Genomic DNA, 57,671 nt, shown 5'->3' with positions numbered 1-57,671 from the left:
AGCATGCGCTGGAATGCGATCCTGGGCGGCCACGTGCCTGGCTTCTGCGCGGCCTTTGCGCACTTGCCGCCTCGGATCGGCCGCTCGCCATCGCCTGCTTCGAGGAGGCCGTCGCCCTCGATGAAGCCTGCATCGAAGCCTGGCACAACCTCGCGGAAGCCCATGCCTCGCTCGGCGACGAGGCAGTCGCGATCGACTGCGCCGAGCGGGCCTATCTCTGCGCTCCGTCAAACCCGACGCATGTCGTCAGCCTGGCGCGGCTCCTCGGCGCCCGCGACCCCGGCCGTTCAGGCGAGCTGATCCGGCGTGCGCGGGCCCTCGCCCCCGGCTACCTGCCCGCGCTGGAGCTGCAGGCGCTGGCCGCGTCAGACGATGCAACGGCACGACCGGCCTTTGCCGCACTGGCAGCAGCGGCGCGCGAAAGTGGGCCGGGGAGCGGCCCTGCTCTGCTCGCGCTGGCGCGGGCGCTGGCTGGCGTGGGACGCTTTGCCGAAGCGCTGCTTGCGAGCGAGCGTGCGGCGGCAATGCAGCTTCCCGAGGCCCGTCCGCTCCGGCATGCCTGCCTGTTCGCACTTGGCCGCTTCAAGGAGGCTTATCGCGAGCTCCCGGAACCGCGCCAGGCAATCGATGCGGTGCTCATCCCACCCGACATGCCGCTTGGCGAAGTCGTCTTCGCGCTGCGCCTGCTGCCGGCGCTAAGCGCGCAAGCGGGCCGAGAGTTACCGCTGCTGGCGCCGCCGGCTCTGCATCCGCTACTCGCACCGCTCGCATCCGTCCAGACGGAGGCCAATAGCACCGCCTTCTCGCAACCGCTCGTGCTCGCGGAGGCGATGGCACATCTGCGAGCCGATGCTGGCATGCTCGCCATGCCAGCGCCCTATCTTGCGGTCGATCTGGACCGCGTCCGACTCTGGCATGAGGCGTTACGGGCACTTCCTGGCCCGCGCATCGGCATCGTCTGGTCGGCCCACCTCCCCGGAATGGGGCTGGAGGACCTCCTGGCCGCCGCCGAGCCATTCGGCACGGTGGTGAGCCTGGCGATCGGCGCAGCGCGGAACGAGCTCGCCCGTGCGCCCGATGTCATCGATGCCGGCCATCGCATCGTCGGGCCGGAAGACCTTGCCGCCGCCATCGCCGCGCTCGACCTGGTGCTGGCGCCGGATTGCCTTGCCCTGCATCTCGCCGGCGCGCTCGGCCGGCCCGGCATCGCGCTGCTGCCACGCGCGCCGCACTGGATCTGGCAGGAAGAGGCCGAGCGGGCGAGTTTCTATCCGTCACTGACGCCGTACCGGGCGAAACCAATGTCGGATACGGCCGCCTCCCGCGCGGAACTCGAGCAGCTCTTGCGCATGCATCTCGCCGCCGAAACGGAAGCATGACGTCGGAAACTCGCCCGCCAGCCGAGCAAGTGCAGCTGACTCTCGATCTCGTCTACGCCTTCGATCAGCCGGCGCATCATCTCGATATCGAGCTTCGGGTACGGCCGTTGCTCGCCGCCGGGGCCGGTCTCCCGCCCATCAGTCTCGCCAGCGAGCCGGAAGCCCGTTTCGAACCGCCGGAAGTCGACAGAAACGGCGTCATCGTCGACAGGCTGACGCTCGCCGGACCGGTCTCCCGCCTGCGCCTCAATGCCAGCTTCGATCATCCCGTCGATCCTGATGCGGCCTTGCCTGCTCCCGCTCCGACTGCAGGCGATCTTGCGCTGGAAGGACTGGCGGATGTGACAGGCTCCACGCCTTGGCCGCAGATCCTGGCCCGTCTCCGCGACAGCTGGCGCTACAGCGACGATCCGCGCGCCCAGCCACAGACTCTGCGGGAGATCGCGCAGCGACGGACAGGCTCCTGCGAAGCGATCGCGCGCCTATCGGCCGAGGTCATCCGCGCTAGGTGCATCCCAGTCCGCTTCGTCGGCGGCTATCGCCTTGCCGGCCCACACAGCGATACGCGCCTGGTTCGGCGCCACGCCTGGATCGCGATCTGGGAGGGAGCGCAATGGCGCATGCTCGACCCGCTCGCACCGTCTGGAACAGGACATCCCCTGATCCCGACGGCATTCGCCAGCAGGCTGCCGGAAATTGCGGCTGTTCAAGGCAGTTTCAAGGGCGCTTGCGCGCCCAAGCTGACTGTCTCGGCTCACGTCAAACGATATACTGCAGATTGAAAGTGACTTTTTCACCGCGACTGCTATCGAATGTCAGGCTCCATCCAACCGGCCAACCTCCGCTCTTTGCGCGGTGCGGCCTTGAGCCAGCTGACACGATTTCTGCCTTGATCGACACCGTGCAGGTCTGTCACTGCTCGGCTGGCGTCATGTGCAACAATCCGAGCGCGATCGCGACCGCCGATAGCCCCCGCTCACGATAAGGGCGGCACTGATCCCCGACCCCGCATGGGCATAAAAGTCCAAACACCGATCAGCCGGCTCGCTCTAGAACCGGATAACCTGTTGAGGCTCCACACCTAGATCTTCGCCCATGCGACATCGCGGAGACCCGGAAGGCGTCGCCGCAAGCGGTCACATAGGTCGCACGGAGCTTCGGGGAGCGGCTCCGCCCTGTCAGCGGATCGGCGGAGCATATTGCAGGCCGCCCTTCGACCAGAGATTGTTGGCGCCGCGCGGGATGCCCAGCGGCGACGCCGGCCCGAGATACTTCTCATAGCTCTCGCCGTAGTTTCCAACCTGCTTGACGATCCGGTAGGCCCAGTCCTTGGTCAGCCCCAGGCCCTCGCCGAGATTGCCGTCGACGCCGAGGAAGCGCTTGATCTCCGGATTGGTCGATTTCGATTGCTCGTCGACATTGCCCGCGGTGAGGCCCATCTCCTCGGCATTGACCATCGCGTAATGTGCCCAGCGGACGATGTTCGCCCAGGCTTCATCGCCGCGGCGAACAGCCGGGCCGAGCGGTTCCTTCGAGATGAGCTCGGGCAGGATCACGAAATCCTGTCCATTGGCGACCTTCAGGCGATAGGCATAGAGCGCCGACGCATCGGTGGTGAAGACGTCGCAGCGGCCGGCCTCGAAGGCCTTGATGGCCTCGTCGCCCGAGGCGAAGCTGACCGGCTCGTATTTCAGCCCGTTCTTCAGGAAGAAGTCGGCGATGTTCAGTTCGGTCGTGGTACCGCCCTGGACGCAAACCGTCGCGCCGCCGAGGTCCTTCGCCGATTTGATCCCAAGCGATTTTTTGACCATCAGCGCCTGACCGTCGAAATAGGTGATCGCCGAGAAAGACAGGCCAAGCGTCGTATCGCGGGACAGCGACCAGGTTGTCTGGCGCGAGAGCACATCGACTTCGCCGGATTGAACGACCGCGAAGCGATCTTTCGGATTGAGCGAGATGTATTTGACTTTCTTGGCGTCGTTCAGGACCGCCGCGGCAACGGCACGGCACAGATCGATGTCGAGCCCGCCCCATTGCCCCTGCGCATTCGGCAGCGAGAAGCCGGGAACGCCCGGACTCGTCCCGCAGATCAGCTCGCCGCGCTCCTTGACCTTCTCGAGCGTGCCGGCTTGCGCTGCCGCAGCCGAAACCAGAACCGCCGCCGCCCCGAAAACAAACTGCAATGTCTTCATTGTCCCCTCCCGGTCATTTTTAAAAAGGCCATAAGACTAGCCTATTGACGATAAACGCCATCGTCAACCACGCTCCCGGTCCGGATTCCGCTGGAGGTCACGCCCGGCGCGCGGCAAATTCAGACAGCATCGCGCCTTCATCAGCAGCCTTGCTGCAAACGCTCGCGTGGATTTCCGCCACAGCCACGCTCGACAGGCACGTTCCGGATTGTTATAGGTCATAAAACTGATTTATTGAGACAATGCCTGCGAAGCCGGGAGCGTCCTATGGGCGATATGACACTTCACTGGTCGCCTCGATCCCCCTTCGTGCGGAAGGTGATGGTGGCTGCGCATGAGCTGGGGCTGACCGATCGGCTGACATTGCGGCGCACCGTCGCGCAGATGACGAAGCCGAACCCGGACCTGCTGCCCGACAATCCGCTCAGCAAGATTCCGACGCTGGTTCTGGCCGACGGCTCAGCACTGATCGATTCCGGCCTGATCTGCGAATATCTCGATTCACTGGCCGGCGGCGGCGTCATCATTCCCGCCAAAGGACCTGAGCGTTGGGCCGAGCTCAGCCGGCACGCACTCGCGACCGGGCTCCTCGACCTGCTCATCCTCTGGCGCAACGAGCGCAACAAGCCCCCGGAGAAGCAGACGGCGGAGTGGCTGTCGAGTTTCGCCACCAAGGCATCGACTTGCCTCGCACGCTTTGAAATCGAGGCCGGCCCGATTGCGCCAGGGCCGCTTCCCCTGTCTGGTATCGCGCTCGGCTGTTGCCTGTCCTATCTTGATTTCCGCTTCGCGGATCTCGATTGGCGGACGAGCCGCCCCAGGCTCGCGCGATGGCATGGCGAATTTCGCCAGCGCCCTTCCGCCATCGCGACCGAGATCAAGAACGATGGCTGATATCCCGCGCCGCGGCCCCCTCAGCCATGTCCGCGTCCTCGATCTCAGCCGCATCATGGCCGGCCCATGGGCGACCCAGATCCTGGCTGATCTCGGCGCCGACGTCATCAAGGTCGAGCGCCCGGAGGCTGGCGACGATACGCGCGCCTGGGGCCCGCCCTTCCTCAAGGACGAGGCTGGAAATCCGACCAGCGAGGCCGGCTACTATCTTTCGGTCAACCGCGGAAAGCGCTCGATCACCGTCGATATCACCAGTGCCAAAGGGCAGGACGTCGTCCGGCGGCTGGCGGCCTCGAGCGATATCGTGGTCGAGAACTACAAGGTCGGGACACTGAAGCGCTATGGCCTCGACTACGAGGCGCTCAAGGCGATCAATCCGCGCCTGATCTTTGCCTCGGTGACGGGCTTCGGCCAAAGCGGCCCTCGCAAATCAGCCGCGGCCTATGATTTCGCGATCCAAGCCCTGGGCGGCCTGATGAGCATCACCGGCGAGCGCGAGGGCATGCCGGGTGCCGGCCCCCAGAAGGTCGGCGTTCCCATCGTCGACATCATGACCGGCATGTACACTGTGGTCGGCGTGCTCGCCGCACTGGTCAGGCGCAACGAAACCGGCAAGGGCGACAATATCGATCTTGCCATGCTGGACGTGCAGACCGGCTTCCTCGCCAACCAGGCGATGAACTGGCTGGTCTCCGGTCGCGCCCCGGTCCGCGGCGGCAATCGTCACCCCAATATCCAGCCGCAGGACGTCTTCCCTTGCGCGGACGGTTTCATCGTCCTGGCGGTCGGCAATGACGGACAGTTCGCCAAGCTCTGCGAGGCCTTGGGAGAGCCGCAATGGGCACGCGATGCGCGCTTCGCCACCAATCCGGCACGCGTGACAAATCACAGCCTGCTCGACCCGTTGCTGCGGGCGGCCTTCGGCCGTTTCAACCGTGACGCGCTCATCGCCGCGCTCGATGCCGTCGGCGTTCCCTGCGCGCCGATCAACACGGTGCCGGAGGTGTTCGATGACCCGCAGGTCAAGCACCGCGGCATGCTGCGCCACTTGCCTCACCCGCTGGCCGGCAAGGTTCCGCAGGTGGTCAGCCCGCTGAACTTCGAGAACGAGCCGCTCTCGTTCGAGCGCGCGCCGCCCTTGCTCGGGGAGCATACCGACGAGATTCTCCGTGAGATCGGCCTGGCCGAACAAGCTCGATGGAAGACAGAATGAAGCGTCTCCACCTCCCGACCGTCGACGAACTGACGTCAGATCAGCGCAAGGTCTATGACGAGGTCGTCTCCGGGCCGCGCGGGCGGCTGATCGGGCCGCTACGCGCGGTCATCCACAGCCCGGAACTCGCCACGCGGTGGTCGCGCCTCGGCGAATTCCTGCGTTTCGCAACGCTCCTGCCGCCAAGGCTCAACGAACTCGCCATCATCGTCGTCGGACGCCACTGGAACAGCCAGCTGGAATTCTACATCCATGCGGAGGCGGCGAAGGTCGCCGGTCTGGGTGCCGCCTGCATCGAGGCTATCCGGCTGGGCGAAGCGCCGGTCTTCGTCGAAGCTGACGAGCACGAGGTCTACGAATACACCCGCCTGCTCCTCCAGACCGGCACCGTTCCCGACGACGTGCATGCCGCGATCGTCGAGCGATGGGGCCCGCGCGGCGCCGTCGAACTCACTGGCGTGATCGGGTACTACACGATGGTGTCGATGACGCTGAACGCGCATGCGATCCCGCTGCCTGACGAAGCGACTCCGCCTCTCCCCAACTTGCAGGACGGGCCGACACGTCTGCCCGCCTCCTCGCAGGTGGCCAAGGACATCTGCCGTGACTGAAACGGTCGCTCCGAGATCGCACCGCGCGCCCAGCTGGACGCTGCCTGCAGGGGCCGCCGACTGCCACGCGCATGTCTTTGGACCCTATGAGCGTTTCCCGGTGTCGCATCAGATGCACTACGCGGCGCCTCTGGCTCCGGCGGCAGCCCATTGCGGCATGCTGGAGCGCGTCGGCCTGACCCATGGCGTCCTCGTGCAGCCCGGTGCCTATGGCGAAGACTCTTCGGCGGTCATCGATGCGTTGGCGCAGAGCAAAGGGCGCCTGCGAGGCATCGCCGCCGCGAGCGAGCGGGTTCCGCAGGCCGAACTCGATGCCTGGCATACAGCGGGCGTCCGCGGCTTGCGCTTCAATGACATGACGGTGCCCGGTGGAACCGGCCCTTTTCCCGGCTCGGTCGGCACCGATGCTCTCGCCGCGATGGCTCCCGGCATGCGGGCGAGTGGCTGGCATGCGGAGGTCTGGGCAGGAATAGACCGGCATGTCGCGAATCTGCCGCTCTATCGCGCTAGCGGCGTTCCGATCGTGCTGGACCACATGGCCGGCCTCCAACTCGCACGCGGGCTTGGCGATCCGTCGTTCAGGGCGATCCTGGAGGCGCTGCGGGAAGGTTGGCTCTGGATCAAGCTCGCGTTGTGCCGCTGCTCGCAGGATTTCCCGGATTATGCCGATGCCCGGCGGTTCCACGATGCATTGGTCGCGGCGAACCCCGAGCGGATGATCTGGGGTTCCGATTGGCCACATCTTCGATTGGCAGAGCGGGCCCCCGATGTGGGGCATCTGCTCGACCTGTTCGCCGAATGGGTTCCGGACGTGGGGCTGCGCCAATGCATCCTCGTCGACAATCCCCGCCAGCTCTACCGCTTCTGATACCAGCCCGAGACCGGGTGCAATACGGAGTTTCTGATGGCGAGCGCGTTTGAATGTCTAACAGTCGGTGTCAGCGATTTCGTCGCGACGGTGACGATCGACCGGCCGCCGGTCAACGCGCAGAGCCGCCAGTTCAGGGAAGAGATCGTCGCCGTCTTCGACAGCCTCAGCGATCGCGCTGACGTGCGGGCAATCGTGCTGACGGGCGCGGGGAAAACCTTCTCGGCAGGGGCCGACCTGAAGGAGCGACCCGGACTAGCGCGGGAGCCGGGCGCCTATCCCCGCCATAACCGGCTGGTGCGCGCATCCTTCGATACGGTGATGGAATGCTCCAAGCCCGTCATCGCCGCAGTCAATGGTGCAGCGATCGGCGCCGGCTGCGTGCTCGCTTTGTGCTGCGACATCATTCTCGTGGCGGAGGAGGCTTTCTTTGCGATGACCGAGGTCGATGTCGGGCTGGCCGGCGGCGTCAGCCATGTCAGGCGGTTCTTCCGGGAATCCGATGCCAGAATGCTGATCTACACCGCGCGGCGGGTGCGCGGCTCGGAGCTCTACCGGATGGGCGTCGCCTCGGACTGCGTGCCGGCCGAGCGCCTGCTCGAACTGGCGCAGGAGATCGCGCGCGAGATCGCCTCGAAGAGCCCTTCGGCGGTCCAGGCCGCGAAGCGATCGTTCAACGTCACCGAGGGCCTCGAACTGCGCGACGGCTATCGCTTCGAGCAGTCGCAGACCGTGGCGCTGGCCTCCTCCGAGGATACCAAGGAGGCGCAACGCGCTTTTGCCGAGAAGCGCAAGCCGGTCTTCGGCGGCTAGATGGACTCGCCCGAACCTGTCGCCCTGCATCATGATTCCGACGGCGTCGCGGTCATCACGCTGAACCGCCCTCAGCGCCGCAATGCTCTGAACCTCGATGCCAAGGGGCGCATCGCCGACGCCATCCTGCGGCTCGAAGCCGATACGAGCGTGCGCGTCATCGTCCTGACCGGTGCCGGCGGCTACTTCATCGCCGGCACGGATATCGCCGAGATGGAGCCGATGAGCCCCACCCGGCATCAGGCGCTCGCGACCGACCGGATGTTCACGGTGCTGCGCCGTTGCCCGAAGATCCTGATCGCGGCAGTCGAGGGCTATGCCCTGGGTGGCGGCTGCGAGACGGCGCTCTGCTGCGACATGATCGTCGCCGGCGAAGGCGCGCGCTTCGGTCAGCCGGAAATCCGTGTCGGCATCATGCCCGGCGCCGGCGGCACCCAGCGCCTGCTGCGCACCATCGGCAAATACCGCACCATGAAGCTCGCTCTGACGGGAGAGCCGTTGACCGCGACCGAGGCTTTCCAAGCAGGCCTGCTCTCGGAGATCGTACCTGATGGCAGCACCCTCGACCGCGCCCTGGCGATCGCCAGGGTGGTGGCTTCGATGCCGCCACTCTCCGTGCTGGCGATCAAGGAAGCCGTGCAGCTCGGACAGGACGTGCCGCTGGAAACGGCCCTCGCGCTGGAACGCAAGGCCTTCGTCCAGTTGTTCGACACGCAGGATCAAAAGGAAGGAATGCGGGCCTTTCTGGAGAAGCGCACGCCTCGATTCAAAGGAAACTGAGGCCTATCGCAGCTTGACGTCGAACTTGACGACATCCCCGCGGTAAATGCCCTTCGCGTCGAGCACGAGCGTGCCGTCCTGATCCAGGGCCTGCCGATGGACGAAGGCAACAGGAGAATCGAGCGAAATCCCGAGCGCCTCGCTCGTCTCGATATCCGCCGTGCCGATGGTCAGGGTCTGGCGCGCATCAGCGATCTCGATGCCCTCGACTTCGGAGATCAGACGCAGGGCCGTCTTCGATTCGAGATCGCGCTGGGTGATGCGGTCGCGAAGCCGCTCGTCGATATGGAGATCCGCCAGAAGGAAAGGCTGCCCATGCCGCCAGTGACGGCGCCGGACATGCCGGTAGGCCGGGGCGAGCGTTCCGATCTGGTCTTCGAAGGCATGCAAGGTTCTATCGGGCTCGTCATGGAGGATCTCGATCGTCGCGTCGTAGCTGGGGCGCAGCAAGCCGGACCAATCCGTGCCCACCGCGCACCACAAATTCTCCGCCGGCCGCCGACGCACGAATGTGCCGCGCGCCCGATAGCGTTCGATCAGCTGCTCGTCCTCGAGCAGGTCGAGAGCCTGACGGATCGTCGCCCGCGCCACGCCGCATTCGGTGGCGAGTTCGTCGACAGTCGGGATTTGCGCCCCCACCTGCCATTGCCCCGCCTCGATCCGGCGCCGGAACAGCGTGGCGAGCTGATGATAGCGGGAAATGCCGGACCGTTTGAAATCCAACGGCTTCGACGAAACGCTGCGGACGATCATGCGGCTCCCAATCAGACCTGCGACAACCGGCAGGCTACCGCAATGGTCGTCGGTTGACGAGCCGCAGGCTCGCCATTAATTCAATGAACTAGGTTATTGTCCTTTTACCGATCATGCTGACGCCATCTGCGTACGCTCGATCGCGGATTTTCGCCAAGCCGCTGGGCCAGATCATCATGCAGAACATCGTCGCCATCTCCGGCCGAGACCTGACCCCGGCGGGAATCGTCCAGGTCGCCCGGTCCGGAGCGAAGGTCGTGCTCACACGCGAAGCCATCGAACGCATCGGCGACGCCCGCGAGGTCGTCGACGAGGTCGTCCGCAAGGGCGAGAAGATCTACGGTGTCACCAGCAGCGTCGGGGCCAAGACCGGCACGATGCTGGCGCCGGACCGGATTCCCGAATTCAACCGCCGCCTGCTCCTGACGCATAATATGGGGCACGGCCCCCTCGCCTCGCACGAGACGGTCCGGGCGATGATGATCGTTCTGCTCAACAGCATGGCGACCGGCTATCTCGGCGTCAGGCCGGTCATGGCCGACAGGCTGGTCGAGGCCCTGAACACGGATCGCCGGATCGATGTCCACCTCTGGGGCTCCATGGGCCAAAGCGACATGTCGCCCATCGCCGACCTGGCGCTGGAATTGTACAAGGATCATGAATTCGCGGCCGGTGAGGCGCTTGCCCTCCTGAACTCCAGTGCGCTGTCGATCGGCACGGCAGCACTCGCCTTCCACGACCTCGAGCGCATGCTCGATTTCGCCACGCTGGCCGGCGCCTTCAGCATGGAGGGGTTTGCCGCCAATCCGTCGATCGTTTCGGAAGCGGCGCTGAGCTCTCGTCCCTTCGACGGCGTGCTGCGCCATGGTCGCGCGATCCGGAACTACCTGGCCGGAAGCTATCTGACGCAACCGGGAGGACCGCGCCACCTCCAGGACCCGCTGAGCTTCCGTTCGCTGCCGCTGATCCACGGGAACGCCGCCGACAGCCTCGGCTTCGCAGGCAGGCAGCTTTCCATCGAACTGAGTGCGAGCCAGAACAACCCGGTCGTGGCGATCGAGCAGCGCCAATTGGTCTCCGTCGCCAATTTCGACATGGTCGCGCTCGCGATGACGCTCGACATCGCCCGGCTCGCGCTGGTGCCCGTGGTGACCAGTTCGACCGAACGGCTGGCCAAACAGGCCGATTCATTCTGGTCGGGCTTGAGCGTCGGCCTGGTCGAGGAGGACGGCGTCGGCTTGCCGGGCTTCAACGGCCTGGCGCAGTTTCACAAGTCGATCACCTCGGAGGCGCGGCTTCTCGGCGCGCCGGTGGTGAATGAGCTCGCGAGTTCAAGCCATTCGAACGGCAATCTCGATCGGGCGAGCATGGCGGGGCTCGCGGCGCGCCGGACGGCGGAGATGGCTACGCTCTGCCTCTCGATCTTCGGTATGGAATTGATGGTGGCGGCCCAGGCCGTCGAGATGCGGAAAGCCAAGCCACTCGGCGCAGTAACACATGAGCTCTTGGCGTTCGTCAGGCGCGCTATTCCATACGCAGGCGCCGGGGAACGTGTGCCTCACGCAGGACAACTGATCGACCATCTTGTTGCGAATGATGCCGAAATCGACAGCCTGATTAGGATGGCCTAACTCCTCGCGCATCCATTTCCTGCACGTCTATGCCTCGGATCATCGGGTTGAACTGGTAAGAGCTGCACTCGACCTGAACTTGCCCTGAGTGCCATGTCCGCTTTCCGGTATTCATCGGCGCAGTCAGGCCCGCGCCTCCGATCCTGCGGGCGCGTCGTGCTTGTTGAAGAAGCTCTCACAGGCTTCGGCGACGCGCGCGACGGAGGCGTCGTCGACATCGAGATGGGCCACCCAGCGCAGCGTCCCGTATCGGCCGCTAACGCCGATGCCGCGGCGGCGCAGGAACGCGGCGAAGGCGACGGTGTCGAGCGTCTTCGGCGTCATGAACACCATGTTCGTGCGGGCTTGCCCGGCGCCGAGCTCCGGGAAACGCGCCAGCGCCTCCGCCAGGGCTTCCGCGCGCCGGTGATCCTCGCCAAGCCGAGAGACATTGTGCTCCAGCGCATAGATCGCGGCTGCGGCGATCACGCCGGTCTGGCGCATGCCGCCGCCGAGCATCTTGCGGATCCGGCGGGTCTTTTCGATGAACTCCTTTGGGCCGACCAGGATGGAACCGATCGGTGCGCCCAAGCCCTTCGACAGGCAGAGCGAGACGGTATCGAACCGCCTGGCGATCCACGCTGCATCGCGGTTGCTCGCCGCGGCCGCGTTCATCAGCCGGGCGCCATCGAGATGGGTGGCAAGGCCATGTGAGCGGGCGAGCGTGGTCGCAGCCTCCAGATAGGCATCGGGCAGGACCAGGCCGTTGAACGTGTTCTCCAGCGCCAGCAGCCGCGTGATCGCGAAATGGAAATCGTTCGGCTTGATCGCGTTGGCGATGGCGTCGAGCGCGATCGTTCCGTCCGGCTCGTTGGGCAAGGGTTGCGGCTGGATCGAGCCCAGCACGGCCGCGCCACCGCCTTCGAGCCGATAGGTATGGGCCATCTGGCCGACGAGATATTCCTCGCCGCGGCCGCAATGGGCCATCAGCGCGGCGAGATTGGCCTGCGTGCCGGTCGGAAAGAAGAGCCCGGCCTCCTTGCCCAGTCGCTCGGCGGTCAGCGCTTCCAGCCGCTTGGTGGTCGGGCAATCGTCGTAGACGGCATCGCCGACCTCGGCGGCTGCCATGGCTGCCCGCATGCCCTCGCCAGGGCGCGTCACCGTATCCGAACGGAAGTCATCCACGATCATCGATCAAGTCCTCATTGGACGCGCCTTACCCCATCAAGGGCTCACCGGGTCCATCGGCAAAGGTCGTAAGCTCAGCATTCCGGCAGGTTGACGGCTAGGCCGCCGAGGCTGGTTTCCTTGAACCTAAGCCGTCGAGACGCAGAAGGTGGCTGCACTGGAGATCCTCAAGCTGCTCCGCGGCCGCGTCGAAATCGAACTCGGCCGGCGTCCAGCCGAGCAGGCCCAGCGCCACGGCACGATCCGCGGCGCCGCGACTTCATACCCGCGGCAACGACGACCTTTTCAACGGTATCGGCGCGAGACCGCCGCGAGGCAAGCAGGGAAATACGGCAGCGAATTGCCCCGCAGGATCGCCCTGTCGCCGTTACCTGGTGACCGAACAATGCAAGGGGCCGCACTGAATTCCAGTGCAACGCGAAGCTCTAGTAGACATCCGCCTGATAGCGACCTGCCTTCTTCAGCGCCGCGACATAGGCGACAGCCTCGTCGACCGAGCGGCTGCCGTGCTCGGCGACGACGTCGACCATCGCACGCTCGACATCCTTGGCCATGCGCTTGGCATCGCCGCAGACATAGAAGTGGGCGCCTTGTTCCAGCCAGGCGAAGAGCTCGGAGCCGCGCTCGCGCATGCGATCCTGGACGTAGATCTTGTCCTTGCCGTCGCGCGACCAGGCCAGCGTCAGACCGGTGAGCACACCCTCTTCCTTCAGCGTGTTGAGCTCGTCTTCGTAGAAGAAGTCCGAGGCCCGGCGCTGATGGCCGAAGAACAGCCAGTTCTTGCCATTAGCGCCAGTCGCCTTGCGATCATGCAGAAAGGCGCGGAACGGGGCCACGCCGGTTCCGGGGCCGCACATGATCACGGGTGTCGCCGGATCGGCCGGCAGCCCGAAGCCATGGGCGCGCTGGACATAGACCCGCACCTTGTCGCCGGGCTGGACGCGCTCGCCGAGGAAGGTCGAGGCGACGCCCCAGCGCGGCCTCGAGCCGATCTTGTAGCGCACCGTGTCGACCGTCAGCGAAATCCGGCCGGGCGTGGCGTTGAAGGACGATGAGATCGAATAGAGCCGCGGTTGCAGCGGGTCGAGCGCCTCGACGAAGGCCTCTGCCGAGAGCCGCGCTTGCGAGAACTTGTGCAGAGTTCCGAGCACGTCGAGCCGGTCGAGATCGCCATCGGGATCCTCGCCCGCGGCGAGACGTTTCGCCTTCTGCCGGGTCTCGCCCCCAGTGACGTAGGAGATCAGTTGGAACAGTGCATCCGGCGCCGGCCCGAGTGCGCAATCGGCCAATAGCTTGTCGCGCAGGCTCTTGCCGGCGAGATCGGCGTCAGGCCGCGCACCCAGCAGCGCGATCACCGCGTCGACGAGGCGCGGATCATTTTGCGCGACGATGCCGAAGGCGTCGCCGACGATATAGTCGAGGCCGCTTTCGGAGAGGTCGAACTCGACATGCCAGGTCTCCTTCTCGGAGCCCTCGCCGTTGAGCTTGCGCCGCGACAGGAAGGTCGCGAGCGCCGGGTTCTCGCGGCAGCGACCGATCGGGCCGAGGTCGACGGCGGGCGCGGCCTCGGCGGTCACGGCCGGGGCGGTAGCGCCCGGTGCTTCCATCAGCGATTTGAGCTGGCGCAGCGTCTCCTTGCCGCCGGGCGCGCAGAGATTGAGCCGCCCCTCGGCACCCGAGGCGATTGCGGCGGAATAGGTCTCGCAGACATAGCCGCATTGCCCGCAATCCTGCTGCGCCATGGCGGCGTAGAGCTTGCGGGGCAACGGCTTGCCTTCGGCCAGCGTCATGCGGTCGGCGATCGCCATGGCGGGATCGTGCCAGGGGGCGCCGTCGTCAGTCTCACCCATCACGGCGGCATTTTCGGCCGGCGACAGCGCGGTGACGCCGGCATTGTCGAGCGAGAGCAGGCCGGCGAAGAAGCCGTTGAGCCAGGAGCGCTGCTCCTCGCTGAAGGGCGCGGTCTCGGGCAGCACCTGGACGAGCGGGTTCGGTGTCTGCACGGTCATGCGGCCTCTCCCGTTTGCGCGACGAGTGCCTGCAGCGCTGCGATGTCGTGGCGGCGGGCGAATGCGACGAAGCTCTCGTCGGGCGTCGCGCGGTGGACCTGCCAGGTGCGCAGGATCGCCTCGACGAGCGCCGGCGCCTCCTCGGCCTTCACCTTCTCGCGGAAGGGCCGGGCCATGCCGCCATCGACGCCATAGCCGCCGCCGACAAGGAGGTCGTAGCCCGGCACCGTATCGCCCTCCTCGTCGACCGGCACCTTGGCGCCGATCAGGCCGAGATCGCCGATATAGTGCTGGGCGCAGGAATGGTGGCAGCCGGTCAGATGGATGTTGACCGGCTGATCCAGCGTGATGCGCGGCTCGCAATGAGCGGCGATGGCGAGCGCATCCTCCTTGGTATGGGCGGCGGCGAACTTGCAGCCGGTCGCGCCGGTGCAGGCGATCAGCCCGGCGCGAAGGATGGAGGTTTCGGCGGAGAGGCCGGTTGCCTTCAGGTTCGCGATGACGTCGTCGACCTTGCCGTCCGGCACGCCGGAGATCAGCAGGTTTTGCCAGACGGTCAGGCGGATATCGCCGTCGCCGCATTGCTGTGAAATGGCTGCGATGGTCCGCATCTGCTGGGCGGTGAGCTTGCCGACCGGCAGGGCGACGCCGACCCAGTTCAAGCCGGCTTGAGACTGCCTGTGCACGCCGATATGGGCGAGCCGGTCATAGGCCGGCCGCGGCCTGACGAAGGCGCCGTCGAGCCGGACCAGCCGGCGGCCGAGCTTCTCCTCGACGGCGGCGAGGAACTTGTCGAAGCCCCAGGCATCGAGGACGTATTTGAGCCGTGACTTGTTGCGGTCGGTGCGATCGCCATTGGCGATGAAGACGCGGACGATCGCATCGGCGACCGCAATCGCATCGGACGGTGCAACGATCACCCCGGTGTCGCGGGCGAGATCCTTGTGGCCGGTGATGCCACCGAGCGCGAGGCGATACCAGATGCCGGGCTCGACAGCTTTGCCCTCGAAGGTTGCGCCCTCCGCGACTTCGATCGCCTGGAAGCCGATATCGTTGGTGTCTTCCAGCGTCGCGATCGAGCCGGCGCCGTCGAAGGCGACGTTGAACTTGCGCGGCAGCCCATAGAGCGAGCGGTCGTTGAGGATGTGATGATGCCAGGCGCGGGCATGCGGGCGGGTGTCTAGCAGCTCGAGCGGGTCGATGCCGGCCGTCGCCGATCCCGTGACGTTGCGGATATTATCGGCGCCGGAGCCTTTCGCCGTCAGGCCGAGATCGGCAAGGCCTTCCAGCAGCAGCGGGGCGTTTTCGGCGACGATCTCGCGGATCTGGAGGTTGGCGCGGGTGGTGACATGGCTGTAGCCGCCGCCGAGGCTCTCGGCGATGTCGGCGACCCCGGCAAACTGCCAGGCCTTGAGGATGCCGTTGGGAATGCGCAGCCGGCACATATAGCTGTTCTGCGCCGGCGCCACATAGAACAGGCCGTGATAGCGCCAGCGGAAGTTGTCCTCAGGCTTGGGATAGCTGCCGGCCTCAGCCTGTTGCCTGAAGCGGGCATAGGCGTCGAAAGGATGCTCGGCGGCCTTCCACTTCTCCTGATCGACGAGCTTGCCACCAGTGGCGACCGTCCTGGCCTGCGCCTCGGCATGTTCCCTGTCGGGACCATCAGGCTTGGCCGGAGCGCTGCCCGGCGCGCCGCCGAGCGGGGCAAGGCCGCGCGCCGTTCGGGCCGACTGCATGCCGCTCATGAAGCCTTCGAGGTAGCGCTTCTGGTCGGGTGTGAAATCGTCGCTCATGGCCGGTGCCGTCACGCCGCCTCGACGAAGCGATGGCGCTCGTAGAGGAACTTCAACACCGCCTCGCGCGCGGCGATGTAGGTGCGGTCGGTGACCAGCTCCAGCCGCTTGCGCGGGCGGGCGAGGCGCACGTCGAGCACCTCGCCGATGCGGGCCGAAGGGCCGTTGGTCAGCATCACGATCCGGTCCGAGAGCAGCACGGCCTCGTCGACGTCGTGGGTGATCATGATCATGGTGTTGCCGAGCGCCGCATGGATCTGCATCACCGAGTCCTGCAGGTGGGCGCGGGTCAAAGCGTCGAGCGCGCCGAAAGGCTCGTCGAGCAGCAGGATCTTGGGTTCCATCGCAAGGCCGCGCGCAATGCCGACGCGCTGCTTCATGCCGCCGGAGATTTCGCCCGGCCGCTTGTCCCTGGCATGGCCCATCTGGACGAGATCGAGATTGTGCATGATCCAGTCATGCCGCTGCGCCCGGCTCTTCACCCTGCCGAAGACCTTGTTCACAGCGAGCGCGACATTGTCATAGACGGTGAGCCAGGGCAGCAGCGAGTGGTTCTGGAAGACCACGGCACGATCCGGCCCCGGCGCGTTGACCTCCTTGCCTTCGAGCAGGATGCAGCCGGTCGTCGCGGGGGTGAGCCCGGCGACGATGTTGAGCAGGGTCGACTTGCCGCAGCCGGAATGGCCGATGATCGAGACGAACTCGCCCTTGTCGATGACGAGGCTGACGTCCTTGAGCACTTCCGTGGTGGCGGCGCCGCGCTGGAAGCGTTTGTCGACGTGGTCGATCTTCAGATAGCTCATCGCTTCGTCCCCTCAGTTGGTCGCGGTGCCGCGGGTGACGACATGGCCGATGAGAGCGACGAGGCGGTCGAGCAGAAAGCCGACCACGCCGATATAGACCAGTGCCACGATGATGTCGGAGAGGCGTGACGAGTTCCACGCATCCCAGATGAAGAAGCCGATGCCGACGCCGCCGGTCAGCATCTCGGCGGCGACGATGGCGAGCCAGGACAGGCCGACGCCGATCCTGAGGCCGGTGAAGATGTAGGGCGCCGCAGAGGGCACCATCACCTTGAAGAAGAACTCGATCTGGTTCAGCCGCAGCACCTTGGCGACGTTGCGATAATCCTGCGGGATGTTGCGGATGCCGACGGCCGTATTGATGATCACCGGCCAGATCGCGGTGATGAAGATTACGAAGATCGCCGAGGGCTGGCTGTCGCGGAAGGCGGCGAGCGAGAGCGGCAGCCAGGCGAGCGGCGGCACCGTGCGCAGCACCTGGAAGACCGGATCGAGCCCACGCGTCGCCCAGATCGACTGGCCGACCAGGGCCCCGAGCAGCACGCCGACGATCGCCGCCAGGCTGAAGCCGATCGCGACACGCTGCAGGGAGACCAGGATGCGCCAGCCCAGCCCGATATCCTGCGAGCCCGCCCAGTAGAACGGCTCGGTGATCAGGTCCTTGGCCTCTTCCCAGATCTTGGTCGGCGGCGGCAGCGAGGATTGCGGACCGGACGCGGCGATCTGCCAGAACAGCAGGATCAGCGCGATGGTGATCAGCGGCGGCACCATGTTGACGACCGCGCCCTTCGCCAGGGGCGCGAGTCTGGCCGCGATGGACTTCGAGGGACCGGCCGGCAAGGGCAGGACTTCCGACGGCTTTCCCGGGAGCGAAACGATCGCCGCGCCCGCGATCGCGTCTTTCAAGACAGGCTGACCCATGTTCCAGTCTCTCCTCTGACCGAGCTCTTCCGTCGTGTTCGTCATGCCGCTTCGATCACGCGTGCCTGCGCGCCGATGCGGCGGATTTCGGGGAGGCAGGAGCCGCAATTGGTTCCTGCCTTGAGTTGAACGCCGATCTCCTCGGCCGTCGCGGCACCGGCCACGAAGGCGGCGCGGATGGCGTTCAGGCCGACGCCGAAACAGGCGCAGACGGTCGCCCCGGGATCGGACCCGCCGGGATTGCGCCCCGCCAGCAGGGCAAGCCGGCTCGCCACGGTCGCCGCCGGATCAGCGAAGACGGCCTTGACCGTGTCCCAGAGCGGCGCACGGCCCGCAGGAGCAAGGAAGAGAGCGGCCAGGAGGCGGCCTTCCCGCAATACGGCACAACGATAGCTGCCGCCGTCGCGGTCGATCAGCTCGGTCAGCTCGTCCGCATCGAAATGCTCGCGCACCAGGCTTGCGATCGCATCGACCGAGGCATCGGTGGCAAAAAGCCGGCCTTCGCCGCCCTGCACCGCAAGCCTCGACCACCAGCTTCCGGCTGGCATGGCAAATGGCTCCCGCGAGAGGACGAAGCCTTCGAAGCGATAGGTGACGGGCGTGACCGCGACGGGTGTCGCCTTCATTTCTGGCTGCCCGGAGAAGGGATCGCAGAGCGGCTGCGTCAGGGCTCCGATCCGCGCGTCGGAAGCGGTCTCGCCCGACCAGTGGATCGGTGCGAACAGCTCGCCGGGAGACACTCCGTCATCGGCGATGACCTTGAGCACGGCGCTGCCATGGGCGCTGGCGAGGCGGGCGAAACCGCCTTCGACCAACCCGAAGCGCGTGATCTCGGAGGAGTGCAGATAGACCGAGGGCTCGGCGATATGGGCGCTAAGCCGAGGGCTGAGGCCGGTCCGGGTCATCGTGTGCCAGTGATCGCGCACGCGGCCGGTATTGAGCAGCAGCGGGAAGGCCTCGCTGGCCTGGGCCGCTAGTTTCGATGCGGCGAGCGGACGCATCTGTGCACGATGTCCCGGGCCGAAGAAATTCCCATCGCCGAAGAGCCGCGCAGTGCCCTGTGGCCGATGGACAGGCACGGGCCATTGCACCGGGACCAGCCCGTCATAGCCGGCCTTGTCGAGGCCGGCATGGGCGCCGATGTCGAAATCGCGCGTGCCGTCGTTCTCGAAGGTCGAGAGCGCCGCATGCTCGGCATAGATCTCGCGCGGGCCGGCATAGGCGAAGGCCTCGCCGAAACCGAGGCGCCTGGCGACTTCGCAGATGATCCACCAGTCGGGCTTCACCTCGCCCGGCAGCGACAGGAAAGCGCGCTGGCGCGAGATGCGGCGCTCGGAATTGGTGACGGTGCCGTCCTTCTCGCCCCAGGCGGCGGCCGGCAGGATGTAATGCGGCCTGGCCGCCAGCGTATCGTTCGAGAGCACGTTCTCGGAGACGATGAAGAGATCGAGACCGGCGAGCGCGGCGCGGACCTTGTCGGCATCCGGCAGGGAGACAGCCGGGTTGGTCGCCATCACCCACATCGCGCGGATACGGCGCTCGGCGACTGCATCGAGCATCTGGACGGCCTTCAGGCCCTCATGGCGGACAATATTGGGAGCCTGCCAGAAGCGGCGGACCCGATCGATCTCGTCTGCGCCATAGCCCATATGGGCGGCGAGCATGTTGGCGAGGCCGCCGACCTCGCGCCCGCCCATGGCATTGGGCTGGCCGGTCAAGGAGAAAGGGCCGCAGCCGGGCCGCCCGATCCGGCCGGTGGCGAGGTGGCAGTTCAGGATCGCAGCGACCTTGTCGGTCCCTTGCGCCGACTGGTTGACGCCCTGGCTCCAGGCGGTGACGACGTGGGGCGTGCTCGCCCAAAGCTCGTAGAAGGCCGCGATCTCCTCAGGCTTCAGGCCGGTGACGATGGAAACCGCGGCGACGTCAGGCGCGATCTCCCGCGCATTGGCGAGCGCCGCGTCGAAGCCGGCGATATGGCGTATGACATAGCTGCGGTCGACGAGACCGCGATCGGCGAGATGGACGAGCAGCCCTGCGAAGAGCGCGGCGTCGGAGCCGGGTCTCAGCGTCAGAACCATATCGGCGTCTTCCGCGGTCGCGGAGACCCGCGGATCGAGGACCACGACGCGCGCGCCGCGTTCGCGCCGGTTGTCCTGCATCCGCCGGAACAGGACCGGATGGCACCAGGCGGTGTTCGAACCGACGAGGACGATCAGGTCGGCGCTGTCGAAATCCTCATAGGCGCCGGGCACCGTGTCGGAGCCGAAGACCCGGCGCTGGGCCGCGACCGTCGACGACATGCAGAGCCGCGAATTGGTGTCGACATGGGGCGTGCCGATGAAGCCCTTCGCCAGCTTGTTGGCGACGTAATAGTCCTCGGTCAGGAGCTGGCCGGAGAGGTAGAAGGCGATCGCCTCGGGGCCATGCTCGGCCGCGATCGCCCGCAAACCGGCCGCGACGGCATCGAGCGCCTCGTCCCAGCCGACCCTGTCATAGCCGCCGGCCAGGTTGCGCTTCAGCGGGTACAGCACGCGGCTGCCGAGCCCCAGCGTCTCGCCGAGGGCGGAGCCCTTGGAGCAGAGCCGGCCGCGATTGGCCGGGTGGTCGGCATCTCCGGCGATGGAGGCGCCGCCCAGCCCGTCCGGCGTCGCCTTCACGCCGCAGCCGACCCCGCAATAGGGGCAGGTCGTGCAGGTCGCGGCCGGAGCGAGGGGAGCGTCGTGGCGCATCACGCAGCCATCCCGATGCAATAGCCCTCGCCGAAGGGCAGGTCGGCTCGGATCGCGCTGATGTCCTGGCCCGAGCGGATCAGGCCGAGATAGAACAGCGCGCCACTGGTGTCGCCAACGAGGACGCAGCCGGCGAGCCTGCCCGCGCGCAGCAGGAACTTGCGGTAGACCCCCATGGCCGGGTCGCGCAGCAACAGGACTTCGTCGTCCTCTCCGGGCTCGACCGAGCCTGCCGAGAAGACGCTGACGCCGCTGACCTTGAGATTGGTCGCCAGCAGCGAACCGGTATAGCGTTCCCGCACACCGGCAAGTCGCGCGGCCAGCACGCGGGCCTGCTCATAGGCGGGCTCGACCAGGCCGTAGACCAGCCCGCGATGCTCGGCACATTCGCCGATGGCGAAGATCGAAGGATCGCTGCTGGCGAGGCCGTCATCGACATCGATGCCGCGATTGACGTCGAGCCCTGCGGCGACAGCGAGATCGACGCGTGGGCGCACACCGATGGCGACGACGACGAGGTCGGCCGGGATCACGCTGCCATCGTTCAGCTCGACCGCCTCGACACGGCTCTTGCCGACGAAGCGCTCAGCCGTGCGGTTCAGGCGGATGTCGATGCCACGAGCCGCGATCTCGCCGGCGAGCAGGCCGGCGCCCTCGCGATCGAGCTGGCGTTCCATCAGCCGGTCGGCGAGATGCAGCAGCGTGACCTTGCCGCCGATCCTGGCGAGCCCGTAGGCCGCTTCCAGTCCGAGCAACCCGCCGCCGATCACCACGACACGTGCGCCCGTCGCGGCAATGGTGCGGAACAGCGCGACATCGGCGACATCGCGGAAGCTGGCGACGCCAGGCAGATCCAGCCCCGGCACCGGCGGCATCAGCGGTCGCGAGCCCGTCGCGAGCACGAGCTTGCCGTAAGGCAGGACGAGACCGTCGGCCAGGGTCACGCACTTCGCCGCCCGATCGATGCCGGTGACCGGCTTGCCGTAGAACATCGAGACGCCGCGCGCCTGCCACCAGGCGGCGGGCTTCAGCTCGATCTCGGGCTCGGCGATCTCGCCCGCCAGCAGCGGCGAGAGCAGCACCCGATTATAGGCCAGCCGCGGCTCGTCCCCGATCACTGCGACCGCATAGCGCCCGAGCGCGTGCCGGCTGAGCTCGTCAGCCAGCCGCGTCGCGGCCATGCCGTTGCCGACGATGATCAGGGGCTCGGCCATGCGTCAGACCACCCGCTTGATCTTCAGCGCCTTGAGATAGTCCATCGGCGCCGCGGGATCGAACGTCATGCCGTCAAAGAAGGTCTCGACGCCGCGGGAGTCCCCTGTGGGCGTGCCGGTGACGCCTAGTCCCTTGGCCGCTTCGAGCCAGAGGTCCGAGCGATTGGTCTTGTCGACCAGCGCCTTGATGTCAGTGTTGGTCTCGAATTTGCCCCAACGGATGTTCTCCGTGACGAACCAGGTGTCGAGGCTCTTCCAGGGATAGGAGGTCGAGCCGTTCTCGCCCCAGAACTTCATCAGCAGGTTGGTGCCCTTGGCGACCTTGCCGCGGCCGTAGTTGATGTCGCCCTTGATGCGCCCAATGATGTCCGGCACCGGCACGTTGAACCATTGGCGGCGGCCGATGATCTCGGCCATTTCCTGCTTGTTATCCATCTTCTCGCACCAGATCTGCGCCTCCATGGTCGCCATCATGATTGCCATGGCGGCCTTGGGGTTCTGGTCGACGAAGTCGGCGCGCATGCCGAGCACCTTCTCGGGGTGCTTGAACCAGATTTCGCCAGTGGTCGCGGCAGTGAAGCCGATGTTCTGATTGACGAGCTGCTCGTTCCACGGCTCGCCGACGCAGAAGCAGTCCATTGTGCCGACCTTCATGTTCGCCACCATCTGGGCGGGTGGCACCACGATGGTCGAAAGATCGTTGTCCGGATCGATGCCGCCTGCGGCGAGCCAGTAGCGGATCCAGAGGTCGTGCGTGCCGCCCGGGAAGGTCATCGCCGCCTTCACCTCCTTGCCCGACGCCTTCTTCTTGGCGAAGGCCTCCTTCAACGCAGAGGAATCGGTGCCGACCGGCAGGTCCTTGTATTCGTTGGAAACGGAGAGGCCTTGGCAGTCCTCATTGAGCCGCAGCAGCGTGTACATCGGCAGCGGCTGGTTGTTCTGCATCACCTTGCCGGTGCCGTAGAGATACGGCTTGGGCGAAAGGATGTGGCCGCCGTCGATGCCGTTGTTCTTGAAGCCGAGCGCCATGTTGTCGCGCGTCGCGCCCCAGGAGGCCTGCTTGGCGATGTCCATGTCGGGCAGGCCGTATTTGGCGTAGAGGCCCTTCTCCTTGGCGATGATCAGCGGCGCCGCATCGGTCAGGGCGATGTAGCCGAGGCGGGTGCCCTTGACCTCGGGGCCGGCCCCTTGTGCGAAGGCTCCGGACGGCAGGGCCATCTTCGCAGCGGCGAGCAGGGCGGCCGTGCCGGACAGATTCAGGAAGTCGCGGCGGCTTGCGCCTGTCTGCGGGGCTGCTGCCGTCCTGGCCCGGGTCTTGGAGCTGTGCGTCATCGATCGCCTCTCGGTTGCTGAGCTGTCGCCCGCCTGAAACCAGCCCCGAAACGCGAAAAACGCCGCGCGAAGACGCCTTGGCAGGCGCATTCGACAGCGACGTTGCTGTGTCTTCCGGATCGGGGATGGCGCGGGCAGCGTTGGCCGCGTCGCTTCAATCCTTACAAGGATCGTGCCAACCGCCTCGCGGCGGACCCGGCCTTGAATTGCTATAGATTGGCGATGGCGAGGCGGAGGTGACACGCGAGCGACCGCCTTGTTGCAGCGCACAATCGCGACGCAATTGCCTAAATAATAGGCTGATATTTTGTCTACGCTAAGATGCTGTCAAAAGAGGCAGGCAGAAAGACATGGCGTGCGGCGTCGCGCATCTGCGGGGTCGCCATGACCTGCCCAGCGCGTTCCATGCCGGCAAGAACCCAGTCGGCATCGCCCGGGTCGGGACGCAGGGCCTCCCGGTCGAACCGGACGAAGCGCTCGATTAGCCGCGTCGGCCGGTCGGCGCCCTGGATCAGCTCTCCCTGCAGAATACGCTCGATGAGCTCTGCCGGCAGCGCGAGCCGGTCCGGTGCGGACAGGTGATGCGCTATCCGCGAGAAATTCTCCGGGCGACAGGCCCAGGCGCTGGCCTTCAGGACCGCGGAGCCGAGCTTCGAAACGGCGGCCGGGCGCTTCTGCACGTCGTCGGCGCGCCAGGCCAGGACCTTGTCGTGGCAGTTGCGCCTGAGGTCGACGCTGGCATGGACCATCGCGCCGACTCCGGCCGCCACCGCCGCCGAATTCCAGGGCGCGCCCGCGCAGAAGCCGTCGATTCGCCCGCTGGCGAGCGCTTCGACGGTTTGCGGAGGGGGCACGATCTCCAACCGGATGTCCTCGCCAAGCCTGAGACCACCCTTCTCGAGCCATTCCCCGAGCAGGTAGACATGCGTGGAGAAGCCGAAGACCGCTGCCAGGGTCAGCGGCGGCAGGCCGGCCGCCTTGCGGCGCGCGACCATGGCGGCGAGCGCATGGCCTGAGACGGTCGTGTCGGCCAGATCTCCATCGGCCAGGCGTGCCAGCTCCTCGAAGCGCCGCAGCGAGAGGGTGATCGCGGCGCCATCGCGATTGAGCGCCAGCGGCGCTGCCATCGGGGCCTTGACGCCGCCGATCCCGAGGGTCGCGGCGATGGCGGCCGGGCCGAGCATATGGGCGGCATCGAACAGGCGCACGTTCAGCTTGTCCCGCAGATTCGACCACGATACCTCGCGGATCAGCTCGAGATTCAGCCCCTCGGCCTCGGCGAAGCCCTCGTCCCTGGCCAGGACGACGAGCGCGCAATCGACCAGCGGCATGAAGCCGACCCGCAGGTGCAGCGTCGTCATTTCAGCATCTCCGCGGCGGTGATGAGGGAGCGGGCGATGTCGACGAGCTTGCGCTTCTCGTTCATCGCGGTACGGCGCATCAGCGCGTAGGCCTCGTCCTCGGAAAGGCCCTTCAGCCGCATGACGATGCCCTTGGCACGGTCGATCGTCTTGCGGTCCTCCAGCTGCGAGCGGGCTTCGTCGAGCTCTTCACGCAGCTTGCGGAACGCGTTGAAGCGGCTGATGCAGGTCTGCAGGATGGGTTGCATCCGCTCCTTCTTCAGCCCGTCGACGATATAGGCGGAGACGCCGGCCTCGACAGCGGCCTCGATCGAGGCGGAGTCCGACTGGTCGACGAACATGGTGATCGGCCGGCGGACGTGCCGGCTGACGAGGAACATGTCGGCCAGGGCATCGCGGCTCGGGTCCTCGAGATCGATCACCACGACATCGGGATCATGCGTCTCGATGGCGGCGACGAGGCCGGTCGTCGCGGAGAGGCGGACAAGCTGCTGGTAGCCCGCCTCCCGCAGGCCTTCCTCGATGATCGCAGCCCTGACCTGGTTCGCGTCGACGATAAGAATCCGCAGATTGGGCACCATGCCTTGCAGACGTTCCCCGTGGAATGACCAGACGTCGTCAATCAGGAATCGTGCCAGCGCGGCCCACAGGCCGCAGTCGAGCGGAAGAAGTCGAGCAGGCCGAGGGTGTCCGCGGCCGCCAACGAAGCCGACTGCGCTCCAGGGCGTCCGGATTCATGAACAGAAATTCACTTTCTCTCCCCTCCCGGTCGCTCTAGAAGCGGGTCTGTCGCGTCGTGTTCCGCGGTCTTTCGAATCGGGGCTGGAGAAGAGCGGCATGATGCCGGGCTACAGGCGTGATCTTCCGGGACACGCGGTCGCACATTCGCTCTTCCGTCTCTCATCCGCGGCGGCCATCACCCTTGGCCTCGCCGGGTGCCTGCCGGCCGACCAGCGCCCCGAGCTCGGCGTCGCGGTAACGCGCAGCTATGCCTCCGGCGACCGCAGCAGCGCGTCTGCCGTCTCGCCTGATTGGCCGCGGCTGTTCCGCTCAAGCGAACTCAATCGACTGGTCGAGCGGGCATCCGGCGCGAATTTCGACATCGCCATCGCCATGACGCGCATAAGGCAGGCCGATGCGCAGTCGCGCATCGGGGCGGCGACGCTCTATCCGACGCTGAGCGGCTCGGCCGACGGCTCGCGTAGCCTGAGGCCCGGCACGCTCGGTTCCAAGCGCGGGCCGTTCAGCGAGAGCGTCGGCAACCAGCTCAGCCTCGGCCTGTCGGCGAGCTACGAGCTCGATTTCTGGGGCAAGAACCGAGCGACCGCCGATGCCGGGCGCTTTGCGGCCGAAGCGACACGCTTCGACCGCGATGTGGTGGCGCTCACCGCCGTCGCCAGCGTGACCGGCACCTATTTCCAGGTGCTGGCGGCGCAGGATCGCCTGCGCATCGCCCGCGAGAACATCGCGGTGGCCGAGCGGACCCTCAAGGTGATCCAGGCCCGACTCTCCGTCGGCACCGCGACCCAGCTCGACATCGCGCAGCAGGAAAGCGTGGTGGCGCAGCAGAAGGCTGCCGTGCCGGCCCTCGAGCTCTCACAGCGCCAGGCCAAGATCACGCTCGCCGTGCTCGTCGGCGAGACGCCAGCCGCCATCGCAATCAAGGGTGGCAGCCTGAATGCGCTGGCCGTGCCGACGGTGCGCGCCGGCCTGCCCTCGCAATTGCTGCAGCGCCGGCCCGACATCGCCGAGGCCGAGGCGCGCCTCACCGCGCAGGAGGCGACGCTCCATGCCGCCCGCGCGGCGCTTTATCCGAGCATCAAGCTGACAGGCCAGGGCGGGCTCGAAAGCGCGCTGCTGAAGAACCTGCTGCGGCCGGATGCCGCCTTCGCCTCTGCGGCAGCGGGCCTCGTCCAGCCCATTCTCGACGGCGGCAACCTGCGCGCCCGGGTCGAGCTCGAACGCGGCACAGCCGACGAGCTGATCGCGACCTATCGCAAGACCATCGTCAGCGCCTTCGCAGATGTCGAGAACGCGCTGATCGCGATCCAGGAAAACACCCGGCACGAGCGGCTGCAGGGGGAAGTCGTGGCGTCAGCAAGGCGGGCCTATTCCATTACCGAGCAACGGCTGCGCGAGGGCACGATCGACATCGTGACGCTCTTGAACACCCAGCAGACGCTGTTCCAGGCGCAGGACCAGCTCTCGCAGACCAAGCTCCAGAAGCTGAGCGCCTATGTCGAGCTGTTCAAGGCGCTGGGCGGCGGCTGGACCGAGGCCGACCGCCGCACCGCAATCATCGCGACCGAGGCGGCGGAATGAAGCGTCTTCTGATCCTTCTCGTGCTGCTCGGCGCCGCCGCCTGGGGCTGGCACAGCTATAATGGCGGCTGGATGCCCGGCGGCGAGGACAGCGTCGCGGCCGGCCAGCAAGGGGCCGGACGCGGTGGCCGGCGCGCCCGCTTCGGCAACAATGAGGGGCCAATCCCGGTGATCGCGACCCCGGCACGCTATGGCGACGTGCCGGTCACGGCCGATGCGGTCGGCACGATCCAGGCGCTGAACACCGTGGCCGTGCGCACCCAGGTCGACGGAAGGCTGATCGAGATCGCCTTCAAGGACGGGCAGGATGTCCGCAAGGGCGATCTTCTGGCCAAGATCGATCCCACGACCTATCAGGCGCAATACGACCAGGCCATGGCCAAGAAGGCCCAGGACGAGGCGCAGCTCGCCAATGCCCGCGCCGACCTCGAGCGCTACGCCAAGCTCGCCCAGACCGATTACGGTTCGCGCCAGCAGGCCGACACCCAGCGCGCCACGGTGGCACAACTCGAGGCGCTGGTCCGCTCCGACCAGGGTGCGATCGACAACGCCAAGGCCTATCTCGACTATACCACGATCCGCGCGCCGATCGACGGCCGGCTCGGCATCCGGCAGGTCGACCAGGGCAACATCGTCCGTGCCTCCGATTCGAATGGCCTCGTCGTCATCACCCAGCTCAAGCCGATCGCCATGATCTTCAACCTGCCGCAGCAGCAATTGCGCGCGGTGAGCGCTGCGGTGGCGCGCGGCCCGGTCGAGGTCGACGCGCTGGACTCGGACGGCACGACGATCATCGACAAGGGCACCGTCGAGGTGATCGACAACGTCGTCGATCAGACCACCGGCACGATCAAGGTCAAGGCACGCTTCCCGAACGAGCGTCTCCAGCTCTGGCCGGGCCAGTTCGTCAATGTCCGCGTCTTCGTCGACGTGCTCAGGCATGTCGTGGTCGCGCCGACCGCCGCGATCCAGCGCGGACCGAACGGCGCCTATGTCTTCGCCGTCAATGACGACGAGACGGCGCGGCTGGTGGCTGTCACCGTCGGCCAGCAGGACGAGACGACGGCTGTCATCACCGCGGGTATCGAGCCGCCGGCGAAGCTCGTCACCACCGGCTTTGCGCGCCTGACCGACAAGGCGAGAGTGCGCGTCTCGACGCCGGAGGAAGCGGCCCAGCCGCCAGCCGCCATGCCGGGCCGCCGCGGCACGCGCGAGCCGGGTCAGGGCCAAGGACAGGGACAACGCCGGCAGCGCGACCGGGCCGGAGGCGACGCCGCTGGTCCGGGCTCGGCGGCGCCGGCGGCGGAAGCCCCGTCCGCACCGCCGGCCGGGAGCGACGGCACGGGCCAGAACCGGCCGCGGCGCAATGGCGGGGCGCGCGATGGCGCAGCACCCGGCGGGCAGGGTTCCCCGGCCGGCGGATCGGGTGCACAAAGACCGCAAGCGCAGCCATGACGGGGCAGCCGCGATGAGCGTGTCCGCGCCTTTCATCAGCCGGCCCATCGCGACCTCCCTGCTCGGTGTCGCGGTGCTGCTCTGCGGCATCCTCGGCTATCTGCGCCTGCCGGTTTCGGCCCTGCCGCAGGTCGATTTCCCGACCATCCAGATCACCACCCAGCTTCCCGGAGCGAACCCTGAGACGATAGCCTCGCTCGTGACCGCTCCGCTGGAGCGGCAATTCGGGCAGATTCCCTCGCTCTCGACGATGTATTCGCAGAGCTCCTTCGGGCTCAGCCAGATCACGCTGCAATTCGATCTCGATCGCGACATCGATGCTGCCGCCCAGGACGTGCAATCGGCGATCAACGCGGCTGGCTCGACCCTGCCGCGCACGCTGCCCTATCCGCCGACCTATGCGAAGATCAATCCGGCTGATGCGCCGATCATGGTGCTGGCGCTGACCTCCGACACGGTCTCGCTGCGCCAGCTCAGCGATCTCGCCGATACGCTGCTCTCGCCGCGGCTCTCGGAAGTCTCCGGCGTCGGGCATGTGTCGATCGAGGGCGGCGTCAGGCCCGCGATCCGCATCCAGGCCGATCTGGCGCGCCTCGCCGCCTACGGCCTCGGCATGGAGGATCTGCGCACCGCCATCGTCAACGCCAATGTCGCGGGATCCAAGGGCGCGCTCGACGGCAACCATCAGGCCTACACGATCAGCGCCAACGACCAGATCGGCAGTGCCTCGGCCTATCGCGACATCGTCGTCGCCTATCGCAGCGGCGCGCCGGTCTTCCTGCGCGACGTGGCCGTGGTGCTGGAAGACCTCGAGAACAGCCGCGTCGGCGCCTGGTTCCGCGGCAGGACGGCGGTGGTGCTCGACGTAATGCGCCAGCCCGGCGCCAACATCGTCACGACGGTCGCGCAGGTGAAGCAGGAGATTCCGCGCCTGCGCAATGGCATGCCGGCCGGCGTCGAGCTGCAGGTGGTCAGCGACCGCACCGAGACGATCCGCGCTTCGATCGCCGACGTCCAGTTCACGCTGGTGCTGGCCTGCGCGCTGGTGGTGCTGGTGGTGCTGCTGTTCCTGCGCACCGTGCGCGCCACGATCATTGCGGGCGTCGCGCTGCCGCTCTCGCTGATCGCGACTTTCGCGGTGATGTGGCTCGCCGGCTTCAGCCTCGACAATCTCTCGCTGATGGCCCTGACCATCGGCACCGGCTTCGTCGTCGACGATGCGATCGTGATGATCGAGAACATCGTGCGCAACATGGAGCAGGGCAAGAAGCCGCTCCGCGCCGCCTATGACGGTGCCAAGGAGATCGGCTTTACCGTGATCTCGCTGACGGTCTCGCTGGTCGCGGTCTTCATCCCGCTGCTGTTCATGACCGGGCTGGTCGGCCGCATGTTCCGCGAATTCGCGCTGACGCTGACCATCGCGGTCGTGGTCTCGGCCGTGGTCTCGCTGACCCTGACGCCGATGATGTGCGCCCGCATGCTGCGCGAGGACGGCCATGGTGCGGGTCAGGAGCGCGAGAACTGGCTGATGCGGCTGGCGGAGTGGCCAGTCACTGCGATGGCACGGCTCTACGAGGTCACGCTCGGCTGGGCGCTGAAGGTGCGCGGGCTCGTGCTGCTCGTCACCGTCGCCACAGCGGTGCTGACGGTATGGATGTATATCGTCATCCCCAAGGGCTTCCTGCCGAGCCAGGACACCGGCCTGCTCAATGTCGTGCTCGAATCCTCGCCGGACGTCTCCTTCAACGAGATGAAGCGGTTGCAGGAGAAGGCGACACAGGCCTTCGAGAAGGACGGCGACGTCACCGGTGTCGTCTCCGTGCTCGGTATCGGCCAGGCCAACGCCACCTTGAACACCGCCCGCATGACGGTGACCTTGCGACCCAAGGACGAGCGTCGCGACGACACGGTCGTGATCGCCGAGCGGCTGCGCCTCGCCGCCGCGGCGATCCCGGGCATCGTGGCCTATGTCCAACCGGTGCAGGATATCCAGATCACGACCCGCGCCAGCCGCTCGCAATACCAGTACACCCTGACTGGGGCCGACCAGGCCCAGGTCATGGAATGGGCGCGCAAGCTCTCGGAGGCGCTACGGCGCGAGCCGATCGTGCGCAACGTCGCCAACGAAACGCAGGATGGCGGATTGCGCGCCCATGTCGAGATCGACCGGGCCAAGGCGGGCCGGCTCGGCATCTCGATCCAGGCCATCGACGACACGCTCTACGACGCCTTCGGCCAGCGCCAGATCGCGACGATCTACGAGCAGTCGAACCAGTATCGCGTGATCCTGGAGGCGGCGCCGCAATATCTGCGCGACCCCGCCGCCCTCTCGAAGCTCTACGTCACCGGCAACACCAACACGCAAGGCCAGACCAACACCGCCGGCACCATCACGGTGACGCAGAACAGCGTGCAGGTGCCGCTCTCGTCGTTCACCCGGTTGATCCGCGAGACGGCGCCGCTCTCCATCGCCCATCAGGAGCAGTTCCCGGCAGCGACCATCAGCTTCGACCTCGCGCCCGGCGAAGCGCTCGGCGATGCCGTCAAGATGATCGCCGCGGTCGAGCGTGAGATCGGCATGCCGAGCGCGATCTCCGGCGCCTTCAGTGCCGATGCGGCCGAGTTCAACCGCTCGCTCGCCAACCAGCCCTGGCTGATCCTCGCGGCGATCGTGACGATCTATCTCGTCCTCGGCATCCTCTACGAGAGCTATGTCCACCCGTTCACGATCCTGACGACGCTGCCCTCCGCCGGCGTCGGCGCATTGCTGGCGCTGGTCCTGACCGGCCGCGAGCTCTCGATCGTGGCGCTGATCGGCATCATCCTGCTGATGGGCATCGTCAAGAAGAACGCGATCATGATGATCGACTTCGCGCTCGACGCCGAACGACAGGAGGGGCTGTCGCCGGAGGAGGCCATCGTCAAGGCCTGCCTGCTGCGCTTCCGGCCGATCATGATGACGACGCTGGCGGCGCTGCTCGGCGCCCTGCCGCTGGCGCTGGCGACCGGAACCGGCAGTGAGCTGCGCCAGCCGCTCGGCATCACCATCGTCGGCGGCCTGCTGCTCAGCCAGCTCCTGACCCTTTACACCACGCCGGTGATCTATCTGGCGCTTGAGAAGCTGCGCCGGCGCCTCGGCGGCGGCCGCGACGGCGTCGTGCCCCATCCTGATCCGGAGGCGGCCGAATGAGCGACGCCTCCGACGAGGACAAGGGCTGGAAGTCGGTCAGGGGTCTTTCCGACGCCTTCATCCTGCGCCCCGTCGGCACCACGCTGATGGCGATCGGCCTCTTCCTCGTCGGCATGGTCGCCTATGCCTTCCTGCCGGTGGCGAGCCTGCCGAGCGTCGACTTCCCCACGATCCGCGTCTTCGCCAGCCGGCCGGGCGCCGATCCGGCGACGATGGCCGGCAGCGTCGCTGCGCCGCTGGAGCGACGCCTGGGCTCGATCCCCGGTGTCACCGAGATCACCTCGACGAGCTCGCTCGGCTCGACCTCGATCGTGCTGCAGTTCGACCTGACGCGGAACACCGACAGCGCCGCCCGCGACGTCCAGGCAGCGTTGAACGCAGCCGCGACCGACCTGCCCGGCGACCTGCCGACCCTGCCGCAATTCCGCAAGGCCAACCCCAACGCCGCGCCGATCCTGATCCTGGCCCTGACCTCGGACACGATGACGCCGAGCGCGATGTACGACGCGGCCGACACCGTCATCGCCCAGCGAATCTCGCAGGTGGAAGGGGTCGGCGAGGTCACGGTCAACGGCGCCGAGCAGCCTGCGATCCGCGTGCGGGTCGATCCTGCCCAACTCGCTGCCATGGGCCTGAGCCTCGACACGATCCGCACCGCCATCGTCAGCGCCAACACCGTCTCGGCGGTCGGCTCCTTCGACGGCGAGCGGCGCAGCGAGACCCTCTCGGCCAACAACCAGATCCGCGAGCCGGAGGATTACGGCAACATCGTCGTGCGCTCGGCCAGGGGCACGGTCGTCCGGCTCGCCGATGTCGCGACCGTCGAGCGCGGCGTGCGCAACAGCCGCGCCGCCGGCTGGTACAACGGCAAGCCGGCGATCCTCATCACCATCACCAAGCAGGCCGACGCCAACGTGATCGACACCGTCGACCGGGTGAAGGCGCTCCTGCCCGAGGTCCAGCGCTGGGTGCCGGCCGGGATCCAGTTCTCGATCATGTCGGACCGCACGGTCACGATCCGCGCCTCGATCGCCGACATCCAGCACACATTGCTGATCTCCATCGCGCTGGTGATGCTGGTCGTCTTCCTGTTCCTGCGCCGCACCACGCTCACCATCGCTGCCGGCGTGACCGTGCCGCTCTCCATCGCCGGCACCTTCGCCGCGATGTGGCTCGCCGGCTTCACGCTCGACAATCTCTCGCTGATGGCGGTGACGATCTCGGTCGGCTTCGTCGTCGACGACGCCATCGTCATGATCGAGAACATCGAGCGCAATGTCGCCCGGGGCATCTCGCCGCTGCGTGCCGCTCTGCTCGGCGCCGGCCAGATCGGCTTCACGGTGGTCTCGATCAGCCTCTCGCTGATCGCAGCCTTCATCCCGCTCTTCTTCATGGACGGGGTGGCCGGCCGCTTCTTCCGCGAATTCACGCTGACGCTGACCTTCGCCATCCTCGTCTCGACGGCCGTCTCGCTCAGCGTCACGCCGATGGTCTGCGCGCATTTCCTGAAGAGCGGCCCACATGCCCCCAACCGGTTCGACCGGACGGTCGAGCGCGTGCTGGCGGCGATGATCGGCTTCTACGCCCGCACGCTCACGGTCGTGCTGCGGCATAGCTGGCTGATGCTGGTCGTGATGATCGCGACTGTGGCGCTGACCGTGCAGATGTTCCGCAGTGCGCCCAAAGGCTATTTCCCGCAGGACGACACCGGGCTGATCATCGGTTTCACCCAGGCTTCGACCGACATCTCCTTCCCGGCGATGGCGCAGCTCCAGCAGCAGGGGGCGGCGATCGTCGCGAGCGATCCTGCGATCCTCGGCGTCGCCTCCTTCATTGGTGGCGGCGGCTCGGTGAATACCGGGCGCTTCTTCGTCAGCCTGAAACCCCTGCAGGAACGCAGCCTGAGCTCGGCCCAGGTGGTCAACCGCCTGCGCGGACGCCTCGGCTCGATCCCGGGCCTGCGCATCTTCCTGACCCCGGTGCAGGACGTGCGCGCCGGCGGGCGCCAGGGCCGTTCGCAATACCAGTTCACGCTCTGGGACCCCGACCTGCCGGAGCTGCAGGAATGGGTGCCCAAGGTGCTGGAGAAGCTGCGCACCCTGCCCGAGCTCGTCGATGTCTCGACCGATCGCGAGCAGGGCGGCCTGCAGGCGAATGTCGTGATCGACCGCAACAAGGCCTCGCAGTTCGGCGTCGCGATCCAGGCCATCGACAATGTGCTGGCGGATGCCTTCAGCCAGCGCCAGATCTCGACGATCTACGGCGCGCGCAATCAGTACCGCGTCGTGCTCGAGGTCGCGCCCTCGCGCAGCCGCGACCCCAATGACATCCTCGATCTCTATGTGCCGGGCCGCAACGGCGTGCAGGTGCCGCTGCGCAGCTTGGTCAAGGTCGAGCGCGGCACCGCCCCGCTCGTCATCAACCATCAGGGCCAGTTCCCGGCCGTGACGATCACCTATGACCTCGCCCCCGGCGTCGGCCTGCAGGAGGCGAGCGATGCGGTCGTCGCCGCCGTCGAGGGCCTGCATATGCCGGCCTCGCTGCGGGCGGAATTCGCCGGCGACGCCAAGGCATTCTCGCAAGGGGCCGGCAGCCAGGGCATGATGATCCTGGTCGCGATCCTGGCGGTCTACATCATCCTCGGCGTGCTCTATGAGAGCCTGATCCACCCGGTGACGATCCTCTCGACCCTGCCCTCGGCGGGACTGGGTGCGCTGATCGCGCTGCGGATCGCCGGGGCCGACCTCACCATCATCGCCTTTATCGGCATCATCCTGCTGATCGGCATCGTCAAGAAGAACGGCATCATGCTGGTCGATTTCGCGATCAGCGCCGAACGCCAGCGCGCCATGCCGTCGCGCGAGGCGATCTTCGAGGCCTGCCTGGAACGCTTCCGGCCTATCCTGATGACGACGCTCTCGGCCATGCTGGGCGCGGTGCCACTGATGATCGCGACCGGCCCCGGCGCGGAGCTGCGCCGCCCACTCGGCATCACCATCGTCGGCGGGCTGATCCTCAGCCAGATCCTGACGCTCTACACCACGCCGATCATCTATCTCTGGATGAGCAAGCTGAGCGCCCGCCGCAAAGGTGAGGCCGCCGCCCCGGAGGCTGCTTCGCCCGGCACGACGCCAGGCTGAGCATTCCGGCTGGACGGCGATCACACCGCTCGCGCTCTCATCCGGACTGTGTAGGATCGCGCGTTCGGCTGGAGGCGTTTGATGTTTCTGAGTGTGTTCGACGTCTTCAAGATCGGGATCGGCCCGTCATCCTCGCATACGATGGGGCCGATGACGGCCGCGGCGCATTTCCTGGATCTCCTGCGCCGGCATCCGTCCCGCGATGATGCGGCGGCGGTCGGCGTCACGCTCTATGGCTCGCTCGCCTTCACCGGGAAGGGCCACGCCACGGATCGGGCCGTGACGCTGGGCCTGCTCGGCTGGACGCCGGCCGAATTCGATTTCGACGCGGCCGCGCAGCAGCTCGAGGATCTTCAGCGTAGCCATCTTCTGCGCCTCGACGGCCTGCCGCCGCTCGCTTTCGATCCCGCCACCGACATCGTCTTCGACTACGGGCCGCCCTTGCCGGGCCACGCCAACGGGCTCGTTTTCCGCGTTCGCGATTCCGCCGGGGCCGAGCTCTTGTCCGAGACCTATTATTCGATCGGCGGCGGCTTCGTGGTGACGGCGCAGGAGCGCGAGGCACCCAAAGCCGCCGCCACCACATCCTCCTGGCCCTACCCGTTCGCGAATGCGGCGACGATGCTGCGCATGGCGCGCGAGAGCGGGCTGTCGATCGCCCAGATGAAGCGCGCCAACGAGGGCAATCTCCAGTCGCCTGAAGAGGTCGAGCGCGGCCTGGCCCGTCTCTGGTCGGTGATGAACGGCTGCATCGAAAGAGGCTTGGTTCAGGATGGCGAATTGCCGGGCGGGCTGCATGTGCGCCGCCGGGCCGCGAATATCCATCGGCAGCTGACGGCCGAGCGCCAGAGCAATCGGGCCCAGCCCCATGCGGCCTCGGACTGGCTCGGCGTCTATGCCATGGCCGTGAACGAGGAGAACGCCGCCGGCGGCCGGGTGGTGACCTCGCCGACCAATGGGGCGGCCGGCGTCGTGCCTGCGGTGCTGCGCTATTATCTCGACCATTGCGTCGGGGCCGAGCCCGAGAGGATCCCCGATTTCCTGCTGACGGCCGCGGCGATCGGCGGGCTGATCAAGCACAACGCCTCGATCTCCGGCGCCGAGGCCGGCTGCCAGGGCGAGGTCGGCTCGGCGGCGGCTATGGCTGCGGCCGGCTTCTGCGCGGTGCTCGGCGGATCACCCGAGCAGGTCGAGAATGCAGCGGAGATCGCACTCGAACACCATCTCGGCATGACCTGCGATCCGGTCGCGGGCCTGGTACAGGTCCCCTGCATCGAGCGCAACGGCATCGGCGCGATCAAGGCGGTCGCGGCCGCTTCGCTCGCTTTGCGCGGCGACGGCTCGCATTTCATGCCGCTCGACAACTGCATCGAGGCGATGCGCCAGACCGGTGAAGCCATGAACGCCAGGTTCAAGGAAACCAGCCTCGGCGGCCTCGCAGTCAACCTGCCGGAATGCTGAGCCTTGAAGGCGGGCCTGCTTTCGCCGGAGACGCCCTTAAGTCCCGCAGAACGTCGCGAGCACGCGCTCATGTGCGACCGGCGGCCGGGCATGGTCCTCGCGGCCGGGCTGCGCGTCGAAGGGCCTGGAGAGAACGTCAGCCAGGGTCTCGAACGGCGCGAGGTCATCTCGCTCGACGGCAGCCTGGATCGCCGCCTCGACCATGTGGTTTCGCGGGATGAACAGCGGGTTCGTGCCCAGCATGGCATCCTGCCGCTCCTGCGCCGATGCAGGCTCCCGCAGCAGGCGCTGGCGCCAGCGCTCCTCCCAGGCATCGAACGCGGCCGGGTCGGCGAAGAGGCTGCGGCAGGCATCGGCGCCGTCAGCTTGCCCGGCCGCTTCGCTCAGGCGCCGGAAGACCAGGGTGAAATCGGCCTTGCCGCGCTGCATCGCCTCGAGCAGCGCCTTGATGAGCTCGACATCATCAGCCTCCTCGATGGCGAGGCCGAGCTTGCGGCGGAAGCCTGCGATCAAGTTCTGCTGGAATTGCGGGTCGAACCGGCCGAGCGCCTCCTGCGCGATCGACACGGCCCTGTCGGGGTCGTCGGCCAGCAGCGGCAGAAGCGCCTCGGCCAGGCGCGCCAGATTCCAGCGGGCGATCGGTGGCTGGTTGCCGAAGGCATAGCGCCCGTGCTCATCGATCGAGCTGAACACGGTCGTCGGATGATAGACGTCCATGAAGGCGCAGGGCCCGTAGTCGATGGTTTCGCCGGCGATCGACATGTTGTCGGTGTTCATCACGCCGTGGATGAAGCCGATCGTCATCCATTGCGCGACGAGCGCGGCCTGCGCGGCAACCACGGCCTCGAACAGGGCAAGATAGCGGCCATCGCCGGTGCAGTCCGGGTAGTGCCGTGCGATGACATGGTCGGCGAGCAGGCGCAGCGCCTCAGCATCGCCGCGGGCGGCGAAAAACTGGAAGGTGCCGATCCGGATGTGGCTGGAGGCGATGCGGGTCAGGACGGCGCCGGGCAGCGCTGTCTCGCGCCTGACGGCCTCGCCCGTCAGGACCGCAGCTAGCGCGCGCGTCGTCGGGACGCCGAGAGCGGCCATCGCTTCGCTGACGACATATTCGCGCAGGACCGGCCCCAGCGCCGCCCGGCCGTCGCCTCGACGCGAGAACGGGGTTGGGCCGGCGCCCTTGAGCTGGAGATCCCGGCGCCTGCCGCGCCGGTCGACCAGCTCGCCGAGCAGGATGGCCCGCCCGTCGCCGAGCTGAGGGCTGAAGCCGCCGAACTGATGGCCGGCATAGGCGGTTGCGATCGACGCTGCGCCGGCCGGCACGCTATTGCCGGACAGCATGGCCACGCCCTCCGGGCCTTCCAGCCAGTCGGGATCGAGCCCGAGCTCCAGTGCGAGCGGCCTGTTCAGCCGGATCAGCCGGGGCGCAGCCACAGGCGTCGGGGCCACCGTCGCGTAGAAGCGTTGCGGCAGGCGCGCATAGGAGTTGTCGAAGGCGATCAGGGTCATCGATGGTAGATATACGCGGAAAGCGCCATCGCAACAGGAAGCCGAACTCCGGCAGGCTATCCCCTGCCGCGCCTCGCTCACTCCGTCGAGTCGAAATCGTCCTCACGGGCGTGCAGCAGCGCGGCCAACGTATGCAGACCGAGATCGAGCTGCTCCATGCTCGGCGTCGCCAGTGCCAGCCTGACCGCGTTCGGCGCGTGGCCGGGTGTCGCTGCGAAGGTGCTCGACGGAGTCAGCGCGATATCGCGCCGGGCTGCGGCCGCGACGAAGCTCTGCGAGCGCCAATGCGCCGGCAGCGTCAGCCACAGATGGTAGCAGTTCCTGTTGGCCTGGACCTCGAAGCCGGCGAGGCGCTCGGCTGCGAGCGCCTGGCGTGCGCGGGCGTCGAGGCACTTCAATTTGGCGAGCTCGGCGATGGTGCCGTCGCTCATCATCCGCTGGGCGGCCGCGAAGGCGAACCCCGTCGCCGTCCAGCCGCCGGAGCGCACCGAGGCCTTGACGCTTTCGCGCAGGCGCAGCGGCACCACGACGAAGCCCAGCGTCAGCCCCGGCGCGACCTTTTTGGAAAGGCTGTCGATGACGAGGCAGGAGTCCGGCGCGAGCGCAGCCAGCGGCGGCCCATCCTCGAGGAAACCGTAGACATTGTCCTCGATGATCGGCAGGCCGAGCGCCTCGACGACTCCCAGCAGATCGGCACGGCGGGCTTGCGGCATCGTCGTTCCCAGCGGGTTCTGGACCGCCGGCTGAATATAGAGCGCCGACAGATGGGCCTCGCGATGCGCCTTCTGCACCGCGTCGGGGCGCATGCCGCTCTCATCCATCGCCAGCGGCACCAGTGTGACGCCCAGCCGGGCGGCGATCCCCTTGATGAAGGGGTAGGTCAGGGCCTCGACGCCGCAGCGCCCGCCGGTCGGAACAAGAGCGGCAAGCGCCGCGGCGACGGATTGGCGGCCATTACCGGTGAAGACCAGTTGCTCGGGCGCCGGCGTCCAGCCGCCTTGCGAGAGGAAGGCGGCGCCAATGCTGCGGATCGCCGGCGTGCCGACGCTTGTCGCCTGCCGCAAGGCCGCATCCAGCGCCGCGGTCTCCTCCAGGCCGGCCAGACTCCTGGCGATCAGAGCGGCCTGCCGGGGTAGGATCGGATAGTTGAATTCGAGATCGATCCGGGTGCTGCTCGGCTCGCCGGGGGCCGCCACCCCGCGCCTGGCTTCTCCCGAGACGAAGGTGCCCCGGCCGACCTCGCCGACGACGAGGCCGCGGCGCAGCAGCTCGGCGTAGACCCGGCTCGCCGTCGAGACGGCGATCTTGCGCTCATAGGCGAAGTTGCGCTGGGGCGGCAGGCGCTCGCCCGGCTTGAGCGTTCCTGCGGCGATTTCGGCCGCGATCATGTCGGCCAGCCTGAGATAGTCGGATCTCGACATTTATTGCACCGAGAGCAATGTTTTCATTGATCCGATATCTGTATCGGATCATTTTGCCTTCATCAACCCAGCCACACCCAAACGGCGGCGATTGCAGGGACGAAAGGCGCCTCGCCAATGTGCGAGGCGCTTTCGCCTCGGCGTTCGCGCGGCTTCGTGCCTTCGAGGAGGCCAATATGTCTGCAGTCCTGCCCGCCATCGTTCGGCCTGTCGTCGCGAAGCGCTCCGAGGCATCGCTCCACCTGCCGGGTGTGCTGCTCCAGGCGATCGCGCGCTATTTCGCGCGCCGCGCCGCCATCGACCACCTGTACGAGCTCGACGAGCCCGCCCTCAAGGATATCGGCCTTGCGAGAAGCGAGATCGAAGCCGCGGTTCGGGGACGCATTCCACGCGCCGGCCGGAAGCGCACGTGACGGGCGGGCGCGACTGATCTGGCTACGGATCGCTGGGCGGCTCGCCGGCCCCCCGTTCAGAATCGCATTTCGACCCTACCCTTGAGGGCGTGATCGCGGGAGCGTTCGCCGATGGCGGCGGAGTAGGTCAGGCCGAGGGCGGTGGCCTGCGAGATGCGCCAGTCGAGCCCGGCCTCGGCGGTGAGGGCGTCGCGGTCGATCCGGGCGGCGAAGACCTGCGCCGGCGTGGTGCCGGCGACGAAGGCGGTGCGCGCCTGCGGGGTGAGCTCGCCAAAGCCGTGGCGCCAGCCGAGCATGGCGCGGGCGAACAGCGGCATCGCCCCGAGCTGCGCCTCGGCCCGCAGGCCCAGCGTGGTGAAGCCCAGCGTCTGGTCGGAGGAGAGAACACGCAGGGCCGCCGCCCCGCCGCGCTCGGTGCCGGCGTCGGTGCTGACCCGGATCAGCGCCAACTGGGCGAAGGGCTCCAGCGCAACCCCGCTGAAGGCGAAGCCATAGCCGAGCTCGGCAAAGCCTTGCATCACCGAGCCCGGACGCTGCAGGCGCAGCAGATCGCCGAAGCCGCGGATCGCGACCTGGCGGCGGATGTCGCTCTCGGACCAGGTGTAGGCTGCGCCGGCATCGAGCCTGAGCTGGCCGAAGCGGGCGCCGGCATAGAGCGCGGCGTGGCCGCTCTCGAGCTTGCCGGTCGAGAGCCTGGCATCGAGATCGAAGCGCGACTGGCTGTAGCCGCCGGCGACGCCGACCTTCAGCGACGAACCCGGCGCGTCATAGAGCATCAAATCGGCGCCGAGCAGGGCGCCACCGCTGCGGCGGCTCATGCTCGCGGCATTGCCGTCGCCGTCCGTATTGCCGGTGCTGCCGAAGGCGGTGCCCCAGAGGGCGTAGCGCGGCTGCGGGACCGGCGCGGGCATCGCGATCGCACCCTTGCGGCCGGGCAGGTCGGCGGAGAAGCTCGCCGCGACCTGCTGACCCGGCGCGGTGAGCAATGGCCCACGCAGATGGCCCAAAATGGTGTCGCGCACCAGCCGGCTCTCGTCGATCATCACGCTGACCGCCTGGGCATGCGCTTCGCCCGAAAGCAGGTCGAAACCGGCGCGGGCCTCGGCCGCCGTCGCTGAGATCAGCGTGTCATAGACCGCATTGCCGACCCCGAGCCGCTCCGCCGCGATCGCGATGAAGCCCTGATTGCGGGTGGTGGCGATGGAGGTGCGGCCTGAATCATCCGGTCCGAACGCGGCATCGTTGCGGGTCATCGTCAGCGTGACGTTCTGACTGTCGTAAGCCAGCGACGGCGTCAGGAAGGCCAGGTTCGAGGTCACCGTCGAGAACTGGCCACTGACCCCACCGGAGGCGGTCAGGATCGTGTAGCTGGTCGAAGCCGCATAGTTGCCGTTTTCGGCCAGCACCTGCACTGTCCCGCCCGAGATTGTCGCCGAGCCGGACGCCAGGATCTTGTCGCTCTGGCCGTCCGGGCTGACTTCGACTTCATAGGTCGAGCCTTGTGCGAAGGTGATGTCGCCGGCGACGGTGATTGTTCCGATCGAGTTGCCCGGTGCGATCGTCGCGCCCGCCTGGATCGTGGTCGAACCGACGGTGCCGCTGCCCTGCAGCCGGGCGCCGGCCTCGACCGCGAGCCCGCCGCCGAGCGCGCCGTTGACGATGAGCGTGCCGGCGGAGACCGTGCTCGAACCGGAGAAGCCGGAGCTGTCGCCGGTCAGTTCGAGCGCCCCGCCGCCGGCCTTGGCGAAGCGGCCGCTTCCCGAGAACACGCTGGCGATGCTGGCGTCGTCGCGCTGGTCGAACACGACCGTGCCATTGGCGGTGACGTTGCCGGAGATCGAGGCGGCATTGCCGACGAGCGCGCCGGCTTCGACGATGGTGTTGCGATAGGCGTTGGCGCCGGTCAGCGTCAGCGTGCCGGCGCCGGTCTTGATCAGGTCGGCAGCGCCATAAATGCCGCCGCTCAGGGTGCCGTCATGGCCGTTGCTGTCGATCGTGCCGTCGCCGAGCAGCAGCACGGTGCGCTCCGTGCTGAACGAGGCGCCAAAGCGCAGCGCCCCGCCCAGGAAGGTGATCGCCGTCCCGCCGGCGCCGAGATTGCCGTCATTGGCGACCTCAAGCGCGCCGGCCCGGATCAGCGTGCCGCCGGCATAGCTGTTGTTGCCGGTCAGGACCGTGGTGCCGGTGCCCGCCTGCACGACGACGCCGGAGCCGGAGATCGCGCCGGAGAAGCTGTAGTCGTTCGAGCGGTTGAAGCTGAGGATCGCGTCGTTGACGACATTGCCGGCAAGCTCGCCGGTGCTGCCGCCATTGCCGATCTGCAGCATGCCGGCCGCGATCGTCGTGCCGCCGGCATGGTTCGCGCTGCCGGTCAGCGTCAGCGTGCCCCAGCCCTCCTTGACCAGGCTGCCGGCGCCGCTGATCGATCCGCCGAGGACGAAGCTCGTGCCGGCATAGGTCTCGATCGTGCCGGTGCCCGACAGCGTGATGGAGCGCCCGCTGGTGATGTCGGCATAGCTCGCCAGGCGGCCGCCGCCGTCGAAGGCGATGCTTGAGCCGGCAGCGCCGAGATTGGCATCGGCGACGATCGCCAGCGTGCCGTCGCGGATCACGGTACCGCCGGCATAGCTGCTGGTCCCGGTCAGGAGCAGGGTTCCCGAACCGTCCTTGAGCAGGCGGCCGGCGCCGGTGACGGTGCCGGCGTAGAGGCTGTCCTGCGTCTGATCGACGGTGAGGTCGGCACTGCCCAGCGCGATCTCGCCGCCGCTGCCGGCAAGGAAGCGCATCGACAGGTCATAACCGCTGAGATCGAGCCTGCCGCCGGTCAGGACCCAGTCGGTCATCACCGGCAGGGCGCCGGCACTGCCGGCCCGGAGCGTGCCGGCGGTGATCAGGGTGCCGCCCGACCAGTTGTTGCTCCCGCTCAGCAGCAGCGTGCCGTCGCCCGCCTTGATCAGCCCGCCGGCGCCGGAGACCGTGCCGGTCAAGGTCAGCGTCGTGCCGGCATCGGTCACGACCGCGCCGGTGTCGCGCAGGTCGATCGTGCGGTTCGAGGCGATGTTCGCGGTCGTATGAAGCGCGCCGTTGTCGAAGGTCAGCCCGCCAGTCACCGCACCGAGATTGGCGTCGGCAAAGACCTGCAAGGTGCCGCCCGAGATCACGGTGCCGCCGCTGTAGCTGTTGGCGCCCGACAGGATCAGCGTGCCGTCGCCGGTCTTCTCCAGCCCGTCCGTGCCGGTGATGCTGACCGCGATCGTCGCGGTCTCGCCGTCGAGCACGCGGATCTCCGGCGTGGTGATGACGATGCCGCCAGTGTTGTAGCCGTGCAGGTTGAGGCTGCCGCCGGCGCCACCGACCAGCGTATAGCTGCCGCCAGCGAACTGCAGCCCGACCGCGTTCTGCGTGCCCTCGATCGTGATCGTGCCGCCGGGGCCGCGGAAGACGCCATAGGCACCGCCCCATGACGCCGTCGCCGCGCCGCCGAGGTTCCACCAGTTCGTATTGCCGGCGTTCCAGACGCCGTCCCCGCCGCCGGCCGGCGTCGTGCCCCAGAGCTGCAAGATGTCGAGCCCGTTCGGGGTGACGACGACGTCGACCTTGCCGGCCTGCGAGGTGTCGGGCGTGTAGGTATAGGCCACCGGGCTCGTGACCGGGGTGCTGCCGATGACAAGCCCGCTGCCCGTCAGGCTGCCGCTATAGCTGATGACGCGGTGATAGCCGATCGCCGGCTGTGAGCCGCCGGCGAGGTTGAGCGTGCCACCGTTCAAGGCGAGATCGCCGTTGACCCGCGTCGTCGCCGAGCCCGGCGAGGAGGCTCCGTAGCCATGCAGCCTGTAGTCGTAAGCGCTGCCGGCCTCGAGCGTCAGCGTGCCGTTGACGACGAGCGCGGCGGCATCCGACGGCCTGATCGTGCCGCCGGCATGGGCGGTGAGATCGCCATTGACGGTCAGCGAGGTCTTGCCCGAGGGCGAAAGCGTGCCGCCGCTGTTGACCGTCGTCGCGCCGATCGAACCTTCGCCGGCAACCGTGCCGCCACCATCGACCGCGACCACACCGCCGACCCGCGCACCGCTCAGCACAAGCGTGCTGCTCGTCACCGTCATCGTGCCGGTGAAGCCGGAGGCGTCGAGATAGCGCTCGAAGATCGTCGTCCCGCTCAGAAACCGGACCCGGCCCGAGCCATCGAAATTAGAGCCGAACCTGTAGTCGCCGTCGGTGTGGTTGAAAACAAGCGTGCCGTTCGAGGCGAGGCTAATCCTGTAGCCGCCGACGATCTGTCCAGGCGCCGCAGCCGCTGCTCCGCTGGCCGCGCCGATGTTCAATGTGCCTGATGATCCGCCGCTGCCGACATAGAGCATCCGGCCGCCATATTTCAGAGTGCCGCCGTCCGTGAGGGTCAGCACGCCGCTGCCGCCCGAGCCGATCACGATGTCACCGGTGTGGAGTGTCGATCCCGCACCGCTGACCACCACTTCGCCGGTGGCCCCGGCGAGCGTGCCGATGAGCATGCTGCCGCCATTGGCGTAGCCGCCGTCCGAGATCGCCAGGCTGCCATTGCCGATCCGGAGTGGGTTGTAGCCACTGCCGCGATTGCTGGCGTCCCAGGACGAACCACTCCCCGTGATCGTCACCGATCCGCTCGAACCGGCCTTCGTTCCGATCTCGGCGCGATTGCTGGACAGCCTGGCGCCACCGGAGACTGTGACCTGCCCCTGCCCGCTTTCGCCGACCATCAGTGAGAAATTATCCCAGCGCGTGCCTGCCCCGGTCAGCGTAACCGTGCCGGTTGCGCCTGCCTGCGCGCCGATCACGGTGCTGCCGCCTTTCACCTGGCCGCCGCCAGAGATGGTGAGCATGCCACTGCCCCGGTCGCCGATCACGAACGCATTGGCGTTAGCCCATGTCGCGCCCGCCCCGGAGATCGTCACGGCAGCACTGCTGCCCGCCTCCGCATCGACGCTCGTGCTGGCGCTGGTCAGCCGGGTCGTCCCCGACAGGGCGAGTTCACCACTCTTGACGAGAACCTGACCGAAGCCTGCCGTGCCCATGACGGTCCAGGTGCTCGCACCGTCCTTCTCGAATATCCCGAAGGCCTGGGTCGCATTGCCCAACGCGACGAAGTCGAAGCTGCTGTCCTGCCAGCCGCCGAGGACGAGCGCGTTCGGGCTGGCATCATTGCGGGTGAGGACGACATTGCCGAGGAACTGGTAGCCCGCCTGCAGTTCCAGCGTGTTGCCGCCGCCCCAGAGGTTGATGGCATCCGAATATGAGCCGTCGGCGTTGAGGCCGCCTTCGATCCGGCCGGCCGCGACGATCCTGACGCCGCCGCTGCCCGAGACGCCTCGCCCGCCGCGTCCACCGTGTCCCATGGCTCCGTCAGAGCCGGGATTGAACCCGTAGACGTTGTAGCCCGACGCGCCACCGGTGCCGCCGGCACCGCCCTTGCCACCGCCAACGAAGCCGCCTGCCTGGACCTCCAGGCTGGCGCCGGTCCTCAGAACGACGCCATCGCCACCATAGCCGCCATTGCCGCCATCGCCACCGGTACCGCTGCTCTTGCCGCCACCACCTCTGCCGCCAGCACCGCCGGCACCGGCGTCGCCACCGCGAATGACGCCCTCATTCTGGACGATGACCGGGCTTGCCCCATAAGCGTAGAACCCGGCGCCGCCGTCGCCACCAGTACCGCCGCTGCCGCCGTAATATCCGTCCCCACCATCCATACCCCAGACGAAGCAAGGCAGGCCTGGCTGGCAGTTCTGGCCGATCACGCCGCCGGCGCCACCGACCAGCGTATAGCTGCCGCCAGCGAACTGCAGCCCGACCGCGTTCTGCGTGCCCTCGATCGTGATCGTGCCGCCGGGGCCGCGGAAGACGCCATAGGCACCGCCCCATGACGCCGTCGCCGCGCCGCCGAGGTTCCACCAGTTCGTATTGCCGGCGTTCCAGACGCCGTCCCCGCCGCCGGCCGGCGTCGTGCCCCAGAGCTGCAAGATGTCGAGCCCGTTCGGGGTGACGACGACGTCGACCTTGCCGGCCTGCGAGGTGTCGGGCGTGTAGGTATAGGCCACCGGGCTCGTGACCGGGGTGCTGCCGATGACAAGCCCGCTGCCCGTCAGGCTGCCGCTATAGCTGATGACGCGGTGATAGCCGATCGCCGGCTGTGAGCCGCCGGCGAGGTTGAGCGTGCCACCGTTCAAGGCGAGATCGCCGTTGACCCGCGTCGTCGCCGAGCCCGGCGAGGAGGCTCCGTAGCCATGCAGCCTGTAGTCGTAAGCGCTGCCGGCCTCGAGCGTCAGCGTGCCGTTGACGACGAGCGCGGCGGCATCCGACGGCCTGATCGTGCCGCCGGCATGGGCGGTGAGATCGCCATTGACGGTCAGCGAGGTCTTGCCCGAGGGCGAAAGCGTGCCGCCGCTGTTGACCGTCGTCGCGCCGATCGAACCTTCGCCGGCAACCGTGCCGCCGCCATCGATCGCAAGCGACCCGCCGACCCGCGCACCACTCAGCACAAGCGTCGCGTTCGACACCGTCGTCGTGCCCGAGAAACCCGAGCTGTCCGCGGTCAGGATCGTTGTGCCGGAGAGCACGCTGATTGTCCCGGCGCCAGAGATCGCGTTCGAGAAGCTGTAGCCGCTGTCCGTATGGTTGAACACCAGCGTGCCCGTGCCAGCGCCGAACTGGACATCGCCCTCGATCCTGCCCGCCGTCGTTGCCGTCTGCCCTGCCGCGGCACCGATATTGATCGTGCCGGTGCTGCCCGAGTTCTTAGCGACAGCGATCCGCCTGCCGCGTCCGGGGCCGGCCTTGCCGCCATTGGCGACGGTGAGCGTACCGTTGCCAGACTGTCCGACCGTGAAGTCGGTCGCGCTCAGGCTCGATCCGGCGCCGGAGACCACGGCCGAGCCCGCACCACCATCGCCGAGCACGAGGCTGCTCGCCTCGACATGCGAACCGCTGCCGGTGACATGGATCGCGCCGGAGCCTCCCGCTCCGGTCCCGACGCCGATCGTGTTGGCGCGCACGGTTCCGCCATTGGCGACCGTCAGGCTGCCCTGGCCCTGATGGCCGACGTCGATCCGACCGTCGGCGATCCATTGCGATCCTGCTCCCGCGACGGTGACGGCGGCCACGGCGCCTGCGCCGTTCGCGATCTGCGCATTCGTCGCCGTCAGTTGTGTTCCTGCCGAGAAGACGAGCGCTCCGCCATCGATCGCCATGTCGCCCTTGAAGGCGCTGGTGGTGCCCGACAGCGTCCAGCTGCTCGTGCCGGTCTTGTTGAAGTCCGAGAAGCCTTGATATTGCGAGCCCAGCCCGCGCAAGTCGAAACTCGCATCCGCCGCACCGCCCAGGATCAGCGTCGCATTGCTGCCGCCAAGCACCTGACCGACGATGGCGGAGCCAGCCTGCAGTTCAAGCGAGTTGCCGCTGCCGGCAAATGTGATGGCAGCGCCGCGCGTGCCGTTGCGATTGCGCCCGCCGCTGATGACGCCGCTATTGATGATCGCGACATTGCCGCCCGTCGCCACGATTCCGGCGCCGGCCCTGCCAGCAGCGCCTGCCTGACCTCGGTCGCGACTGACCGATCCGCGCCACGCACCGCCAGCGCCGGCGCCTCCTCCGACGATCGCCGCGCCGGCAGCGTTGATGATCGTGGCGCCCGACTGATCGGCGACGACGCCGCTGCCACCTGAACCGCCGGAGCCGCCATTCGCATGGCGTCGCACGCTGCCGAATGTGGATCGCGATTTGATCCCATTCTGGCCGCCGTCGCCACCATTCCCGCCCGTGATCGAAACACCCGGCGCAGTCGTCAGTGTTGCGCCATTGCGGATGGTGACGCCATTGCCGCCGTCGCCGCCGCGGCCGCCATCGCCTGCCGTCTTGGCGGCCGGCCGGTCGTAGTCCTGAGCGCCGCCGATCGCGCTGTCCGAACCGCTGTCGTCCAGAGCGTTGCTGTTCGTCTTGCCTGGACCGCTGTCGCCACCATTGCCGCCGCGGCCGCCATTGCCGCCCTTGATGGTCGATCCTGCTCCGATCGATGCGCTGCCGCGTGACAACGACAGGCCGACGCCGCCTTCACCGCCATCCCCGCCGTTTCCACCCCAGCCGTCAACCCGTTTGGAGGACGTGCCCTGGCCGCTGCCGCCCCTTCCGCCATCGCCACCGTCGCCGCCATGTCCGCCCGTCAGCCGATTGTTACCGAGCAAATTGACCGAGCCGCCCTCGACGAGGCTGAGCCCGGCTCCACCTCCGCCGCCGCCTGCGCCCCCGCCGCCATCGCCGCCATCACCGAGAATCTCGAAAATGAGGAAGGTGGCGACATTCCCATCGCCGCCGTCGCCGCCTTTTCCTCCGGCGCCGCCATCGCCGCCCTTGCTCTGCAACGAGGCTCCGATCGAGTGGGCCGCCGTACGGCCAATGCGGATGCGGGGCGTTACGGCCATAGCCGACGAGGTCGCGCGGGTAGGAAGTGCTCATCAGGTGATTCAAGTCCATGCGACGGTGATTCAAATGCGGCTCGCAAGCCGTTGGCGACAGAGGTGTTTTCCGCGACCCGGCTTAGCCCGAAGTCGACTCTCGCCGAAGCGGCGGGAGCATGGCTCCCACCGATCCCACGGCGTCGGCCCCAGTGCCCTACCCTGCAAGCGAGCGGATGCGCTCCTGATCCGGCGGCAGGAAGGAGCGGTCGAACACCTCGCGCAGGGACGGCGTGCGCGGCAGCTTCTTGGTCTCGACGATCAGGGCGATCAGGCGGCCGAGGCGGGCATCGTCCATGTCGCCGACGCCGATCCGCTTGCCTTCCGGATGCGCCATCTCGCTCTTCAGCGTGCCGACGAGACGGGTCAGGTTGACGTCGCGCCGGATCGACGGCTCGCGCTTGGCCAGCGCCTCGATCGCGAGATTGGGGTCCTTCGTCGTGTCGGACAGGGCCCGGTTGAAGGCGCGCACCATGCCCGAGAGCGCCCGCGGATTGGCGCTGTAGAGTTCGCGTGTCACGAACAGGGTGTTGCCGTACATGTCCGGCAGGTGGTCGGCATAGTTCAGGAATCGCAGCTCCTTGCGCCCGTCGATGCCGAGCGGTGCCACCGAGGCGATGATCGTGTTGACGAAGCCGAACACGCCCTGCGCGCCCTTGCCCTTCAGCATGTCGGCGACCTGGTTGCCCATCGCCGCCGGCGACTCGACGACCTTGACCTTGCTGACGTCGACGCCGTTGGCACGCGCGAACATGTCGAAGGTGATCAGCGCGGCATCGACCGGATGACCCGAGATCGTCTTGCCTTCGAAATCCTTGGGTGAGCGGATCGGGCTGTCGGCGGGAACGGCGATGGTGAAGGGCACGCTGTTGAAGGTGGTCCAGATCGCCACCGGCCCCTGGTACGGAGCGCTGCGGGCGATGCGCTCGATCAAGGCCGAGATGTCGCCATAGCCGACGTCGAAATTGCCGGCCTTCACCTGCGGGATGATCGCAGCAGCGCCGTCGCCGGGCGAGAAGGCGATGTCGAGGCCTTCCTCGCGCAGATAGCCGCGGTCCTCGGCCAGCAGGAAGAACGAGACCGGGCCCGATAGCGAGGTGTTGAGCAGCAGCTTGTAGCGCTGCGCCTGGGCGGAGGCGCTCATCGGGATGATGGCCGCGCTGGCGGCGAGGCCGGCGGAAAAGGCCCTGCGGTTGATGCTCGGCACGATGGTTCCTCCTGCAAGATGACGATGAACTCGCGATGCCGGGGCGACGCGCCCCGCTTCACATCGTACTCGGACGTGGAATGCCCGTGCCCTGCCGTTTCGGCCGGCGGCACGCTCTCAGCTGCCGCGATAGGTCGAACAGCTTCCCGGCGTGCACAGCAGCGGCACGTGATAGTGCTGCTTCACGTCGAAGACGGAGAAGCGGACCGCCGGGCGATCGATGAACGGCGCCGGATCGCCCGCGCCAGCCTGGCTGCGCAGATACTCGTCGACATGGAAGACGAGCTCGTATTCGCCGAGCCTGGCATCCTCCGGGCGGACGAGCGGCGCGTCGGTGCGGCCGTCCTGGTTGGTCGTCGCCGATTTGACCAGGGTCCAGCCCTCGCCCAGCCTGATCGAGAGGTCGATCCGGACGCCCGCCACCGGCCGGCCGCGGTTGGAATCGAGGATATGCGTGGTGATGCCAGCCATGACCGTGCTCCTCAGCTGCCGCGGTAATAGGAATAGCCCCAGGGCGAGAACAGCACGGGCAGGTGATAGCGCTGCCCGAGATCGGCGATGACGAAGCGGATCGGGACGGTCTTGAGGAAATTCGGCGTCGGCAATTGCGCGCCCCGTGCCCGGAAATAATCCTCGACATGCAACAGGAGTTCGTAGCGCCCGGCCTTCAGCGCCTCGTCGACGAGCAGCGGCTCGTCGGTGCGTCCGTTCTGCGCCGTCACCACCGTCTTGAGCGGGTGGTAGCGATCGCCGTCGAGCACAGAAAGGTCGCAGGTCATGCCGGCGCCCGGCAGGCCGTGATAGGTGTCGATCGCGTGCATGGTCAGGCGCGGGCTCAAGCCGGTCTGCGAGACAGGCGCCACCGTCAGCGCGCCGGGCTGCTGGCCAGGTTGCGGGCTCTGGGCCCGGGCGAGAGCCGGCGCGGCGACAACCGCCGCCCCAGCCGCCAGGATCCGTCGCCGGTCGGTGATCAGGCGATCCATGAATGCTCCCTCGATGTCATGCGTTTGCTGGTCTCAGGCCGCGCGGGAGGCCTGCGATTCATCGGTCACCTGCGCGAGGCGGCTGCGGGTGATGAAGCTGATCTGGGCGAGCGCTTCCTCGCGTTCCGGGGCGGTGTCGCGCGCCGCGCGGCGGGCGAGCTCGGCATAGATGCCGGCCTTGGTGTAGTGCCTGACGCAGGCGATGAACGGGAAGCCGTGGCGCTCGCGATAGGCGCGGTTGAGCGTGTCGATCAGCCGGACCTCCGCCTGAGTCAGGCTGGTGAGGCCGGCGCTGGCCTGCTCGACATCGGAGGACTGGGTCAGCTCGCCCCGCTTCGCCTCGCGCCCGGCAAGCTCCGGATGGGCGCAGAGCAGCGCGATCAGCTTCGCCTCGTCGCTGCCGCGGACGGCGGCTATCATCGCCGCGTGCATCGCGTCGACGCTGGCGAAGGGGCGGGCCGCGAAGGCCGCCTCGGCGACCCAGGACGAGTGCTCGAAGATCGCGCCGAAGGCGGATACGAAAGCGGGCCGATCCATGGCGTTGATCGCCGCCAACGTGAAGGGCGGCTGCGTTGCTTTGGAAGAGGGCGTCATCTCGGTGTCCTGTCCTTCGGATACATGGCCGGCGCGAGCGGCTCGCATCGACATCCCCGGTGTACCGCAAGCCGCTCCTCATTGAGATCGGGCGCCGCCAATTCCCATTATTTGCAAACCCGAATAGAGCCTGAGAGGATCGGCCTGTTAGAGGCCGTTCCGTCGCAGGGACCATCGACCATGCAGCCTCAGGAGAACCCCCTCGACGCTCAGCTCCTGCGGGTCTTCTGCATCCTGATGGCGGAACGCAGCGTCACCCGGACGGCCACGCGGCTGAACCTGTCGCAGCCGGCCACGAGCCTTGCCCTGAAGCGCCTGCGCGAGATCTTCGGCGACCAGCTCCTGGTGCGCGGCCGCGACGGCATGGTGCCGACCGAGCGGGCGATCGCGCTGCAGCAGACCGCGATCAAGGCGCTGGAGGAGCTCGACAACCTGCTGGTCGATCCGAACCGGGTCGATCCGGCCTCGAGCCATCAGAGCTTCACCATCGCCCTGCCGGACTATGTCGCGCCAGCCTATCTCGCCGGCGCCGTGCGCGAATTCCGCCAGCGTGCGCCCCATGCCCGGCTCACCCTGCGCTCGCTCGGCGCCGATTTCGATTTCGAAGGCGCGCTCGCCGCCGGAACCGTCGACATCGTCATCGGGAACTGGCCCTCGCCGCCGCCCTATCTGCGGACGTCGACGCTGTTCGAGGACGATGTCGTCTCCCTCGTCGACCGCGAGCATCCCTTCGCCCGGGAGGTCCCGTCGCGCGCGGAGTTCCTGGCGGCCAACCACATCGCGCCGACGCCCTATTCGATCGCCCATCGCGGCGTGGTCGAGACCCATCTGACGAAGATGCGGATCAGCCGCGAGCGCCGCCTGGTGATCTCGTATTTCGCGATGGCGCCCTATATGCTGGTCGGGACTGACCTGGTCTTCACCACCAGCCGGCATTTCGCGCGCTATTTCACGACGATCCTGCCGCTGGCGATCGTCGAGCCGCCGCTCGAATTCCCGCGCATGCGCTTCTACCAGCTCTGGCACGACCGTACCCAGCACTCGCCGATCCATCACTGGCTGCGCCAGGTCCTGACCCGCAACCGCCTGCCGGGCGAGCCTGCTGCGGGTTCGTAGGAATCGGGCATCGGGACTGTTTGGAAGGGAATCTCGCGGTTCGCTCCACGCTCAAGCCCTCCCCCCGCTTGCGGTGGGGAGGGTTGGGTGGGGGGCAGTGCCGCTTGGTGCTTCGATGAACGAATGAAGCGTCCTGCTTTACGGCCCCCCATCCCTAACCCTTCCCCACCGCAAGCGGGGGGAACGGAACGAGCCAGCCTTGCAAGCGATTGTTTCGGCTCCGCCCCCGCAAACGAAAACGGCCGCCCGCCGGTGAATGGCACCGAGCGAGCGGCCTAGCTGGCGGGGGCTGCTTTCCGCCGTCTGCGACGGAGAACCACTTCCGCTAAGGTAGCGCCTCGCGACGCTCGCGGCTTCTGCGGCCGCGCGCCCCCAGCCTCCCTATTTCCCGGCCTTGCTGGAGACGGGGATGAACTTGATGATCAGGAGCACGGTGGCCGCTTCGAACAGGGCGACCATCCAGAGCCCGGGCGACATCAGCCCCGTCGCATCCTTGATCACGCCCATGGCGAAGGGAGCTCCGAACCCGGCCAGATTCGCCACCGAATTGATCAGGGCGACGCCGGCCGCCGCAGCCGAACCCGACAGGAACAGGTTGGGCATCTGCCAGAACACCGGGATGGCGCTCATCGTGCCGATGATGGCGAAGGCCAGCGCGACCAGAGCGAGATAGGAGCCGTTCGGGATCAGGAAACCGAGCGCCGCCATCGACACCGCTCCCACCAGGGCGGCGACGCCCGTGTGCAGCCGCGCCTCCCGATGACGGTCCGAGCTCCGGCCGATCATGATCATGCCGGCGGCGCCGCAGAGATAGCAGGCCGCCATGATCCAGCCGACGGCGGCCGGACTGGTGAAGCCGAGCTCACGCACCGCGGTCGGGCCCCAGAAGGTCAGGGTCGAGTTCGCAAGGATGATGCAGAAGTAGATCGCGATGAACTGCCACACCCGGGGATCGCGCAGCGACTTCATGATCTTGTGCTCGCGCGGGCCGAGGGCGGCGCGGTCACGTTCCAGATCGGCGAGGATCAGGCTCTTCTCCTTGTCGGTGAGCCAGTTCGCCTTCTCCGGCTTGTCGGTCATGTAGAACAGGGTGACGATACCGGCGATCACCGAGGGAATGCCCTCGATCAGGAAGACCCACTGCCAGCCGGCCCAGCCATTGGCGCCGTTGAGCTGGGTCATGATCGTGCCGGCCAGCGGCCCGCCGAGCACGCCGGCCAGGGCCGAGGCGGACATGAACAGGCCGAAGGCCTTGGCGCGCCGCTCGGTCGGATACCAATAGGTCAGATAGAGGATGATGCCGGGGTAGAAGCCGGCCTCGAAGACGCCCAGCAGGAAGCGCAGGACGTAGAACTGCATCGGCGTCGTCACGAACATCATCGCGACGCAGGTGATGCCCCAGAGCATGGTGATGCGGGCGACAGTCTTACGCGCGCCGATCCGTTCGAGGAGCAGGTTGCTCGGGACCTCGAACAGGAAGTAGCCGATGAAGAAGATGCCGGCGCCCAGGCCGTAGATCGCCTCGCTGAACTTGAGATCGTTCAGCATCTGCAGCTTGGCGAAACCGATGTTGACCCGGTCGATCCAGGCGAGGATCCAGAGGATCATCAGAAACGGGATGAGGCGCCAGGTAACTTTGCTGAAAGCCGCATCCAATTGCTGCGATGACGTGCCCTCGGAGATGTCTGCTCCGTGAGTGACGGCTGTCGACATGATGATCTCCCCTATGTGCCGCGGTCTTCAGGTTCGACCCGACCACTGGCTTCGATCATGCCGAATAATCCGAATGGCCTTCCACGGTGAGACCGGTTCCGAAATGCCCATTATTTGCGGATTGAATAAGCATTTGCAGATTGAATGAGCTTTGCCCGGCAAGACCGCCAGCGGCCGCATGGGATATGCGCGCGAGCCCTCTCCCGGAACGGGGGAGAGGGCTTGTCGTGCGTCCGCAGCCCTCCTATCGCAGAGGGTCCCCCATGCCTCCAGCGATGTAACCGGACAGCTCCGGAGCAAGCCCGAGCGTGACGGTTCCTCGCCCCTTCTACGCCGCCACCGCCTCGGTCGCGGCGGTCACCTGCCAGCCCTGCAGGTCGCGCCAGTTCGGCTCCAGCTCGGCGAAACGCGCCAGTGCGAAGCTGGAGATGTCGGCGAAGCCGCAGGCGCCGTCGACGACGAGATCGCGGATCGCCCGCCCGCTCGCCGGCGAGAGGCCGAAGCCGACGCTCGACAGCGTCGCCACCACGACATTGGCCCGGGAGGCAAGCCGGTCGATCACCGGCCGCCCGTCCGGCGTGTTCTCGATCACGCCAGCCCAGGAGCGGATGATGCGGGCATGCGCCGCCCTGGGCAGCAATTGCGCGAGGCGCTTGCCCATAGGCAGCATCAGCGGCGTGGTCGGCTTAGGCGGCGTGCCCTCCTCCGCCATGGCCAGCCATTCATGCGGCCCGCCGCCATAGGCGAGGTTGCCACGCAGCGTCTGGCGGCCATAGAGCCCGCAACCGTCGACGCCGCCGAGCGGCATCAGCGGCAGCGGCTCGGTGACGATCATCTCGCAGCGTGCCGACTGCACCGGCACCTCCTGCCCGAGCATGGCGGAGAGCCGCCCGGTCTGCGGGCCGGCGGCGAGCACGAGGCTGTCGCAGCCGATCTCGCCGCGATTGGTCTCGACCGCGGTGACGCGGCCGCCTTCGGTCCGGAAGCCGGTGACGGTGGTGTGCTGCAGGATGCGCCCGCCATGGTCCTGCATCGCCCAGGCATAGCCCTGCAGCGTGCGGTGCGGGTTGGCATGGCCACCGAACTTGTAGTGATAGCCGCCGACGACGGTATCGCCCGCCAACGGCACCATTTCCTTGGCCTGCTTGAGGTCAAGCACCTCGGACTCGAAGCCCTGCCGCGCGGCATTGCGCAAGGCGCGGCCATAGAGCGCCATCTGGTGCTCGCTCGACGCAAGGCGAATACGCTCGCCCTTGAACTCGGTCGGATAGCCAAGCAATTCGTCCATGAGCGGCCAGAGCCGCTGCTCCTCGGCGAAGAGCGGCGAATGATGGTGCGAGCAGCCGCCGCCATTGCGGCCGGACGCCTCCCAGCCGATCAGCCCCTTCTCCAGTACCAGCACGTCTACGCCATCGCGCGCCAGCCACCAGCCGGCAGAGAGGCCGGTGACGCCGGCGCCGACGATGACGACCGAAGCTCCCTTGATCTCGCTCATGATGGCTCTCACTCGCTCGCGACGGGGCCGGTCGCGTCGTTGCCCGCGACGGTGTAGCGCGCCGGCACCTCCCAGAACGGCACCCATTGCGCATGCATGCCGAACCAGGTGTCCCAATGCTCGGTCTGCTCGGGCGTCTCAGAGACAAGGGCGGTCATTGCCAGCGACATCGGCCTGACCGGCGCGCGGTAGCCGGCAAGCGGGATCGAAGAGAGCGGCTGCGCCGAGCCGAGCGCCAGCAAAGCGGCGACCTGCTCACGGCAGCGGCGGCCCTGGCAGGGGCCCATGCCAGCACGGGTCAGGCGCTTGACCTGGTCGGGATTGGGCGGGCCCTCGCCGAGCAGCGCCGAGAGCGAGCGATCGTTGCGGCGCTCGTTCTGCCAGTCGAGATAGCGCGGCGGGCGGACTTCGAGGATCTCGCGCGCCGTCACCTCCTCGCATTGGCAGACATGGAATTCGGCCCGGGCCTCGATCACGCTCGCCCGGACCCAGGCGAGGCGATAGGCGGAGATGTCATAGCCCGGCGCGGGCGGCGAAGCCGCTTCCATGCTGACGCTGCCCTCCCCGATCGCCGCTACCGCGCGAGCGGCCTCGACCTCGGCGACGGTACGATCGCGCGTCTTGCTCGCCCAGAGGCCGGCGCAATCGCCGACGGCGTAGACATTCGCGAGGCTGGTGCGCTGGCCGGCATCGAGCACGGGCGCGTAGCCACCGCGCTCGGCCTGGAAGGCGACCTTGCAGCCGGCGGCGTCGATCAGGTCGATGACCGGCGTCGCGCCGACCGCCAGCACGATACCGTCGCAGGCAACGGCACGCTCGTCGTCCGTCGGACGGCCCTCGCCGTCCAGCCTCGCGACAACAGCCGCTTCGACGCTGTCGCGGCCGGCCGCTTCGCGCACGACATGGCCGGCCAGGATTTCGGTACCACCGGCGCTGAGGTTCGCCAGCAATTCCACCTCGCCGATCGTCTCTTGCGCCTGTTCGACGATGGCGGCGATCGTTACGCCCGCCTCCCGCAGGGCGAGCGCCGTGGTCAGCGCCTCCGTATTCGAGCCGAGGATCACGACCTTGCGTGGGCCGAAAGCGTCATAGCGGGTCGCGAGGTTGAGCGCGGCGGTGGCGCCCATCACGCCGGGCTTCTCCCAGCCGGGGAAGCCGAGGCCCATGTCGCGGCGGCCGCAGGCGAGGATGACGTGCTGCGCCTGGACGAGGATGCTGCGCTCCTCATCGGCGAGACCGGCGACGAGGCCCGGCATCCAGCCGAGTGCCGGGCCGTTGGCGTAGAGCCCCCAGCAGGCCGTGCCGAGACGGAGATCGACGCCGGCCTCGAAGGCTTCCGCGATCCGCGGCTCGGAGGCGACGAAGGCCTCCATCATGGCGTTGCGGTTGCGGGCGCTGGCCGCCATGCCCTGACCGAAATGCAGCGGGACGTCGTCGCCCATCGTCCTGAACGGGACCGGGTTCTCGTCGACCAGCAGCACATTGAGGCCGCGCGCGGCGGCGCCAATCGCGGCCTCCAGACCGGCGGGACCACCGCCGACGACGAGGACATCGACACTCTGCGCGATGGCGAGCGGCTTGCCGGTGACGGATTTGGGGTCGGAGGCCGGGATGGTCATGGGCTGCGCTTTCGAATGACTGCGTTCATTCTTGGCGCCGGCGCCTGGCAGGGCCGGCCGGTTTGCGACATCGACCGGCCGGGACGCGACATCCGGGCCGCAGGACTTGCCGGCCAAAGTACTTGCCGACCAAAGTAACTGCCGGCTCAAAGCACCTGTTCGAGGAAGGCGCGGGTGCGCGTCTCGCGCGGCGCGCCGAAGAATTCGGCCGGGGCTGCGTGCTCGACGATGACCCCGCCATCGGTGAAGTAGACGTGGTCGGCGACCTCGCGCGCGAAGCCCATCTCATGGGTGACGAGGATGCAGGTCATGCCCTCGGCCGCGAGGTCGCGGATGGTGACGAGCACCTCCTTCTTGGTCTCGGGGTCAAGCGCGGCGGTGACCTCGTCGAAGAGCATGACCTTCGGGTTCATCGCCAGCGAGCGGGCAATGGCAACGCGCTGCTGCTGGCCGCCGGAGAGCTCGCCCGGATAAGCCTCGTGCTTGTGCGACAGGCCAACCTTGGCGAGCAGGCGCCTGGCCCGCTCCCCGACCTCGGCAGGGTCCTGCTTCAGCACATGGATCGGCGCCATCATCACGTTCTGAAGCGCCGTCTTGTGCGGGAAGAGATTGTATTGCTGGAAGACGATGCCGACGTCGCGGCGCAGCGCCAGCTTGTCCAGCGCGGGATCGTTGACCTGCCGGCCGGCGACGATGATCGAGCCCTTGCTGATCGGCACCAGCGCGTTGATGCAGCGCAGCAGCGTCGACTTGCCGGAGCCGGACGGGCCGATGATGCAGACGGTCTCGCCGCGGCGGATGGTGAGACTGACGTCCTTGAGCACGACGAAGGCGCCGAACGCCTTCTCGACGCCCTCGACGACGACGACCGGCTCGCCGAGTTCATGCTTGGCAGCCATGGTCATCCCTTCACGTTGAAACGGCGCTCGAGCGCCATGGTCAGGCGCGCGATCGGGTAGCAATAGGCAAAGAACATCAGGAGCAGCAGCAGGTACATCGGCAGCATCAGCTCCGGCCGGCTCTCGGCGACGAGGGCGGCGCGCGTGATGGTGAGCCCGTCCTGGATGCCGACGACCGAGATCAGCGTCGTC

Annotated in this window: 41 protein-coding genes (2 of these 41 cut by a window edge); 16 read left to right on the top strand and 25 right to left on the bottom strand. The window is 67.5% G+C overall.

Translation table 11 applies throughout. The annotated features are described in order from the left end of the window. A protein-coding gene (locus GV161_RS14620) for a tetratricopeptide repeat protein (RefSeq protein ID WP_152016382.1) crosses the window boundary here: on the top strand, window positions 1–1,379 show its 3' portion. It extends 406 nt beyond the left edge of the window; 1,379 of the gene's 1,785 nt are visible here — the last part of the coding sequence; its start codon lies beyond the left edge, outside the window; its stop codon occupies window positions 1,377–1,379. Then, on the top strand, window positions 1,376–2,161 hold the full coding sequence (locus GV161_RS14615; protein ID WP_152016381.1) for a transglutaminase domain-containing protein: 786 nt from the start codon (window positions 1,376–1,378) through the stop codon (window positions 2,159–2,161). The genes GV161_RS14620 and GV161_RS14615 overlap by 4 nt, the downstream gene beginning before the upstream one ends. Before the next feature lie 396 nt (window positions 2,162–2,557). On the opposite strand, the gene GV161_RS14610 is transcribed toward GV161_RS14615, so the two are convergent. After that, window positions 2,558–3,571 carry an amino acid ABC transporter substrate-binding protein gene (locus GV161_RS14610; protein WP_152016380.1) on the bottom strand — a complete coding sequence of 338 codons (1,014 nt, stop codon included), beginning with the start codon at window positions 3,569–3,571 and terminating at the stop codon, window positions 2,558–2,560. 267 nt (window positions 3,572–3,838) lie between these two features. On the opposite strand from GV161_RS14610, the gene GV161_RS14605 reads away from it, so the two are divergent. Genes GV161_RS14605 through GV161_RS14580 form a run of 6 tightly spaced genes read left to right on the top strand, consistent with a single transcriptional unit; the run spans window position 3,839 to window position 8,750 of the window. Continuing rightward, window positions 3,839–4,465, top strand: a complete 627-nt coding sequence (locus tag GV161_RS14605) for a glutathione S-transferase family protein (protein WP_201303031.1) — start codon at window positions 3,839–3,841, stop codon at window positions 4,463–4,465. After that, window positions 4,458–5,678, top strand: a complete 1,221-nt coding sequence (locus GV161_RS14600) for a CaiB/BaiF CoA-transferase family protein (protein ID WP_152016379.1) — start codon at window positions 4,458–4,460, stop codon at window positions 5,676–5,678. The genes GV161_RS14605 and GV161_RS14600 overlap by 8 nt, the downstream gene beginning before the upstream one ends. Then, entirely contained in the window at window positions 5,675–6,289 is a 615-nt protein-coding gene (locus GV161_RS14595; protein WP_152016378.1) for a carboxymuconolactone decarboxylase family protein, read from the top strand. The genes GV161_RS14600 and GV161_RS14595 overlap by 4 nt, the downstream gene beginning before the upstream one ends. Next, complete coding sequence (locus GV161_RS14590) at window positions 6,180–7,157, top strand: amidohydrolase family protein (RefSeq protein WP_152016377.1); 978 nt, start codon at window positions 6,180–6,182, stop codon at window positions 7,155–7,157. Before GV161_RS14595 ends, GV161_RS14590 begins: the two co-directional genes overlap by 110 nt. 36 nt (window positions 7,158–7,193) lie before the next feature. Then, the gene (locus GV161_RS14585; protein WP_152016376.1) at window positions 7,194–7,970 is read left to right on the top strand and encodes an enoyl-CoA hydratase/isomerase family protein; all 777 of its coding nucleotides are present in this window, start codon (window positions 7,194–7,196) and stop codon (window positions 7,968–7,970) included. Next, window positions 7,971–8,750, top strand: a complete 780-nt coding sequence (locus tag GV161_RS14580) for an enoyl-CoA hydratase-related protein (protein WP_152016375.1) — start codon at window positions 7,971–7,973, stop codon at window positions 8,748–8,750. A gap of 3 nt (window positions 8,751–8,753) precedes the next feature. On the opposite strand, the gene GV161_RS14575 is transcribed toward GV161_RS14580, so the two are convergent. Beyond that, window positions 8,754–9,503 (bottom strand): GntR family transcriptional regulator, encoded by a 750-nt coding sequence (locus tag GV161_RS14575; RefSeq protein ID WP_152016374.1) that lies wholly within the window; start codon window positions 9,501–9,503, stop codon window positions 8,754–8,756. 176 nt (window positions 9,504–9,679) lie between these two features. On the opposite strand from GV161_RS14575, the gene GV161_RS14570 reads away from it, so the two are divergent. Further along, a complete protein-coding gene (locus GV161_RS14570; protein ID WP_159650311.1) occupies window positions 9,680–11,134 on the top strand; it encodes an aromatic amino acid ammonia-lyase in 1,455 nt (484 codons plus the stop codon). Between the two features lie 123 nt (window positions 11,135–11,257). On the opposite strand, the gene ltaE is transcribed toward GV161_RS14570, so the two are convergent. The 11 genes from ltaE to GV161_RS14515 all read right to left on the bottom strand — a co-directional run bounded on the left by ltaE (window position 11,258) and on the right by GV161_RS14515 (window position 25,044). Beyond that, window positions 11,258–12,304 (bottom strand): low-specificity L-threonine aldolase, encoded by a 1,047-nt coding sequence (gene ltaE / locus GV161_RS14565; protein ID WP_152016372.1) that lies wholly within the window; start codon window positions 12,302–12,304, stop codon window positions 11,258–11,260. A gap of 94 nt (window positions 12,305–12,398) precedes the next feature. Continuing rightward, window positions 12,399–12,536 carry a hypothetical protein gene (locus tag GV161_RS14560; RefSeq protein WP_159650310.1) on the bottom strand — a complete coding sequence of 46 codons (138 nt, stop codon included), beginning with the start codon at window positions 12,534–12,536 and terminating at the stop codon, window positions 12,399–12,401. A gap of 190 nt (window positions 12,537–12,726) precedes the next feature. After that, the gene (locus GV161_RS14555) at window positions 12,727–14,310 is read right to left on the bottom strand and encodes a sulfite reductase subunit alpha (RefSeq protein ID WP_152016371.1); all 1,584 of its coding nucleotides are present in this window, start codon (window positions 14,308–14,310) and stop codon (window positions 12,727–12,729) included. Then, a complete protein-coding gene (locus GV161_RS14550; protein WP_152016370.1) occupies window positions 14,307–16,103 on the bottom strand; it encodes a NirA family protein in 1,797 nt (598 codons plus the stop codon). The genes GV161_RS14555 and GV161_RS14550 overlap by 4 nt, the downstream gene beginning before the upstream one ends. Window positions 16,104–16,114: 11 nt before the next feature. Continuing rightward, window positions 16,115–16,906 carry an ABC transporter ATP-binding protein gene (locus tag GV161_RS14545; protein ID WP_152016369.1) on the bottom strand — a complete coding sequence of 264 codons (792 nt, stop codon included), beginning with the start codon at window positions 16,904–16,906 and terminating at the stop codon, window positions 16,115–16,117. Window positions 16,907–16,918: 12 nt separating this feature from the next. Then, window positions 16,919–17,827 (bottom strand): nitrate ABC transporter permease, encoded by a 909-nt coding sequence (gene ntrB / locus GV161_RS14540; RefSeq protein ID WP_152016368.1) that lies wholly within the window; start codon window positions 17,825–17,827, stop codon window positions 16,919–16,921. A gap of 41 nt (window positions 17,828–17,868) precedes the next feature. Further along, window positions 17,869–20,556: a nitrate reductase gene (locus GV161_RS14535; protein ID WP_152016367.1), complete on the bottom strand. Its 2,688-nt coding sequence runs from the start codon at window positions 20,554–20,556 to the stop codon at window positions 17,869–17,871. Then, window positions 20,556–21,770 carry an FAD-dependent oxidoreductase gene (locus tag GV161_RS14530; protein ID WP_152016366.1) on the bottom strand — a complete coding sequence of 405 codons (1,215 nt, stop codon included), beginning with the start codon at window positions 21,768–21,770 and terminating at the stop codon, window positions 20,556–20,558. Before GV161_RS14530 ends, GV161_RS14535 begins: the two co-directional genes overlap by 1 nt. 3 nt (window positions 21,771–21,773) lie before the next feature. Further along, a complete protein-coding gene (locus tag GV161_RS14525; protein WP_152016365.1) occupies window positions 21,774–23,102 on the bottom strand; it encodes a CmpA/NrtA family ABC transporter substrate-binding protein in 1,329 nt (442 codons plus the stop codon). A 311-nt stretch (window positions 23,103–23,413) separates the two neighbouring features. Continuing rightward, complete coding sequence (locus GV161_RS14520; RefSeq protein ID WP_152016364.1) at window positions 23,414–24,463, bottom strand: CmpA/NrtA family ABC transporter substrate-binding protein; 1,050 nt, start codon at window positions 24,461–24,463, stop codon at window positions 23,414–23,416. Beyond that, on the bottom strand, window positions 24,460–25,044 hold the full coding sequence (locus GV161_RS14515; RefSeq protein ID WP_091833229.1) for an ANTAR domain-containing protein: 585 nt from the start codon (window positions 25,042–25,044) through the stop codon (window positions 24,460–24,462). Before GV161_RS14515 ends, GV161_RS14520 begins: the two co-directional genes overlap by 4 nt. Window positions 25,045–25,300: 256 nt before the next feature. Between GV161_RS14515 and GV161_RS14510 the strand changes: the two genes are divergently transcribed. The 5 genes from GV161_RS14510 to GV161_RS14490 all read left to right on the top strand — a co-directional run bounded on the left by GV161_RS14510 (window position 25,301) and on the right by GV161_RS14490 (window position 36,030). Beyond that, the gene (locus GV161_RS14510; protein WP_244624215.1) at window positions 25,301–26,785 is read left to right on the top strand and encodes an efflux transporter outer membrane subunit; all 1,485 of its coding nucleotides are present in this window, start codon (window positions 25,301–25,303) and stop codon (window positions 26,783–26,785) included. Next, the gene (locus GV161_RS14505; protein ID WP_152016362.1) at window positions 26,782–28,239 is read left to right on the top strand and encodes an efflux RND transporter periplasmic adaptor subunit; all 1,458 of its coding nucleotides are present in this window, start codon (window positions 26,782–26,784) and stop codon (window positions 28,237–28,239) included. The genes GV161_RS14510 and GV161_RS14505 overlap by 4 nt, the downstream gene beginning before the upstream one ends. 13 nt (window positions 28,240–28,252) lie before the next feature. Beyond that, complete coding sequence (locus tag GV161_RS14500) at window positions 28,253–31,429, top strand: efflux RND transporter permease subunit (protein WP_152016361.1); 3,177 nt, start codon at window positions 28,253–28,255, stop codon at window positions 31,427–31,429. Further along, window positions 31,426–34,569, top strand: a complete 3,144-nt coding sequence (locus tag GV161_RS14495; RefSeq protein WP_152016360.1) for an efflux RND transporter permease subunit — start codon at window positions 31,426–31,428, stop codon at window positions 34,567–34,569. The genes GV161_RS14500 and GV161_RS14495 overlap by 4 nt, the downstream gene beginning before the upstream one ends. An 81-nt stretch (window positions 34,570–34,650) precedes the next feature. Further along, on the top strand, window positions 34,651–36,030 hold the full coding sequence (locus GV161_RS14490) for an L-serine ammonia-lyase (RefSeq protein WP_152016359.1): 1,380 nt from the start codon (window positions 34,651–34,653) through the stop codon (window positions 36,028–36,030). A gap of 36 nt (window positions 36,031–36,066) precedes the next feature. Here GV161_RS14490 and GV161_RS14485 read toward each other — a convergent pair whose 3' ends face one another. After that, on the bottom strand, window positions 36,067–37,539 hold the full coding sequence (locus GV161_RS14485) for a protein adenylyltransferase SelO (protein WP_152016358.1): 1,473 nt from the start codon (window positions 37,537–37,539) through the stop codon (window positions 36,067–36,069). A gap of 77 nt (window positions 37,540–37,616) precedes the next feature. Then, window positions 37,617–38,960 carry a PLP-dependent aminotransferase family protein gene (locus GV161_RS14480; RefSeq protein WP_152016357.1) on the bottom strand — a complete coding sequence of 448 codons (1,344 nt, stop codon included), beginning with the start codon at window positions 38,958–38,960 and terminating at the stop codon, window positions 37,617–37,619. Between the two features lie 17 nt (window positions 38,961–38,977). Between GV161_RS14480 and GV161_RS31175 the strand changes: the two genes are divergently transcribed. Next, entirely contained in the window at window positions 38,978–39,373 is a 396-nt protein-coding gene (locus GV161_RS31175; protein ID WP_244624214.1) for a DUF1127 domain-containing protein, read from the top strand. Window positions 39,374–39,429: 56 nt separating this feature from the next. Here the strand turns inward: GV161_RS31175 and GV161_RS14470 are convergent, their stop codons facing one another. The 5 genes from GV161_RS14470 to uraD form a co-directional block, all read right to left on the bottom strand. Next, window positions 39,430–47,760 (bottom strand): autotransporter-associated beta strand repeat-containing protein, encoded by an 8,331-nt coding sequence (locus tag GV161_RS14470; protein ID WP_159741833.1) that lies wholly within the window; start codon window positions 47,758–47,760, stop codon window positions 39,430–39,432. 250 nt (window positions 47,761–48,010) lie between these two features. Continuing rightward, complete coding sequence (locus GV161_RS14465; RefSeq protein ID WP_152012510.1) at window positions 48,011–49,060, bottom strand: ABC transporter substrate-binding protein; 1,050 nt, start codon at window positions 49,058–49,060, stop codon at window positions 48,011–48,013. A 117-nt stretch (window positions 49,061–49,177) separates the two neighbouring features. Continuing rightward, entirely contained in the window at window positions 49,178–49,531 is a 354-nt protein-coding gene (uraH, locus tag GV161_RS14460; protein ID WP_152012511.1) for a hydroxyisourate hydrolase, read from the bottom strand. A gap of 11 nt (window positions 49,532–49,542) precedes the next feature. After that, a complete protein-coding gene (uraH, locus tag GV161_RS14455) occupies window positions 49,543–50,043 on the bottom strand; it encodes a hydroxyisourate hydrolase (protein ID WP_152012512.1) in 501 nt (166 codons plus the stop codon). A gap of 33 nt (window positions 50,044–50,076) precedes the next feature. Further along, complete coding sequence (gene uraD, locus GV161_RS14450; RefSeq protein ID WP_152012513.1) at window positions 50,077–50,637, bottom strand: 2-oxo-4-hydroxy-4-carboxy-5-ureidoimidazoline decarboxylase; 561 nt, start codon at window positions 50,635–50,637, stop codon at window positions 50,077–50,079. A gap of 180 nt (window positions 50,638–50,817) precedes the next feature. Here uraD and GV161_RS14445 point away from each other — a divergent pair, with 180 nt between their 5' ends. Beyond that, window positions 50,818–51,753, top strand: coding sequence for a LysR family transcriptional regulator (locus tag GV161_RS14445; RefSeq protein WP_152012514.1), 936 nt, complete (start codon window positions 50,818–50,820; stop codon window positions 51,751–51,753). A gap of 381 nt (window positions 51,754–52,134) precedes the next feature. Here GV161_RS14445 and GV161_RS14440 read toward each other — a convergent pair whose 3' ends face one another. The 5 genes from GV161_RS14440 to GV161_RS14420 all read right to left on the bottom strand — a co-directional run. Continuing rightward, entirely contained in the window at window positions 52,135–53,466 is a 1,332-nt protein-coding gene (locus tag GV161_RS14440; protein WP_152012515.1) for an MFS transporter, read from the bottom strand. Between the two features lie 328 nt (window positions 53,467–53,794). Continuing rightward, a complete protein-coding gene (locus GV161_RS14435) occupies window positions 53,795–54,961 on the bottom strand; it encodes an FAD-binding oxidoreductase (RefSeq protein ID WP_152012516.1) in 1,167 nt (388 codons plus the stop codon). 8 nt (window positions 54,962–54,969) lie between these two features. Then, window positions 54,970–56,580, bottom strand: a complete 1,611-nt coding sequence (locus GV161_RS14430; RefSeq protein ID WP_152012517.1) for an FAD-dependent oxidoreductase — start codon at window positions 56,578–56,580, stop codon at window positions 54,970–54,972. 146 nt (window positions 56,581–56,726) lie between these two features. Further along, the gene (locus GV161_RS14425; protein WP_152012518.1) at window positions 56,727–57,479 is read right to left on the bottom strand and encodes an amino acid ABC transporter ATP-binding protein; all 753 of its coding nucleotides are present in this window, start codon (window positions 57,477–57,479) and stop codon (window positions 56,727–56,729) included. Between the two features lie 2 nt (window positions 57,480–57,481). Then, a protein-coding gene (locus GV161_RS14420; protein WP_152012519.1) for an amino acid ABC transporter permease crosses the window boundary here: on the bottom strand, window positions 57,482–57,671 show its final stretch. It continues 662 nt past the right edge of the window; 190 of the gene's 852 nt are visible here — the last part of the coding sequence; its start codon lies beyond the right edge, outside the window; the stop codon is at window positions 57,482–57,484.

This window comes from Bosea sp. 29B (assembly GCF_902506165.1).
Taxonomy (GTDB): Bacteria; Pseudomonadota; Alphaproteobacteria; order Rhizobiales; family Beijerinckiaceae; genus Allobosea.
Note: the sequence above shows the minus strand (reverse complement) of the source record. Positions and strands in the feature narration are given on the sequence as shown.

What these genes read in the sequence shown, in the direction of transcription:
- GV161_RS14610 (WP_152016380.1), bottom strand. Translation starts at nt 3,571, where the DNA reads ATGAAGACATTGCAGTTTGTTTTCGGGGCGGCGGCGGTTCTGGTTTCG.
- GV161_RS14615 (WP_152016381.1), top strand. Translation starts at nt 1,376, where the DNA reads ATGACGTCGGAAACTCGCCCGCCAGCCGAGCAAGTGCAGCTGACTCTC.
- GV161_RS14500 (WP_152016361.1), top strand. Translation starts at nt 28,253, where the DNA reads ATGAGCGTGTCCGCGCCTTTCATCAGCCGGCCCATCGCGACCTCCCTG.
- GV161_RS14440 (WP_152012515.1), bottom strand. Translation starts at nt 53,466, where the DNA reads ATGTCGACAGCCGTCACTCACGGAGCAGACATCTCCGAGGGCACGTCA.
- uraH (WP_152012511.1), bottom strand. Translation starts at nt 49,531, where the DNA reads ATGGCTGGCATCACCACGCATATCCTCGATTCCAACCGCGGCCGGCCG.
- GV161_RS14575 (WP_152016374.1), bottom strand. Translation starts at nt 9,503, where the DNA reads ATGATCGTCCGCAGCGTTTCGTCGAAGCCGTTGGATTTCAAACGGTCC.
- GV161_RS14520 (WP_152016364.1), bottom strand. Translation starts at nt 24,463, where the DNA reads ATGACGACGCTGCACCTGCGGGTCGGCTTCATGCCGCTGGTCGATTGC.
- GV161_RS14435 (WP_152012516.1), bottom strand. Translation starts at nt 54,961, where the DNA reads ATGAGCGAGATCAAGGGAGCTTCGGTCGTCATCGTCGGCGCCGGCGTC.
- GV161_RS14580 (WP_152016375.1), top strand. Translation starts at nt 7,971, where the DNA reads ATGGACTCGCCCGAACCTGTCGCCCTGCATCATGATTCCGACGGCGTC.
- GV161_RS14590 (WP_152016377.1), top strand. Translation starts at nt 6,180, where the DNA reads ATGCGATCCCGCTGCCTGACGAAGCGACTCCGCCTCTCCCCAACTTGC.
- GV161_RS14515 (WP_091833229.1), bottom strand. Translation starts at nt 25,044, where the DNA reads ATGGTGCCCAATCTGCGGATTCTTATCGTCGACGCGAACCAGGTCAGG.
- GV161_RS14525 (WP_152016365.1), bottom strand. Translation starts at nt 23,102, where the DNA reads ATGACGCACAGCTCCAAGACCCGGGCCAGGACGGCAGCAGCCCCGCAG.
- GV161_RS31175 (WP_244624214.1), top strand. Translation starts at nt 38,978, where the DNA reads ATGTTTTCATTGATCCGATATCTGTATCGGATCATTTTGCCTTCATCA.
- GV161_RS14430 (WP_152012517.1), bottom strand. Translation starts at nt 56,580, where the DNA reads ATGACCATCCCGGCCTCCGACCCCAAATCCGTCACCGGCAAGCCGCTC.
- GV161_RS14505 (WP_152016362.1), top strand. Translation starts at nt 26,782, where the DNA reads ATGAAGCGTCTTCTGATCCTTCTCGTGCTGCTCGGCGCCGCCGCCTGG.
- uraH (WP_152012512.1), bottom strand. Translation starts at nt 50,043, where the DNA reads ATGGATCGCCTGATCACCGACCGGCGACGGATCCTGGCGGCTGGGGCG.
- GV161_RS14490 (WP_152016359.1), top strand. Translation starts at nt 34,651, where the DNA reads ATGTTTCTGAGTGTGTTCGACGTCTTCAAGATCGGGATCGGCCCGTCA.
- GV161_RS14585 (WP_152016376.1), top strand. Translation starts at nt 7,194, where the DNA reads ATGGCGAGCGCGTTTGAATGTCTAACAGTCGGTGTCAGCGATTTCGTC.
- GV161_RS14545 (WP_152016369.1), bottom strand. Translation starts at nt 16,906, where the DNA reads ATGAGCTATCTGAAGATCGACCACGTCGACAAACGCTTCCAGCGCGGC.
- GV161_RS14530 (WP_152016366.1), bottom strand. Translation starts at nt 21,770, where the DNA reads ATGGCCGAGCCCCTGATCATCGTCGGCAACGGCATGGCCGCGACGCGG.
- GV161_RS14445 (WP_152012514.1), top strand. Translation starts at nt 50,818, where the DNA reads ATGCAGCCTCAGGAGAACCCCCTCGACGCTCAGCTCCTGCGGGTCTTC.
- GV161_RS14535 (WP_152016367.1), bottom strand. Translation starts at nt 20,556, where the DNA reads ATGCGCCACGACGCTCCCCTCGCTCCGGCCGCGACCTGCACGACCTGC.
- GV161_RS14485 (WP_152016358.1), bottom strand. Translation starts at nt 37,539, where the DNA reads ATGACCCTGATCGCCTTCGACAACTCCTATGCGCGCCTGCCGCAACGC.
- GV161_RS14595 (WP_152016378.1), top strand. Translation starts at nt 5,675, where the DNA reads ATGAAGCGTCTCCACCTCCCGACCGTCGACGAACTGACGTCAGATCAG.
- uraD (WP_152012513.1), bottom strand. Translation starts at nt 50,637, where the DNA reads ATGACGCCCTCTTCCAAAGCAACGCAGCCGCCCTTCACGTTGGCGGCG.
- ntrB (WP_152016368.1), bottom strand. Translation starts at nt 17,827, where the DNA reads ATGGGTCAGCCTGTCTTGAAAGACGCGATCGCGGGCGCGGCGATCGTT.
- ltaE (WP_152016372.1), bottom strand. Translation starts at nt 12,304, where the DNA reads ATGATCGTGGATGACTTCCGTTCGGATACGGTGACGCGCCCTGGCGAG.
- GV161_RS14495 (WP_152016360.1), top strand. Translation starts at nt 31,426, where the DNA reads ATGAGCGACGCCTCCGACGAGGACAAGGGCTGGAAGTCGGTCAGGGGT.
- GV161_RS14600 (WP_152016379.1), top strand. Translation starts at nt 4,458, where the DNA reads ATGGCTGATATCCCGCGCCGCGGCCCCCTCAGCCATGTCCGCGTCCTC.
- GV161_RS14425 (WP_152012518.1), bottom strand. Translation starts at nt 57,479, where the DNA reads ATGGCTGCCAAGCATGAACTCGGCGAGCCGGTCGTCGTCGTCGAGGGC.
- GV161_RS14605 (WP_201303031.1), top strand. Translation starts at nt 3,839, where the DNA reads ATGGGCGATATGACACTTCACTGGTCGCCTCGATCCCCCTTCGTGCGG.
- GV161_RS14480 (WP_152016357.1), bottom strand. Translation starts at nt 38,960, where the DNA reads ATGTCGAGATCCGACTATCTCAGGCTGGCCGACATGATCGCGGCCGAA.
- GV161_RS14550 (WP_152016370.1), bottom strand. Translation starts at nt 16,103, where the DNA reads ATGAGCGACGATTTCACACCCGACCAGAAGCGCTACCTCGAAGGCTTC.
- GV161_RS14510 (WP_244624215.1), top strand. Translation starts at nt 25,301, where the DNA reads ATGATGCCGGGCTACAGGCGTGATCTTCCGGGACACGCGGTCGCACAT.
- GV161_RS14570 (WP_159650311.1), top strand. Translation starts at nt 9,680, where the DNA reads ATGCAGAACATCGTCGCCATCTCCGGCCGAGACCTGACCCCGGCGGGA.
- GV161_RS14555 (WP_152016371.1), bottom strand. Translation starts at nt 14,310, where the DNA reads ATGACCGTGCAGACACCGAACCCGCTCGTCCAGGTGCTGCCCGAGACC.